Below are 57,671 nucleotides of genomic sequence, written 5' to 3'. Positions count from 1 at the left end.
ACAGGTCTATTTCCTCATGGTGCTTTTGCCATTATAATGACGATGCTTGCCGTTAATTTTGCTTTTTCAGGAACGGAATTAATAGGAATTGCAGCAGGTGAAACAGTGAATCCAGAAACAGCGATACCCAAGGCCATTCGTATTACTTTGTGGAGATTGATTATCTTTTTTGTAGGAACGATCATTGTTTTATCTGCATTATTACCTAGTTCCGATGCAGGAGTATTAGAGAGTCCCTTTGTTGCCGTTCTTGAACGAGTTGGAGTGCCATATTCGGCAGATATTATGAATTTCGTTATACTAACGGCTATTCTATCTGCTGCAAACTCAGGTCTTTATGCCTCTTCTAGAATGCTGTGGTCGCTTGCCAATAAGAACACAATATCTCCTATTTTTGCAAAAATGACAAAACAGGGTGTTCCAATTAATGCGGTCATTTTCAGCATGTTGGGAGGAGCTTTGGCTCTGTTCTCAAGTATCGTGGCACCGGATACTGTGTATATTGTGCTAGTTTCTATTTCAGGTTTAGCAGTGGTTGTAGTTTGGATGAGTATTAGTACTTCGCAGTTCCTATTTCGCAGACAATATGTAAAAGAAGGAAATTCTGTAGATGACTTGGTCTATCGTACACCATTCTATCCGCTGGTACCAATCGCTTCTTTTATCATTTGTTTTGCGTCATGTATCGGGATTGCGTTTGATCCTACACAACGAATTGCTTTATATTGTGGTGTTCCATTTATATTGTTTTGCTACGGAAGTTATTATCTAACACAAAATTTAAAGAAAAGGGGTATAGATTATGTCCAACAAAATCAATCCAATTGATGCTATTTTATCTCAACATTCAATTATGCTGCTTGACGGAGCGCTGGCTACAGAACTGGAGTCACATGGATGTAATTTGGACGATTCCCTTTGGTCAGCACGTGTATTACTTGAGAATCCGGAATTAATTTATCAGGTTCACTCTGACTATTTTCATGCTGGAGCGGACTGTGCCATTACGGCAAGCTATCAAGCTACTGTTGATGGTTTTTCTGTGCGCGGAATACAAGAAAAGGAAGCTTTAGAGTTAATTAAGCAAACAGTGTTACTTGCAAGAAGAGCAAGGGATGATTACTGGAAGAAGAATACGCAAACGAATAGGCCTAAGCCATTGGTTGTTGCATCAGTTGGTCCTTATGGAGCTTACTTGGCGGATGGTTCAGAATATATTGGCAATTATGGTATCACAGATGAAACGTTAGCAGAATTTCATCGTTCAAGAATGTCAGCGTTGATTGAAGCGGGGGCCGATCTATTAGCCTTTGAGACGATTCCTTCCTTGCAAGAAGCAAAAGTATTAGATTCATTATTGCGGGATTTTCCAGAAACATATGCTTGGCTATCATTTTCTTTAAAAAATGAGAAATCGATAAGTGATGGTACTAAGCTTGCGGATTGTGCAAAGTTGTTTGAGGGAAGTGAACAAATTGCAGCAATTGGTATCAATTGTGCACCAGTAGCTGTTATTACAGGGGCTATCCAAGAATTGAGTAGAAACACAAAAAAACCGATTCTTGTTTATCCGAACTCAGGTGAAATCTATAGTCCAGAAACCAAAACATGGTCTGGTCAACAATTATGTAGCAGTTTCGATATTAAATCTAAAGAATGGTACAATGCAGGGGCTCGGTTAATAGGAGGATGCTGCAGAACCACACCTCATCATATTGAGGAGATTTCAAAAACATGGCGGACTTCCTAGACTTGTATCTGAACAAAGCAAATAGAATCTATTTGGATAATGCTTTTCTAGATCATTCGTTTGAGATATTAATAATGTGCGAAGAAGGCTAATAAAATGAGTAATTAAAACTTCATTTAAGTACACTAGGGTGAACTGTACTATAAGTGATAGTAAAGAGGATATTATGCTTCTATAGCGAAATAAGTTTAATAGATGAAGGGGGGCGATATGATGAACATGAAAATGAAGAACGGTTTGGAGAATAGGTGTAGAAAACTATAATGAAAAGGAGTTTTTCTATTGAATCAAGTGTTGCTTATTATTGATGTCCAACAAGCATTAGTTGATGGAAATGATAAAAACAAAAGTGTACTAAATAAAGACGTATTACTAGATAACATTAATTTGGTTATTAATCAAGCATTAGAATCACAAGCTTTAATTGTCTTTATAAGGGATAAAGATGTTGCTGACGGCAAAGGTCCAGGGTTTCAAATACACTCAAAAGTAAAAGTGCCAACCACTGCAAAGATATTTGATAAAGCGGCCACGAATTCGTTTTATGGTACGCCATTAATGGATTTTTTAAAGGACAATGAGATTGAACATCTTGTAATCATGGGGTGTAAAACAGAACACTGCATTGATACAGCGGTTAGAACGGCAACGGTGAATCATTTTGATGTTACTTTAGTTGGAGATGGTCATTCGACGACAGATTCTTCAACCCTATCTGCCGAACAGATCATAAGTCATCATAATGAAATACTTCATGGTCATTACAATGTTGACAATTTTTCTGTCGTTCGGACTGTTCAAGAAGATTTGTTTCAACCAACCCATAACAATTATCGGTAAATCGCCATTTACCCCCTTAACTTGAGAAGCTCGGAAAAACATTATTGATCTTCGGTAAGCGGGCGCGGTTGCCGAAGATCCCAACTTATATTTATATGTAGTGTAGTGCTTAGAATTTATAATCAAATAAAATTATCCTCTAAAAATGAAAGTATGAATTAAATCATGGTATGTAAATCATATGATTTTTTTAGGAGGGAATAACGATGAGTATGAAAACACTGAACGCTGTATTAGGATCAACACCAGAACATTACAATAAATTAGGTCTTAAAAAAGGACAAATAGAAAAATGGGAAGACGGTATGCGTACGGATGGAAGTGAAGGAACTTATGAATGGTGGTACTTCGACGCTCACTTGAATGATGGTTCAAAACTGGTGATTGTATTCTTTACAAAACCATATATTGAAAGTAATAAACCACTTACTCCTTTTGTTACTTTCAATCTTGATCTTTCTGATGGACGTACTATTAAAAAAATCTATCAGACTTCAGAGCAAGACTTTTTCGCCTCTAAAGATCAATGTGAAGTTCGTATTGGACCAAACATCTTCAAAGGCGATTTAAATACCTATCAAATCCATATCGAAATTGATGATGTCTTAGCTGACATCACGATTAAAGGTGCGGTTCCCTCTTGGAGACCAGAAACTGGTCATTGGTTCTATGGAAACGGTGAAGAGAAGTATTTTGCTTGGTTACCATCCGTTCCTTATGGAATCGTAGAAGCAGACATAAAAATAGATAATCATATTCAGCATTATACTGGCACTGGATACCACGATCATAACTGGGGGAATACTCCCATGATGGAGCTTATGAATAACTGGTATTGGGCGCGTGCACAAATTGGGGATTATACAGTGATCGCTTCATTTATTACAGCTGAACAAAAGTACGGATATGAAACATTCCCTATTTTCATGCTGGCTAAAGAGAATGAGATTATCGTTGATAACGAAAGAAACGTTCGTTTCATGGCATGTAATAAGTATGTAGACTCTTTTACTGGAAAACCAGTAGCAAACACAACTGTGTACGACTACAAAGATGATATACACCATTACACCATTACATTTCAACGAGAGAAAAATCTTGTGGTTCACAAATTTATAGATGAATTAACAGGTAAAATAAAAGAATCAGCTATACAGTCCGGCTTTGATGGGGCGTATCTGAGATTCACTGGTGATGTTCAGCTAGAGCGTTTTGAAGGTGATGAAGTGGTGGAAACACTGAACGATAAGGCGATATGGGATCTTATGTATTTTGGGAAAGTTCTCCAGTAACTTGTTTTAAATAAAAAGATCCACAGTTTTCTTTTTAACAACGGTGGATCTTTTTATATTATTCATTTAATGGCCCAAATCTTCAATACTATAGACTATATATTTACCAAACCGGTTTTAAGCTCGATAATAATTTACCTTCATTTGCTTCATAAACTAATTTTGTTAAATCTTCTTTGAGCATTTGCATTCGTTCAGTGCCTATGTTTTCCATCCAGCGCCCTTCAATCTCAGTTAGTATCTCATCTTTTGCTTTCACTGCTAACCAACCTCGTTCAGTCAAAACAATAATTTTCCCTCTCTTATCAGTGGGATGAGTTTTGCGTATTACATAACCACTTTTCTCAAGAGAATCAACCATTTTACTCACGGCTTGCTTTGTAATTCCTAAATATTCGGCTAGTTCTATCCCTGTTGCTCCATCAGGGATGATACGTTTAAACATAAAACCATGTGCAGGTCTAATATCTCCAAAACCTAATTCACTCATTCTGTCATTTAATTCATCAATCAATGTACTAAAGGATAATGACAAAAGTGATGTAAGATCTAATTCACTCAATACTTGATGATTCATACATAAAACCTCCTCAAATAAAGTCAATTAAGTTGACTTTATTTGAAGTCCATTGTACTATGTGCAATATAGTCAATCAAGTTGACTATATTATTTTTGTTATAAAAGAAATGGGATTCTCTAAAAAATCAATACACTATGGAGGTTCGATATGATGCACATTGTTAAAATTAGAGCAAGTGTATTTATTCCAATGTCTTGGACTGAACCAAGGAAGGATATTCAAACGGGAAACGTAATTCAATTTGAAGGTGATTCACGTGAATTTACACCTTATGCTGTAAACACAATGCGTTCCAGAATTGAACAAGAAGTAGTGGTAGATTTTTATAAAAAAGAAATTTTCTCATATGCGAATACTGGCATAACAACAGAAAGAGTCACAACTCCAGATGGTTCCGTTAAGAAAAGAACAGGAAAAGCTAGTACAGACGGTATTTTGTGTACGAATATTGTATGGAGTTCTGATGACGTCAAGTTTCAAATGAGTGCAAGTGCTAGCAACCCATTAAATGTATATGCACCTCCCGTTGACTATCTATTAACTGTACATGTCAAAAAAGATGGTACTGTTGATATTGAAGGTGCACATGATGGATTCCCTTGTTATGAATTTTATAAGCAAGTGAATTTTGGTTCGTTTGAACAAATTTATACACATGATTTCAGAGAAACTGGTGATACACCTGAATCGCTAGCTGGAGAAATGGAGTATAGCTTTAAAAAGATATTGTAAAGTCAACGTGTTGCAACATTGTCATCAAACCAAGATAAAGTCGAATAACAATTACAATGGGATGCTCTCTTTAGTGAGTAAATATATAACAACGTAAGAGCGAGTAACAGGAGGAAACAAGAATGACAACAGTTTTATTTGTAAAAGCAAACAATCGTCCAGCAGACCAAGCAGTGAGTGTGAAATTATATGAGGCTTTTTTAGCAAGTTACAAAGAATCACATCTAAATGATACAGTGGTAGAGCTGGATTTATACAATGAAGAATTGCCATATGTAGGAGTAGATATGATTAACGGTACTTTTAAGGCTAGTAGAGGACTTGATTTAACAGAAAAGGAAGCGGAAGCGGTAGCTGTTGCTGATAAATATTTAGATCAATTCCTTGCAGCTGATAAAGTTGTGTTTGGTTTCCCGTTATGGAATTTAACAATCCCAGCTGTACTGCACACATATATTGATTACTTAAACCGCGCAGGCAAAACATTTAAATATACGCCAGAAGGCCCAGTAGGTCTTATTGGAGATAAGAAAATTGCATTATTAAACGCAAGCGGCGGTGTATATTCTGAAGGACCAGCAGCTGAAATGGAAATGGCTGTTAAATATGTAGCAAGCATGATGGGCTTCTTCGGTGTAAAAGATATGGAGAAAGTAGTAATTGAAGGTCACAACAAATTCCCAGATCAAGCAGAAGAAATTATTGCTGCAGGGCTTGAAAAAGCTGTTAAAGTAGCAAGTACGTTTTAATTAACAAAACACTTGTCACTCAATATGGCAGTACCAACACTTCTATAGCGGTGGTACTGCTTTTTTATTTGTTTATCTTGCTACTTTTGGGCGGTAAGAACATTCTCAATTTATTAAATGATAGAAAGCAGGATTACATTACAATGGAACGTTTATGGACAAAAAATTATATCATGCTGACAATTACAGCATTATTCCTATTTGGTGGTTTTTATTTATTAATGCCAACACTACCGATGTTTATTAAACAATTAGGTGGAAGTGAATCTCAAGTTGGATTTATTATTGGGGTGTTTACAATATCGGCAGTCATTTTACGTCCGATTGTTGGGGGATTGATGGATCGATATGGCAGGCGCGTATTTTTAATAAGCGGACTACTCTTTTTTGCAATGACCATGTATTTTTATGATTGGGTAACAGGAGTTATATTTTTAGTGGTATTACGTATCCTCCATGGAATGAGCTGGGCAATTGCTACAACTGCGAGCGGAACAGCTATAACTGATGTGATTCCACCATCGCGTCGCGGAGAAGGAATGGGATGGTATGGACTGGCATCGACTTTAGGTATGGCTTTAGGACCAATAGTAGGTCTTTGGGTAGTAAAATCATTTTCATTTCATTACCTATTTCTTCTATGCACAGCATTAGCAATTATGGCATTCATACTTGTGTTTGGTGCGAAAATTCCAGCAGTTCAAAATACATCAAAACAACCAATATCATTTTTTGAAAAAACAGTCTTACCAATCGCTATTGTTACATTTTTCCTATCCCTTACTTTTGGTGGCATAACAACATTTTTACCACTGTTTGCAGCAAAGATTCAAGTGAATGCCGGTACCTTTTTCTTAGTGTATGCGATCACACTTATAGTCATTAGACCAATTGCAGGGAAGATATCCGATAAACATGGAGAAGGAGTCATTATTGTTCCTGCACTTTTTACAATGATAGCGGCACTATTAGTTCTAGCAATGACAAAAGGGATTGTTGGACTCGTTATTACTGCTATTTTGTATGGAATTGGATTCGGATCAGCACAACCGGCTCTTCAAGTAGTAACGATACGATTAGCTCCACCAGAGAAAAGAGGTGTAGCGAACGCTACATTCTTTACTGCTTTTGATTTAGGGATTGGTTTAGGCTCTATGATTCTAGGACTTGTTTCACAGCTCATGGGATATCAAATGCTATTTATTGTTTGTGCTGTATCTGGGTTTATTAGTCTGTTACTTTTTATTTTGTTTGTAAAAAAGACATGAAAATAACTTTTTAAATAATGGAAAAAGCGCTATTCTTTTTATAGAAATGTATAAAAAGGATGGCGTTTTTCATGAACGTTTCTATCAAAGGAGTTGAATGAAAAGCAAAATGGAAAGCATATTATTGAAGTATTTGACTAAATTTACAACGCTGAACGAAGAAGAACAACAAGCAATCGTTAAAGATATACTGATTGAAGAATATAAAAAAGGAACAATGCTCCTTAGACAAGGAGATGTTCCTGCTACATGTTATTTCGTATTGAAGGGTTGTGTTAGGCAGTATTCTATAGATGAAACGGGAAAAGAGGTTACATCTAATTTCTACACAGAAGAACAGGCAATTGCGAATTTCAATCATCATAAACAAGACAATTCATCGGCGTATTCTTTAACTTGTGTAGAAGACTGTATATTGGTTGTCGGTGACCTTGATGCGGAAAAGGACATGTATAACAAATATACACAATTAGAAACAATGACACGCAAGATGATTGAGGAAAAACTAGGTGACATGCAAGATGAAATGGCTTCATTTCTTGCATCTACACCTGAAGAGCGCTATAAAGCACTATTACAGAAACGACCTCATTTAGTTGATCGTGTACCTCAACATCAGTTGGCAAGTTATCTTGGTATTACCCCAGAGTCATTAAGTAGAATTAAGAAACGAATCTATGAAAATAATTTTTAGGAAGCCCGGACTTTTCCTCCCTTGAACAGCAACCATATACCAAAGCCCAATTCTCCTGCAATCATCGGCACACTAAATACAAGGTTAAGTATTGAAATGACTCCATCATATTCTGGAAGAAACGTGTTGCACAGGTGAATGACAATGTAGCCTATTGAAGCAAGCAATAATAAGATGCTAATGACTTTTGGTATGCTGTTTGATTTGAAAGCTACATAACCCACAACCATGAGATGCCCACCAAAAATGATTAAACCAATAGACCAAATAGATTGAAATGCTTCCAAAAATAGCATCATTTGTGCTTGAAGTTGATCGGTTTTAAATAATGATAAATAGTCTGTATGTTTCGTGAGAAGCAACGCAAATATTAAATTCAGTATGGCGATTCCCAATATAGTCGCATAAGTAAGACGGAGCCATGCACCTAGCAATGAAAGGTTTTTATGAATGGGCTTTAGGAATATATAGAAAGCCCAGGCGACTACAATGTCACTTATCAGAATGATAATCCAACCAAAGATTTCAGCCTTGAAAAGGATATTTGAAGACATGATGTTGTGAAATGTGGCACTAGCATTGCCTTTCACAACAAGGCTTGCATGGGCAAAGCCATAGGAAAAAAATGAAACAAGTGCCATGATGATAAGTAATATACCAGCAGTCAGAGCGTATTTTCGCTGATCCGATTGCTTTTTTACTATGATAGCCATAAGATAGCCTCCTATATTACATTGTTAATTTTCATTTTAGTGGGAAGGTGATAATTGGTCATTGACTTAAGTCAAGAGTGGAAATTTCATAGATGACCTTTATTCATTAACAATTTAATAGATTGAGAATATAAAATAATATAAATCAATATAAATTGATACTACAAAAAAACAAATAAACAATTCGGGAGTGTTCTATCATGTCATTTGGAATTGATGTCAGTCACTATGAAGGGGTGATTGATTGGAATCAAGTAAAGAATGATCCTAACCAAGTAAATTTTATGTTTGCAAAAGTAACAGAGGGTTCTGAACAAGGTACCAATTATGTCGATCCCACCTTTCAATACAATATAAATGGTGCGAATAATGTTGGCATTCTTACAGGAGCTTACCACTTTTTTCGAGCAATTTCTGTTAATGATGCGAAACAAGAGGCTGCTTTCTTCATTAAAAATTTACAGAGCGTCACATTAACTGCACCTGTATTTGTCGATGTAGAAGCCAATGATGGGAATTTAGATCGGGATACATTAACAGATGCTGTGAATGCATTTTTAACAGAATTAAAAAATGCAGGGTATACAAGTAACGGAGTTTATAGCAATCTATATTTCTTTGAAAATAGTCTAAATTCTTCACGTTTACAAGAGAATACTTTATTGTGGATTGCACGTTATAATGAAAGAGGTCCAGGAATTGACTGTGATATTTGGCAATACACAGATAGTGGAAAAGTACAAGGGATTCATGGTAATGTCGATTGTAATACATCCTATATAGACTTGGATATCAGTAATCATAATGGAAGCAGTAGCACTTATATAGGGGTTGCTACAATCACAGGTGATAATGTGAATGTAAGGGATCAACCTTCTATGAATGGCAATGTGATTCGTCAATTACATCATAATGAGTCGTATAAAGTATTTTATGAACAAAATGGATGGTTAGGTGTAGGGGGAAATGAATTTATTTATTATGATCCTAGTTATATTTGTTATTGTAACTATATAGGGGTTGCTACTATTACAGGTGATAATGTGAATTTAAGGGATCAGCCTTCTATGAATGGCAATGTGATTCGTCAATTACATCATAATGAGTCGTATAAAGTATTTTATGAACAAAATGGATGGTTAGGCGTAGGGAAAGATCAATTCATTTACTACGACCCTAGTTATATAAATTATGAATTACTTTCTATGTGTTCCGATTGTTAAAAAACGGACAAGCTCCAACCAGTGTACGCTAAGTTTGTTGAAATTGCTAGTAATATAATAGGGGGCATACCTCAAATTGAACTGTACCTCGAATCGTGGACACTAAAAAAGTCCATGATTCGGGGTTTTTGTTTCTTTACACTTATCCTCGCGTTTTCGATAGCTATGTTTTTTTATTTTCCTTATAGAATCCTTATAATTGTCATTTATTCTAGACTCACAATAAATGAGGAGGGTGTTTAGGAATGAATGAGATGATTTTAGAAACAAAAAATCTTTGTAAAACATTTCGAAAGCAAAGGGTGGTACAAGACATTTCACTTTCTGTACCGAAATATTCAATCTATGGATTGTTAGGTGCTAATGGGGCAGGGAAATCGACTACTTTGAAAATGATAACAGGCATGCTTACGCCTACTTCCGGTGAGATTTATTTTGATGGTCATAAATGGACGCGTCACGATTTATATTCTATCGGTGCTTTGATTGAGTCCCCTCCGCTTTATGAAAATTTAACAGCAAGAGAAAATTTGCAGGTTCGTACGACTGCTTTAGGTTTGCCTAAAACAAGGATTGATGAAGTATTGCATGTTGTGGAGCTAGAGAATACAGGAAAGAAAAAAGCTGGGAAATTTTCTATGGGAATGAAACAGCGATTGGGAATTGCAATCGCATTGCTTAATCATCCGAAGCTTTTAATATTAGACGAACCAATGAATGGACTTGATCCTTTTGGAATCCAAGAATTAAGAGAACTCATTCTTTCTTTTCCTGGAAAAGGAATTACCGTCATTTTATCCAGTCATATTTTAAGCGAAGTAAGCCAGGTTGCAGATCATGTTGGGATTATATCGAACGGTGTATTGGGGTATCAGGGAGAACTGAATAAGAATACAGATTTGGAAAGCTTATTTGTACAAGTGGCTGGAAACTATAGAAAGGAGGCATAAGAAATGATTCCATATCTTACATCTGAACAAATAAAAATCAGACATACTTTTTTAAATAAACTTATATGGCTATCTCCATTCGCTTCAATGCTGCTTGCTTTTTTATTATCAAAGGATTATTTTCAATTATCTAGCTACAACTGGTGGTACATTTTCATCCTTCCAGGAATGCTTTCTTTAAGTTGTGTACTTCTTACGGAGAAGGATAAAAAATGAATAATCGGGCCATTTTATCTTTACCTGTTTCCTTAAAACGAGTATGGGTTTCTAAAGTATTACTAGTTTTAGGAATTTTGATTTGTTCCTGCATGATTTTTTTCTGTGGAACACAGTTATCTAGTTTACTATTAAATAAAGAGAATTTCCGAATCATTCCTGTGATGAATGCATTATTAGGAAGCGTTGTTTTGATTGTTACTTTTATGTGGCAAATTCCTATATGCTTGTTTTTAGGTAACAAAATAGGTATGTTTCCGACGATTCTATTAAATATAGGGGCAAATGGAGTCTTAGGGATTCTATTTGCAACAAAAGGTATATGGATGATCAATCCATATGCATATCCAAGCAGACTCATGATTCCTATTTTAAAAATACTACCAAATGGTATGTACGCAGAACCAGGAAGTGTAACGTTCACGCCAGAACTTCTTTCCAATCATGTCATACTGCCAGGCGTGGTGCTTTCTGTAGTGCTGTTCCTTTTGTTCACTTATGTGACGACAAAATGGTTTGAAAAGCAGGAGGCAAAATAAAATGGGAGTTTTACCAAGGGTATTAAGAGCTGATTTTCTAAAAATGAAATACACGATTTTTTACTGGTTACATATAGCGATGCCAATCATCGGGATTGTTCTTTTTTTAAGTTATTGTTCCTTTTCAAAACTTGATTCTATTAGTAAGGTTCCAGGTTATATACAAGTATTATCCATGGCTTTTCCGTTGCTAATTAGTGTTGTATGTTCGTCTGTTGTGGAACAGGAAGCGTTGGCAGGGAATTTTAAAGAACTGTTATCAACGGAATATGGAAGGCGGAAAGCATTTATTAGTAAAGTATGTTTCCTGTTAATATGTGGATTTTGTTCTACTTTAGTAGCAGTTGTTGGGTTTGCGGCAGGTTTTCATTTTCTGCTAAGACAGAATGAACTTCCACTTTCTTTCTATTTTGAGATTTCTTTCGTCCTTTTTGGATGTCAGATTTTTATGTATATATTTCATCTGTTCTTGAATTTTCGCTTTAGTAAAGGTGCTTCCATTGGGATTGGAATTATAGAAAGTTTGCTGGCAGCTTTAATGCTTACAGGGCTAGGAGATGGTGTTTGGGAATACATTCCATGTGCATGGAGTATGAGATTGTGTAGTAGTTTTTTTGCATACAGATTAAATCCTGATTCTTTTCATGTGTTACAAGTAGATACTCAAGTGGGAGTAGTTATGTGTATTTGCTTAACAATTATTGTGTTTATTATGTCTCTTATATGGTTTTCCTTTTATGAAGGGCGGAAAGAAATGTAAACACATTTTGTAAAAACAGCATTATAATGGAAATTAGGGGAGGGGGCCTGTATGGCGAAAATATTAGCAATTGATGATGAAGAAGGCATCCTTTATATCATAAAAAGCGCTTTAGAGAAAGAAGGACATGAGGTAACTGCCGTTCGTAATCCTCTTACTATTTCAAAGAACAAATTTTGTCATTATGATTTAATTCTATTAGATGTCATGATGCCGGAAATAGATGGATTTACACTCTGTAAGGAGATTCGGAACTTGGTGGATAGTCCCATTGTGTTTCTCACTGCCAAAACAATGGAAAGGGATCTGATCACAGGCCTTAGTCTTGGTGGAGATGATTATATTACAAAACCTTTTGGAATTGGAGAACTGCGTGCAAGAGTGTCAGCACATGTAAGACGTGAACATAGGGAAAAGCAAAATGCATTTTTTCTGTCAGGTCTTACATTTAATTTATCGTGTAAAGAAATAAGGTATGACGATACAGTTATCCCATTTACAAAAAGCGAGTACGGAATTTGTGAGTATTTAGCTCTGAATCACGGTCAAGTATTTTCAAGAGAAACGATTTATGAAAATGTTTTTGGATATGATGGTGACAGTGATAATCAAGTAATTGTGGAACATATTAAAAATATTCGCTATAAATTATCTAAGTATGGTATGAATCCAATAGAAACAGTGTGGGGAATCGGATATAAATGGAAAAAGTGAAAAAACAAATAAATCTTCGCAAAATTTTTATACGGTATATCTTTGCGTTTTCAATAGGGACGATTGCTTTAGTCGCTTTTCATCTTATCCTGTTCAAGATTGGAGTTAACACAGGGGTAATTCTTCCGGGAAATTATTATGAGAAGCAGATTGAATCGCAAAGAGATGCCATAGTAAAAGCAGAACAGGGCGATGATCGGATTTTAAAACAATATAAATATGTTGTGTATGACCTTTCAGGGAAAATCATTCAAGGGAATATTCATAAAAATGATGCAAGGAAAATATGGAATAACATACAGAACAACAAAATAGGTGACGGAGGATATTACTATGCAGTTATGGAGCGAAATAAAGATGTTTGTGTCGTTTTATATACTTTACATACTACTTATAAAAATCCTTCTTTGCAGAAGTATTTACCAATCCCGGACGTTTGTTTGATTATCCTTTTTATCCTATCATTTGTTGCCGAAGTGCTATTTTTATCTCGTTATTTTGGCAAATCATTGTCAAAGGAAATGCTGATTTTGAAAAAGGTAACTGATAAAATTCAAAAGGAAAATTTAGATTTTCAAGTAGAGCAATCGAAAATAATAGAAGTGAATGAGATATTAGATTCCTTAGTAAAAATGAAAGTTGAACTGAACGATTCCTTACGTAAACAGTGGGAGATGGAAACGAAGAGAAGAGAACAGATTGCTGCTTTAGCACATGACATAAAAACGCCATTAACGATACTGAGAGGGAATGCCGAGCTGTTAAATGAATCCATGCTAGATTCGAATCAGGGGAAATGTAATGAGCATATTTTGAAAAGTGTTGATGAAATGGAAATGTATATGGAATCTTTGCTCGACATTACGAAATCTGAGGAAGGTGCTTCCCTTCAATTTAAGCAAATAGAACTCCAAAACTTTATTCATAATATTATGGAGGAAAGTGCGATTTGTGCTTTGGACAAACGGTTAAATCTAATCACAGAGGTTAAAGACATACCGAAATTTATTTATGCTGATGAGGCTGCTTTGAAAAGAGCAATTATGAATGTGATGATGAATGCAATTGAATATTCTCCAGCAAATGGTGACTTGATGTTTTCAGTTGAAACTACTAATAGTAAGGTCCGGTTCATTGTCGAGGACTCAGGAAGAGGATTTACAAAAGAAGAAATGAATGCAGCTACAGACCAATTTTATAGAGGAGATAAGAGTAGAAATTCAAAAAAACATCATGGAATAGGACTATACATTGCAAAAAATTTTGCAAAAGAGCACGGTGGAAATATTTATTTAAGTAATTCAGAAAAGCTGTGTGGTGCAAAAGTTGTTTTAGAAATATCGATCACATGATCACGCTGATTATAATGCTGTAAGTGGCTGAGTTTTGTCTAGTTCTATTTCATAATAGATGTGATTTTATAGAGAATGTGACCACGGGCTCTTTTGACTACGAGTTTGCAAAAAAACGCATCAGACGTTGATCTGACGCGTTTTTTTTGTATGATCCTGACTGAGTTCGAACCAGAGACCGCTACCCCGTCAAGGTTTAAAAGCTAGGATCATATGTATATCAATTATTTTTATTACGTTTTTAACGAAAAACCACTTCGCATGAATTATTTACTAATTTTATTATAAAAGGGTCATTTCCTGTTGTAAAGTGGCTAAACATTCAAGGGGGTATCTTTTCTCATAATACTATTCCCCATATGTTAATTTCTTATTGAATTTGTTTTGTCAGTTAGGTACTTGCACTTACGATCTAAATTAGGACATAAAAAAGAACGCTATTTCTAGCGTCCTCTTAGTTTTATTTTACAGATACATTTGTGAATGTTGCGTGGTCAGTGTCGAAAGTTTTCGTATCAATAACTCGTAAGCTACCTGATACAGTTTCAGGTGTTCCAGCGTCAGCAAGTTCAGTTGTTTTAGCAACCGCATAACCTTTAGATTTAGGGGCAATATCATCACTCATAGTAATGTCATTAGAACTGAATCCGTTAATAGCCACACTGTCAGCCTGAATTGTTAGTGATTTATCAGTCTTGTTTTCTACCAAGAATTTAACACCGTTACCGTCAGCACTTTTGAAGCTGATTGTAACTTGTTCATTGTCAAATACTACTACTGGTGCTTTCTCAGGTTCTTTCTTAGTTTCTTCCTTTTTAGCTGGTGTAGTTGCTGTTGTTTCAGTTTTCTTCTCGTCAGTTATCTTAGAAGAAGTGTCCTTACTGTCACTTCCGTTACCGCCACCTGATATAGCAATCACTACAATAACAGCTAGTACCCAAAACCACCATTTCTTATAGAATGGTTTTTTAACCTTTTCTTTCATGCTGTCAATCTCCTTTATGTATTCAAGTTGGTTACAACGATATATTACATTATGTTAAAGAAGATTACAAGATAAAGCCTTGTAGTCTATTAAATCTATATTGTTTTAGAATTTTGTATTATCTGTAATAAAACAAAAAAGATTGCAAAGGATTATGACGAGTTTATTTAAATTATGTATTTTTGTTCCCTTAGGGGACGCTTTATAAAGTAGCTGATCCAATAGCCCCAAAAAGGTTTTGAAAAAATGGTGTATATTTAGTAACCACTAGACCGCCCCAAAAAGACCCCTTGCTCTATATATACAAGTATCTAAATATAAAAAATATAAGAAAATACCATTGCACCGGACATCGTCCTCATTAGTATCCTAGCTGATCACCTTCATTACTTGTTCATTGCTTATCTGTTTATTATTGTTTCTTCATTCGTTTGTTTGTTCTTCTTTCGTTGTTCTTTCGTTGTTCTTTCCTTGTCTGTTGTCGTCGTGTTGTCGCCTTGCTGTGGGCGTCACGTTGCCCTTACACTTTTAACTATTATCCTATTCTTAGTACCTCTATATGGGCTATTCTGTTGGATTCTCAGCTTTAACTACAAGTGAACCTTTATTATACAGGTAATCTAATGCGATGCCCTTTTTAATAGCAACTTGTTCTATTAAATTTATTTCTTGATACATAGCATTGGACAAGATTTCCTTTTCTATATTTATATGTATTTGATAGTAAAATTCAGCTAACAATTCTAGTGTCAAACTTTCATATAAGCAAGTAGCCGATTTCATAAAATAAGTCCCCCTTAGTTAGAGAAAATTATAACAAATTTATGGTATCTGTTCCTATTTTACAAAAAATCCCCCTAAAGAAAAGTGTCTTTTAAACGGTCGTTTTATGATCTTTATAGAAACTCTTAAAAAAACCACCCCGCATTTTTGCGAAGTGGTTTCCGTTTAGTCGTACCGGTTTGGTAATGACCATAACATTTTTAATTGTTAAGAAACGTACTCAAACCCTTGATATAACTAACTGTATGATCCTGACTGAGTTCGAACCAGAGACCGCCACTCTGTCAAGGTTAGTGGGATTATAATAGATTGGGTCATAGATAGTTGATATAATGAGATTTTATTTTAAGTGTATTGGATGTTTTTTCGAAAATCTTTTAGCGTATAAAAACATTAAAATGTACATGTTACACCTTTTTAAATTTCTGTTCAATCTTATCATGTACTGATTCGATTTTTTCAGGCAACACAAATAAATATTCGATAAGGACTTCTAATAATTCTGTTAGTAAAGCTACTGCTTCATCATCAATTTCCTGTTTCAATTCAAGCATCCCATAAAAAGGACTTTCCGGATGAACGAGGTTGCCCACATCTTGAATCGGTTTAGTTAAATCGATATATTTTGGCAATTGCTCAAATTGCTGGGAAAGAGATTGTCCATTACTTTTCTCTCCAAGAAAATGTTTGAGGACACTTTCAAGAACTTGTTTTGACAGTACTGCAGTAGCAGAATGATCTTTTGACTGACTGACATTTAAAGTAGAGCGATATGCCCTAACAAGGTCTATAGGAATATGTTTATTGCGTTCGAGCTGATCTAAAGGATCTCTTAAATCCGAAGGACTATAAATATACACATCTACTTCTTTATTTATTCGATCCGGATAATCATTAAGCATAATCACAAATTCTGATGGCTTTTGACATTCAAAACAAAGCCCTTCTGCGAATAATCCTCTTTTTGTAACTTGGTAAAAATTCGTTTTTAACGTAAATTCACTTGATTTACCGCATTGAGGACACTGGCTTCTGACGTTTTTTGGAACCTTTAAATACCCATACTGGGTATGAGATAAAATGGCTCCTGGCAATATTTTTCTCATTTAAACCTCCTAAAAACTCAACCCTAACTCGTAACTTATATAAATATTTCTGGTAACTATTCAGTCACCTCATGAAGATATAAGATGGTTAGAAACATGTACTAAAAAAATATGTTTACTTGTTTTATCACAAGATATAGTGTATGGCATATGTTTGTGCTGTAGGAAAAAAATAGACCGGGATTTCCGCCTATGAAACTCCTAAATGAAAGGTATAGCTGAGTAGTTATTATTTCTGTATTATTGATAATACAAATTTTTTAATTTATACAAAAAGTATAGATTAAAAAATCACAATTACAATCTGTAATATGTGGAAATAATATTTTTTCTTAGTACAGTATCACCATACATACCCATCAAGCTAATATTTTGATACACTCCCATAACGAAAATGTTACCTTTTTACAGTTATTTATGAGAATTTGGATCATTTTTTTCGTTTTGGGGAACAATTAATTTCTTAACTTGCTGGCAATGGGGCGATACTCCAGCAATAACTTTTCGTATCTTTCCAAAGAGGTTGTGAAGTATTGTACTTCAACTATCGGGGGCGTTTCTGCAATTAGCAGAGACGCTTTTTCACTAACGAAGTAGCAAAGCATTTCGACATGCCGTTTAGCATCACTAATTTAAATAAGTCACCTAAACCATATAAGAGGGAGAACTAACTCTGCTACCTTTTTATAATTAATGCCGCCAAACTGCCATCAATTCATCTGTATTACTCCAAAAAAATATTCCTGTAATACAAAGAAACCCCTTTGATAATCAAAAGGTTTCCATACACTGTTATAATGATCCCGACTGAGTTCGAACCAGCGACCGCCTCCTGTCAAGAGCGATAGTTTTTCAAGGCTATAACAGATTAGAAAGGGAAAAGCTGATATATTAATGCTTTATTAAAAGTATAAAGTTGTAAACTTGTTTAAAGTGGTGAAGGAATCTCTGTTTAGGCTGTAGCGGGATAAGCAAAATACAATTGCATTCTTCTAAACAGGGAAAATAGTAACAGTAGTTTCCTTGAATAAGTATGTTTCCATTTATGAAAAATTATGCTGTAATAGTGATAGAACAATATTTTATCCTGTTCTAAGTAGTCAAAGAAGTGAGGAATTGAGATTGAAAAAGTTTAAGAAGTTTTATTTAGAGATTACGAGTGTATGTAACCTCGCATGTAGCTTTTGTCCGCCAACAGAACGGCAGAAGCAATTTCTTTCTGTGGAGGATTTTTCAAAACGATTAGATCAAATTAAGCCTCACACAGACTATATTTATTTACATGTAAAAGGTGAGCCTTTGCTTCACCCTAAAATAGACCAGTTGTTAGACTTATGTCATGAAAAAGGGTTTAAAGTTAATATTACAACGAACGGAACATTGATTAATAAAAAGAGGGACAAATTATTAAATAAGCCTGCACTTAGACAGATGAATTTTTCGCTTCATAGCTTTGATGGCCACGAAGGTTCTAAAGATAAGGAAGGATATGTGCGAAGTATACTTTCTTTTATTAAAGAAGCAACGAGCCAATCAGATTTGATTGTTTCGCTCAGACTATGGAACTTAACGCAAGACAATAAGACAAATATTGAAATACAACGAAACAGACAATTGCTGGAAATCATTGAGAAAGAATTTGATTTACCATACAAAATTGAAGAGAAGGTCACACCAGGAAGTGGCGTGAAAATTGCGGATCGCATCTTCATCAATCAAGATTACGAATTCCAGTGGCCTGCACTGTATGAAGAAGAGGATGATGGAAAGGGCTTCTGTTATGGCCTTCGAAATCAAGCAGGTATTTTAGCAAACGGAACTGTTATTCCTTGTTGTTTAGATGGTGAGGGCATTATCAACCTTGGTAATATTAATGATGCTTCATTTTCTGATATTATCGAAGGGGAGCGAGCAAACAACCTTGTAGATGGGTTTTCCCGAAGAGAAGCAGTAGAGGAACTATGTAGAAAATGCGGATATCGCAAAAGATTTGGGAAATAGATAGGAAAACGAGTGCCACGCAAAACGTGTACAGTAAAAAAAGATGGACCAAAACAGTTTCTTACTGTTTTGGTCCATCTTTTTTACCATTCCTTTGGCTCATAGTTCAAGTCTTGGAATAATCGATTGCGCTCTTTTTTAGATAAGTCTCTCCATTGTCCAACGGGTAGATTACCTAAATGAATATTCATAATTCGAGTTCGCTGTAGTCTATAAACATCGTATCCAAGCGCTTCACACATGCGACGAATTTGACGATTTAGTCCTTGTGTTAAAGTGATTTGAAAAACATATTTAGAAAGTTGTTCCATCTTACAAGGCAGCGTTTTCGTACCTAAAATTTTTACACCTTCAGCCATTCGTTTTAAAAATTCAGGAGTAATCGGCTTGTCTACTGTAACAATGTATTCTTTCTCATGCTTATTTTCAGCACGTAAAATTTCATTGACTATATCACCGTCATTCGTAAGGAGTATTAAGCCATCTGAATCTTTATCTAGTCGCCCGATATTAAAAATTCTTAATGGATGATTGACTAAATCAACAATATTACCCTTAACATTTTTTTCTGTTGTACTCGTAATACCAACGGGTTTATTTAAGGCAATATAAACATAATTGCTTGCCATCCGTATTTGGTTACCGTTTACACGAACATCATCCCCGGGCTCGACTTGGCTGCCTATTTTCGCAACCTTTCCATTTATCGTGACTCTTCCTTCATTGACTAATTTATCTGCACCGCGTCTAGATGCTTTTCCAGATTCACTAATGTACTTATTAATACGCATGTTAAACACAACCTTAAGTAGAGAGTTAATAGTATAAGAATATTGGATTCACATTTGATTTTCAAGTGGGCAAGCATAACGAATTACAGAATAGCGGAAAAAACAACAAAAATATATTGAATGTGTTTCTGTTGAGAGACAACTCCCTTCAGAAAAAGATGTGTTAGATTTTGTAGGCATATGTGCTGAAAATGACGTATACTTATTAATGCTCTATGTTGATGCATTTTTTGAAGACTTCTTTAATCTGAAAACAGGACTAGCAGGAATGATGTTGCAAAAATTCATAAACTATCATATAAGAGTTGCCTTTAGTAAAATGAAAGAGAAAAATGGAATGATGCATATGGTATTCATACAATGGTGAAAAATACATAAAAGAATATATAACAAAATGAGGTTAGTACATGAGTCCACAAAGTTTTAACAATTACGCATTGAGTAAAGAAATTGTAAGAGCACTTGCTAGCTTACAATATGAAAAGCCAACAGAAGTGCAAGAGAAAGTCATCCCAATTGCATTAGAAAAGAAAGATCTTGTTGTAAAATCACAAACAGGAAGCGGTAAGACAGCTTCTTTTGGGATTCCGCTTTGTGAAATGGTTGAGTGGGAAGAAAATAAACCTCAGGCGTTAATCCTTACACCAACAAGGGAACTTGCTGTGCAGGTAAAAGAAGATATTACGAATATAGGAAGATTTAAGCGTATTAAAGCAACTGCGGTTTACGGAAAATCTCCATTTGCGCGTCAAAAATTAGAACTAAAGCAAAAGACACATATTGTTGTCGGCACTCCTGGACGTGTATTAGATCATATTGAAAAAGGGACTTTCTCGTTAGAGTGTTTGAAGTATTTGGTGATTGATGAGGCAGATGAAATGTTAAATATGGGCTTTATTGATCAAGTAGAAGCAATTATTGACGAACTACCTACGAACCGAATGACGATGCTATTTTCTGCGACATTACCAGAAGATGTTGAAAATTTGTCTCGTACATATATGGAATCACCAATCAACATCGAGATTAAAGCATCTGGTATTACGACAGATAACATTGAACATAGTCTTTTAGAAGTGAGGGAAGAAGAGAAGTTCTCTCTTCTGAAAGATATAACAACTATTGAAAATCCAGATAGTTGCATTATTTTCTGCCGTACGCAAGAAAATGTAGATGATGTATTTAGACAGCTAAAACGTTCTGGCTATCCTTGTGATAAAATTCATGGTGGCATGGTGCAAGAAGATCGGTTTGCAGTAATGAATGACTTTAAAAAAGGGAAATTCCGTTATTTAGTAGCGACAGATGTAGCAGCACGAGGAATTGATATTGAGAATATTACCCACGTCATCAATTATGATATTCCATTAGAAAAAGAAAGTTACGTACACCGCACAGGAAGAACAGGACGTGCTGGTAATAGCGGAAAAGCAATTACATTTGTCACTCCGTATGAAGAGAGATTTCTAGCAGAAATCGAAGAGTATATCGGTTTTGAAATTTTAAAAATATATGCACCTTTAAAAGAAGAAGTTACAAAAAGAAAGGCGGCATTTGAAGAAAAAATAAATGCTAAGCCAATTATTAAAAAAGATAAAAGTGCTAGTCTAAATAAGGGAATCATGAAGCTTTACTTTAATGGTGGGAAGAAAAAGAAAATCCGAGCAGTGGATTTTGTTGGTACAATTGCCAAAATTCCAGGTGTTACAGCGGATGATATAGGGATTATTACGATACAAGATAATGTTTCTTATGTTGAAATATTAAACGGAAAAGGACCACTTGTTTTAAAAGTAATGAAAAACACAACGATAAAAGGGAAGCAGTTAAAAGTTCATGAGGCAATTAAATAGAAGGTGAACTGTACCCCGAATCATGGACACTAAAAAAGAAGGCTCCGGTAGAATACCGAAACCTTCTTTTAAGTGCTTGATTTTTCATGGTCTTTTTATTAAATTGTCCATGGGTTCTACTATGTCCTAAAGTTTTCTTACAAAGAGATTCTATATAACTAGTTAATTAATAGACAACTTGTCCAATAATCTATTTTTTCGCTTTTCGTCCTACTAATATCCAGTACAGAGATAAACTGAAAAGGGTAATGAGTACGAGAATGAATAGGATATTACTAAACATGGAAGCATCCAAATTGCTTGTAATCCCGAAGAAGCTTTGTCGCATTGCGGAATGGTCCATCATCGCTGCTGTATAGGCAATTCCGATTGACATAGCAACATTAAGTGTTAAATTATAAAATCCGATTGCTGTTCCTGTTTTTTCTTTTTCAATCGTACAAATGCAAGAATCAAGTAATGGCGCATACATGAATGCAAATGAACTAGAGAATAAAACCATAGATATCACGAATACAACAACAGAAGTTTTTATAAAGAATCCGCCTAATAGTAAGCTGATTATAATGCTAGACATAGCGATTGTAATACATTGCTTGCTTCCTAGAACCTTCGCAATTTTTCCAGAAAGAGCCCCAACCGTAGCTGCTGCTATATAGCCTGGAATTAATAATAATGAAATGGTATCTAGCTTCAAACCATAAATCTTTTCAAGCAAGAATGGGAATACGAAAATGTATGCTAACTGTACAGAATAAATTACAAAAGCAACTCCAAGCAATGAGATAAACTGTTTATTTTTAAAGAATGAAATTCCGATAAAAGCTTTTGAATTCTTACTAATATAAGTAAGGAATAGTGTAATTGCCACAATAAACAAGAGAAGGTACATCCAGTTGAAATCAGTAATATAAAGTAGTAAGGATGCTGAAATCGTGCCAACTAGAAATAATCCTAATACATCTACATTACTGTTTTTCGTTTCTTCCTTAGGAAGATATTTTAAAATAAAAGGAAGGGTGAAAAGTGTTACTAAAGAAAGTAAAAATAGAGTTGTCCAATGGAAGTACGTAGAAACATAACCTCCAGTTAATGCACCGATAAGCTGTGAAAGGGCAAAACTACTTGTACTTAATCCTAAAAATTTCTTTTGTTCATCTGCAGGTAAATGTTTTGTTACAAAGATAACATATAATGTTTCAGCTGATGCTAAACCTGCTGTTTGGATCATTCGTGAGATAACAACTAGTAAAAACGAATGTTGAAAAATATATCCCATGACTGAACCGACACATATTAAAATAATACCAACACTAAAAAGTTTTCTAATACTAATGGAATCCGCCAAAGCTGCGTAAACCACTGCCCCAATTCCAATCACAAGGCCAGCTAGCGTTGCTTGCCAGCTAACTGTTGTTGCTGAAATGTGAAAATCTTTTGCCATATCAACAGAGACAATCTTAAACGAATTGTCAATTATTAAACATAATAGAAATAGCAGTAAGGTAACAGGTACTGCTTTCTTAGCACTATATTCCTGAGTTTTCTTCATGCTTACATCTGCACTTATTGTAGACATAGCTATATTCCTCTCCTTTTTTATGCAGGAAATTGTCTTCCTGAGTCATAATTGTCACGCTTTTAACTACTAATCGATCCTTTCGTAGAAGGATGGGTTCAATAATTTCTAAACCATTTGTTTCATATGCTGGGTTTCCTTTTTATGATATTTAAAAAGGAAACGTTTCCATAAATGACTAAAACATCTTACTTTTTGATTGCGTTTTCATGATCATGCGTGAAATCCGTTAAAATATACAATATCGTATGGTTGTCTAACTGCTTGTACGCATATGAATAACAAAAACGATACCACACCTTGCCTTCTTGTGATATTTACAAGGAAGGATTTGCATAAGTAACCCAAAAACATCATACTCGTTGATTACGCTTTCATGATCATCCATGATAACTCTTTGTAATATACAACATTGTATAGTTGTCTAAAAACTTGTATATATCTTAACAATGAAAAGGATACCATACCTTTATTTCGCTCACAACCCATCTTTCTTTCGGAATTTGTCTTTTTTGTTACAAAAAAGCGGTGTATTTTGTATGAAATACACCGCTTCTAAATTAAGTATAGAACTTTATTTAGATGTCTTAATTTTAATTTGACTAAATTCTATTGGTATATAGTATTTATTATAAACCACAGGATATTTATCACTGATATATACACTTTCTAAAATTAAATCACATTCTTCTCCATGGAAAAGTTTGTATTTTAATGACGGCGTATTGACGGAATTAGAACGTTTAATTTCAATGGTAGAGGAATTAGCTAGTTCATATACTTTCTCTTCCAACATTTCTAAAACTTGCGCATCGTTTTGTAAGTCAAGATTTAATTTGGAAACCGCTTCTATTGGCATCATCGTAAAAGCAAAAGCTACGATCTTATCGTTACTTTTATACCAGCGTTCCAACGCAACCACTGCAGTCATTTCTTGATTTAATACTTGCTTTGCATAGTCCGTTACTAGATCAATTCGGAAATCCAGTTCGATATCATCTATTTTTTCTGTATAGCATTTATATAAGGGATTCCCCAACTTCTCCAAGCCATCCATACTTTCATTATGATGAAATTTTGTAATGAAATTCCCTTTTCCATGTATATTTTTAACCAAGCCATCTTCCTTCAAAAGTGCCAAAGCATGTCTCAATGTCATTCTGCTTACACCAAATATTTTAGCCAATTCAGGTTCTGTTGGAAGCTTGCTGTCAGGAGGAAATGTTCCATCCATGATTAATGTATACAATTGATCATACACAGTGACAAATAGCGGTTTTTTTTGTTTATTGAGTTCATGAAGTTTATTGTTCATTTTCTTATACCCCTATAGTTTATAAATTCCGTTTCTTTTCTTTGGTTTATTGTAACTTATTTTTCTATGGAAATTAATACGCTTGCAAAAATCCATTATAATTTGCGCTAGGTATATTGGTCATTCAAACGGAAGAAGAGAGATACTGTATACAACTAAAATAGCTTTGAATCGTTTGAAAACATTTTAATACATACAGCTGTTGTATTATAACCTTCTTGTCGAGTCAGTGGAGGAAGTTATCACTCCATTGACTATTATTTAAACTTCCTGTTTCCTTAAGCGAGTAGAATTGTAATAGAAAGAACAAGCATAATAAACGCATTAAGTGCCATAATGGGTTTATGCTTTGCACGGAAGAAATGAGCATGCAAAGCTCCTAACATAAGAACAATAATAAGAAAAGCTGCATAGTGTAAGAATCTATCACTCCAAAAACCAATAATGATTCCTATAATCCCGATGAGCTCCAATAAGGCAATCACATTCATAAACCACATAGGGTAGCGATATTCATTCCAGTGATGAACCATTGATTTTGCACGTGAGATTTTTAGGAAAAACGATATTGAAAATATACCAATCAAAATAAATTGAATGATAATAATAACGATATTCATATGACTTCCCCCTTGATAAGATAGTAAAATACATACTTTTACATAAGAGTATAGTATATATTATTTTGAAAATATGTAGTCGAGACTACAATGGGAGGAAAGTTCATGGATAAAATAAAATATTTATCACGAATACGTTTATTTGATGAGCTAGAGTTAGAGGAATTAAAGAAAATTGAGCAGGATACTCCTATTGATGTAATGAAAAGAAGGACAATCATTACCTCTCCGCATATGAAGCAGCAGTTTTTATATTTAGTTAAATCAGGTAAAGTGCGTTTATATAAAGTGTCTGAAGATGGAAAAGAGCTTACACTCGACATATTAGGTGCAGGGCATGTGTTTGGAGCGGTGGGTACATTTACAACGGGATCTGAAGGTGTATATGCTGAAACATGGGAAGATTCTCTTATTTGTAAAATAGATAGAACTCAGTTTCAAAAAATTATACACGATAAACCGGACATCGCTTTAAAGTTCATAGAGATACTATCTATTCGTGTCAAGGAAATGGAAGAGCTGTTAGAGCATATGGCACATAGTAGTGCACGGAAACGATTGCTCTTTTTGCTTTATAAATTATCGGAAAAATTTGGGATAGTAGTGGAAGCTGCAGAGGATTGGAGACAGCTTGAAATTTCCATTACTCACCAAGAATTAGCAAATATGACAGGGAGTATTCGTGAAACGGTAACGGGTTTATTAAATGATTTAACACAAGAAGGCATTGTCCGAAAAGCAGCCCCGCGTAAATTATTACAAATTCACTTAGGGAGATTAATAGAAGAATTAGAAATAGGCAGTAAGCGTATTTAGTAAAAGATATAGGTAGTTTAAAATTTCTACTTTAAAATGTAGCGAAAGGCAAGAAATGAAAGGGGAAAACAGCCAGCTAATGCGGGATAAAAAAGAGAACTTCACAAGAAAGTCCTCTTTTTACAACGATAGGCCCATTTTCAAGACAATTCCACCGTTTTTAACAACGCTAAGAAAGTTTCAACAGTCTAATCTAACGAGACCGCTTTCTCCGAATTGAAATGGTGATTCAAGTTGAAAAAGTACTCATTTGGGTGCTTTTTTCTCTGTCTTACATGTACAAAAGGGGATTTCATCATGAATATTATCAACTTAGAACTAGATGGAAATTTTAAATATATAAACTTTAACCAAATGTTTAAGATAAGTAAAAATTCTGTTAAATAAATTAAAAAATCTATCAATATATGTCGAATTTTGCTATAATCCGATTCAAGAATAGAATTCGATAAAGGCAAAGTTAGTGAAAGCTAATGACGCAAAGCTATAGGGACTAAGGGGGATTCATTCCACTATGTCAGCCAGTTGCCGAAAGGTTAGGAAACTTCCAAGTTTTATTCATGTTGGTAGTTTAATTCCCCGTGCCTTTAGGCATGGGGAATTTTTTTTACTATTTGCGGGTAGTAAGACCCTCACTTCAAGATTCCGAGAGAATCATTGTCCAGCTCTAGCGGCTAGAATCTCCGGTCGTTTCGCCCCCTCGGACGAGGCAAAAAGCTCCTCTCTGTCGGATGCTCCAACGTCCTGAGATTCTGAGCGAGCCGCTTCCGCTTTTCTTAAGAAGAAAGGTGGGGGATAACTGCCCGTAAATGCCTGATTGGGCGGGCTTTCCATTAGTGGAGAATGAAAAAAACACTGATGGAAGTTTCACTTTAGTAAGGAAGGAGGCTGCAAGGGTAATCGGTTAAACACACACACAAGGGGGGCTTATTTTGAAAAGAACTTTATCTTTCGTATTAACTATGTCACTTGTTTCAGGGAGCTTTGTTACGATTCCTTATACGAAAGTTTCAGCTGAAACGGTGTCGTTAACTCAAGAAACATTGAAGCAAAAGACAGATCAGGCAATCGTAAATGGTAATTTTGAAGATTATTTGAGTTATCTTACAACATATTTAAATGAAAATGTTGGGGAACTTACTGAAGCGAATTTACAAAGTAAGCTTACAGACCCGGTATTTGCAGCAGCTTTGGCTCAGTGGCAATTTATATCACAAACAGGCGCAGCAGCAATGGATGCATTCGCTAAAAAAGACGCTGCTCATCAGAACTTTCTTAACTGGGCTATGAAAAATACAGAGGTAATGAATACGTTTCTTGAAGGCGGCAGTCCAACTGGGAAGAATCCAGTAAATGCACTTGAGATATGGAATACAATCTGGAATACAGATGCAGATTCTCATGAAGGATTGTATTTAAAATTAGCGATAGCTACATCGTTAGCTCATGCTGAACCTGTAAAATATTGGACAAATAATACACCTATTAATCCATTAACGAGGTACCAATATTATAAATCAGCAGATCAAAATAATGAGTTACTTCCTGTCTTTAGAACATATGATGTTTGGCATTTAAGATTAGTAGTGAATACTTGGTCACCAGAAGAAGATTTAACTTGGGCAAGAAACATGATTAATACGGAACATCCAGAACTTAAAAGTCAAGATAAGATAGGAACAAGTGCATATTTGATTAAATATGTAGACCGTAACAAAGATGGGGTTAGCATTCAAGCTGGAAATGATAAATTTTATGGTTTAGCTTGGAATCTTTCTTCCATTTACAGAGATGGCGGAGTATGCGGTAATATTTCAAAGTTTGGTACGCAAGTAGGCCAAGCCTTTGGTGTGGCAGCTATGCCTGTTGGACAGCCTGGACATTGTGCACTCATCTGGAATGACAAACCATCTTCGTGGTATTTAGGGAATGATATATTTGGATGGAGTGAATCGGAGCATCATGGTGGAACTGTTATTCCTTGGTCAGATGATAAATTGAAAAATCAAGTACCGTACATCTTACTATTTGAAGATGCGGAAAGTGACCCAGTAAAACTAGATCAATCAGAGCGATTACGCTGGTTAGCGAAAGCGATGACTTCATCAGATAACAAAGTTGCAATTTATAAAATAGCTACTAATATTTTACCGATTAATGTTTTAGTATGGAAAGATTACGTTTCTCTTATGCTACAAAATCCAAATGTAACGGATGAACAGTGGCAAGAATTAAACAGTAGTATCATTTCTTCCTTTGCTAATGAGCCAAGACCGATGATGGATCTTCTTACTCAAATTAGAAGTCATGTTCTGAATACAGATGATAGAGCGAAGCTTCAGCAATATACGTTAAATATATTAAATGTATTTTCCACAATAACGAATGTAAATGAAAAGCAAGTAGCTAATAAAATAAAGGATCAAATGCCAAGTTTAGGACTGAGCCTTGCTACTTTTAGTTTTGATGGAGCAAATGCAGGGAAATTAATGGGAATTAAACCGGATACGGAATACAGTATTGATGGTGGGAAAACGTATAAAGCTGCTACAAGCAATGATATGCTTCTGAGTAATGAAGAAATCTCAGCAATCAATTCAACGAATGGTATCTTAACAAGAGTGATTGGAACAGAGCAGCCTTTATTAATTCCAATTGGAAAAGCTGGTAAAGTTAATGTTTCTTCAAATGATGATGAGAACTTAGTTTTTGGTCTAGACGGTACGATGGAATTCAGCATTGATCAAGGTTCACATTGGACAAAATATAATCCAGCTTCTTCTAATTTACCGGATTTAACAGGAAATGTTACGTTAACAGTTAGAAAGTTTGCTGTTGGTTCAAATCCAGCAAGTGACGCTGTTAACTTAAAGTTTACTGATGCGGCTGCAGTAGGGTTAATATCACGCAAAAATTTATCAGTTGCAGGTGTCTCAAGTGAGGAAATTTCAGCTGGTAATGATGCTAAAAATGCAGTTGACGGAAACAGTGCAACAATGTGGCATACATTATGGGATGGAAGTGATAAGGCTCCATACATTACGATAAAGCTTAATGAAGTTACTAGCATATCACAATTAGCTTATGTTCCAAGACAAGATAGTAATTTTAATGGTAACATAACTAGTTATAATATATACACAAGTCTAGATGGAGTTAACTTTACAAAGGTTGCTACTGGAACTTGGGCAGATAATAAACTTACAAAGAATGCAAGTTTCAGTAAAGTAGATGCTCAGTATGTAAAGCTTGAAGTTGTATCAGGACACGGTGGATTTGCTTCAGCTTCAGAAATAAAATTATATAATTAATAGTTGGAAAAGAGCCCGTAGCAAAAGGATATTATACCTTTGCTACAGTCTCTTTTTTTAGTCTATTTCTTAACTGTTTTCATTTTACTTACAAATAGACTAACGATACCGATAGCTATGAATGAATAACCCATTGGTAGTAAATAAAATGGTTCAACAAGAGTGCCATCAGGAGCGACTGTAGAGCCAATGGTATTAAAGCTAACAAAACATCCGATCCCTAGGATAAATGGTATTAAAGTTAAAATATATTTTTTCATTTTAAACCTCCATATGTAAGGGTTTTTTTACAAAATAACTGCTCTATAGTTCGTAATTATAATGTTGTCATATCGTTAGTACTATTTAAATACGTGACAAAAAGCTTACAGATTTGTAAGAGAATAAAGTTGTATATGGCGCAAACGTTTATAGTTTTAGCTCAATCCTCAAATAAAAAAGCTCGGCATATGCCGAGCTTTTTTCATTATTATTTGCTAGATGTGCCTTGGTCTGCTGCCGGAGCTTTTTGAGGTTCGAAAATATCTTTTAGATCTTTATCGTTAATCTTCACATCTGCTTTTTTGACTTCTTTTGTAACAAGATCGTTCATAAATTGAGCGTCTTGCATTTTCTTGTCAGCAATGTCGCCTTTAATACGATCTTTTTCTTGATCGAATGGTTTTAATTCTTTAATGTCAGTTACTTTGATGATATGGTAGCCAAATTGTGATTTTACAGGTTGGCTAACTTCACCTTTTTTCAATTTATATGCAGCATCTTCAAATTCTTTTACCATTTTACCTGGTCCGAAGTATCCTAAGTCGCCGCCTTTATCTTTTGAACCTGTATCTTCAGAGTATTGTTTTGCTAAGTCTTCAAAAGATTTTCCTTGTGCTAATTCAGCTTCTACTTTTTTCGCAGTTTCTTCATCTTTTACAAGGATGTGGCTTGCTTTGATTTCAGGTTTGTAATTGTCTTTTGCTTCTTTGTCTGTGATAGATTTTTTCACAGCTTCTTTCATTGCAAGTTCGCCGCGAACAGAGTCTTTTAATTGTTTCTCAGTCATGCCGCTTTGTTTTAATACAGCATCAAATTGATCGCCATATTGCTTTTTGTATTCGTCATATCGTTTATTAACGTCATCGTCTTTTACTGGGTAATTTTTAACGAATACTTTCTCCATTACCATGTTACGTAAGACGTTTTTACCGCCTTGCTGCTTCATTGCATTATAGAAATCATCTTTTGTTATATCGCCAGCTTTTGACGTTACAACTTTGTCAGAAGTGCCGCATGCTGATAATGTGAAAACACTTGTTACAGCCAGGGCAAGTATTGCTTTCTTCATGAAATAAACACTCCTACTATTATGTATTTTTTTATAGTATAAGCAATATGTACTAAAATTAATATAGCATATTTCGAGTTGTTTTCCTATTGATAAAGAAAAATTACCCATTTGTTAGGCGAGAATTGTCAGATTAGGCGATATCACCATTTTAGGTTTATAGGCATAAAAAGAAGGTGAGGGGGCTGCATTTATGATAAATCAACAATTAATTTTATTGCTTGTGTTATTTATTTTATTAGTAATAGTAGGTATAATTTGTTTATAGAGGAAAAAAGTGAGGAAGGGGTTCCCTTCCTCACTTTGCATGAAATATAATTTCTATATAACTAGAAATTAATAATATGGTAATACATACATTAATGAAACGAAAGACACCTGTTTGACGTCGATCAGACATTTGTTTTTGTTGACACAGTGTATGCGTCATAAAATTCGTGTACACTAGAACAATAAGTGCAAAAGCTATAAATATCATTGTCACGAGGAGAGTCCTCCTTTGGCGAAAATACATACAATTGAATCTATTGTATCATACGATATTTTGTTCGTGTTATAAAATTCTGAAATAGAGGAACTTGTAATAGAGAGAGAGAGGGAAGAAAATGGACGTTGTGAAACGCTTAGAACAAGCAGAATATTATGTATCGCTACTTTTTAATATGATAGATGAACAAAAGTGTCCATTTTACTCTTTAATTATAAAGAAGAAAGTGATGAGACGTGATGTAGAACGTTTGTTAGCTCTTTGTGAAGAAATGAACGAGCAATACATAATCGAAAAGCAAGAAGGTTTACTTTTATTTGATGAATTGTTGAATAAATTTGAAAAAGCGCTTCCACGAAGTCTCGAAGGAAAAGAGACTGCAGAAGCGCTCGAACGTCAAGGTTTATTTCAACCATTAATGCAAGAATTTATACGTATGATGGCATTAAAATAATAATTTAAAACTTTTTAACAAGCTTTGCGTCATGCTCTGTAAAATTGTCCTCGATATTATCCAGGGATTTCTCGAAAATCTCGATAAAATCTTGCCCGTAAATATTTCGTAAAATGGCGATTAATTCGATGTTTTCTGGGAATTTACCATAAAAATTACGAAGAGCTAAAGCGCCATTAAAGACAGAGTTACTTTCAGGATCATATTCCTCCATTAATTGCAGCAGCAATTCCTCTCCCTTATCAGTAATCTCAATGTACGTATTTCGCTTGTCATCTTCTTTTTTTGAAAATATAAGTAAACCGCGCTCTTCTAGTTTTTTGGAGAAGTTAAAAGCTGTGGATACGTGCATCACGCCGAATTTTGCAATTTCTGAAATAGAAGCCCCTTTTAAATGATACGCAATCATTAAAATATGATGCTCATTAATGTTTAAATCGTATGGTTTAATCCATTGCTGCCAATCTTTTTCTACAGACTTCCATAATGCTTTTGATAATTGAGCGATGCGTTGGCTGAAAATCAACGCTTCTTTTATCGAATAACTTTTATCCCCGTTTTTCATTCAGTCACCCACTTTATACAAATCTTATTCATTAGTATCTATTATGCCAGTAAAATAAAAATTAATAAAGTCTTTTTGTTAGAATTGTGAAAATTTTTTGTAAAAATGACAAAACAGTACAAATTCCGAGTTAATTTGTATTGATCTGTCACTTTTTCGAGTGGGCTTGGAAGCGTTTTATCATGGGACAGGGTAAAGATTAACATAATTTTATTCTCATTTGCATGAAAAAAAGAAACTGTGTAATTGTATAAAAAAATACGGCACATGTATATCATGTGCCGTGTAAGAGAAGATAGGAATCATAAAAATTTGTTATATACGAAAAATTACGCTTTATCAGGAACTGCTTGTTGTAATTTTTCAATTGATTTTTGAATGTCTTCAATCTCTTGTTCAATGTGGCGTTTGTTTTGAGAAATATCTTGTCTCCAAACAGAGAATGTTTCGTGCATATCATTTGTCAATTCTTGAATGACTTCTTTTCCTTCAGAAGCTGTTTCAATAATTTGGCGTTTTAATAATTTCGTATCTGTTGTAATATCAGATAATGTTTTCTTTATATCATTTCCTTTTTCTTTTAACTTATTTCGCATGTCTTTTCCAGATGAAGGAGTGGAAAAGAGCACAGCAAGTCCAGCGACAGCTCCGCCGCAGATGACGCCAGTTAGAAAGGATTTAGATTTTGACATAAAAAGGACCTCCTAAATTTGTTCAACTTATCGTTATACTCATGATGTGTAAAAACGTGCATATGCATAAGACAAGGGGGGAGAAAAGTGAAATGGATTACAACAATTTGTTTTATTGTCAGTCTTTTCTTTCTTGTACGAGCAATGCAATTGTTTTTTATATTAAAACAGAAAAGATCCTATCCGCCAATACTTTTGGTAAAACAACAAGCTGTTAGGTTCGCTTTTATTGGCGGGATATGTATGCTATGTACAATTTTATTGTACATACTACAATAGGGTATCTATTCAGATGAAACGGCTAGTCTGTTTTAATATGTTATATAAAAAGATGATCTGCAAAGTCTGATCTTTTCAACTCATCAGTTCTGGTAAAAGTGTTATGCTACTTTACGCTAGTTGAAATTGTGTTTGCAATGTTTTGTAACTCTTCCATTGTGTAATCACTTTGATGAGATTTCCACACCGCACCAAATCCGTCTTTTTGGCCGTAGCGTGGAATTAAATGAAGATGGAAGTGAAAGACAGTTTGTCCTGCTTTTTCTCCGTTGTTATTTAATAAGTTAAAGCCAACTGGATTGTATTCGGTTTTAATAGCGTTCGAAATTTTTGGAACGACAGAGAAAATGTGTGCAGCAATTTCTGGTGTTAACGCGAATACATCTTGTTTATGTACTTTTGGAATTACGAGTGTATGCCCTTTTGTAACTTGGCTAATATCAAGAAAAGCGAGTACATGCTCATCCTCATATACTTTTGCACAAGGAATTTGTCCCTCAATAATTTTACAAAAAATACAATTATCTGCTGTATGATTCATATTCCTCATCCTTTCAGTGGTCTTAGCCGTATTTTAACATAATTACATAGTAGAAAAAACACGAAAAGCAGGAAGCTCATAAAGCTTCCTGCCTTCTGAAGAAGGTTTGAAAAAGCATTTCGTTTAATCTACCTTTAACAGACACCTCATTTGTTTAGGAAATGCGTGGTAATTCGACATCTACTCTGCCGTCGACACCCCATTTACAATGAAATGATGTTGCAATCCTTCTGAAATGACTTGTTTATTTTATAAAACAGTATCTACTCTCCTCGAGACACCCCGTTTCTAAAATTAAACAATTATCTGCTCCGTGTAAACTCACTCATTTTGTCCATTATAGACACCCCATTTCATGATGATTTCGCTAGGCTGTGTTCATCACTTTTATGGTTGCTTTTTCAATGTGTTCCTTCCTCACTAATTATGATGTCCGCTTTTGTAAAAGTTATGTAAAGGAAATTTTTTCTTTTTAAAAAAGTTCTGTACTATGTAGGAGCTTTAATTTTTTGGTAAGATGATTACACATACATAAAGAAGAAAGTGGTGTCATATGGAACAATTATTGCGAGTGGAAAGTGTCACAGGCGGATATACAAAGCGACCTGTATTGCAAAATATTTCATTCTCCGTTAAGAAAGGAGAACTTGTCGGTTTAATTGGTTTAAACGGTGCGGGAAAGAGTACAACAATTAAGCACATTATCGGATTGATGGAACCGAAACAGGGTCATATTACGATTAACGGAAAGACATTAAAAGAGGATATGACAGCATATCGCTCCAGTTTCTCGTTTATTCCAGAAACACCTGTGTTATATGAGGAGTTAACATTAGAAGAGCATTTAAAGCTAACGGCAATGGCGTACGGCATTAAGGAAAAAGAGTACGAAGAACGCGTAGAAAAACTGTTAAAAGAGTTTCGCATGAAGAATCGTTTGAAGTGGTTTCCAGCCCATTTTTCAAAAGGGATGAAACAAAAAGTAATGATTATGAGCGCTTTTTTAGTACAACCTTCTCTATATATTGTTGATGAACCGTTTGTTGGATTGGATCCGTTAGCGATTCAATCGCTTTTACAAATGATGGATCAAATGAAAAAAAGCGGTGCTGGCATTTTAATGAGTACACACATTTTAGCAACAGCAGAACGTTATTGTGATTCGTTCATTATTTTGCATCAAGGTGAAATCCGTGCACAGGGCACACTTGAAGAACTGCAAGAGCAGTTTAATATGCCGGGTGCGACGCTTGATGATATTTACATTGCACTAACGAAGGAAGAAGATGCTGATGAATAGTAAAGAGTTATGGAGAGAACGGTTTCGTCATTTTTTAAAAGAAATTCGTACATACAGTAAATATGTGTTTAATGATCATTTGAAATTTATTTTTGTATTTATCATCGGTGCGGGTGCGTATTATTACCAACAATGGTTACAAACATTAACACCTTCATTTCCAGCAGCATTTGTTATAGCAGTTCTATTGGGACTTGTATTAACAGCAGGATCAATTCAAACATTATTAAAAGAAGCGGATCTTGTGTACTTACTTCCGGTAGAGGAAAAATTAAAAGCATATTTCACAAAAGCTTTTCAATTTACGTTTATCATCCAGCTGTATATGATAGCCATGGCAAGTGCAGCGCTTGCTCCGCTTTATTTCCAGCAGATGAAACAATCCGGAGCAACATACATCGTAATTGTGCTCGCTATTGTGTTAAGTAAGGCTTGGAATTTATTTGTCACATGGGAGAAGTCTTATATGACGGATAACCGTATGCATCTCATTGACTGGCTAATCCGTTTTGTTCTTAACTTTTTCTTTGTTTATTTCCTTGTAGCGCGCGCTTCTGTTATTTATATAGGAGCAATCGTCTTTGCAATGGTGGTTTATCTTGTATTTTTGCATCAGAAAGTAAAAGGAAAACCGCTAAACTGGGAATACTTAATTGTAGAAGAAGGAAAGAAAATGTTATTGCTATACCGCATTGCCAATATGTTTGTCGATGTGCCAGCGTTAAAGGAACGTGTATCACGCCGGAAATGGCTTGATTTTATTCTTAATATCGTATCAGAAAAACGAACATATTTATTCTTATTTGTGCGTACGTTTTTACGCTCAGGAAATTATTTTGGGCTGTATGTTCGTTTACTTATAATTGGTGGATTGATTTTATACTTTGTTCCATTTCTATATGCACGTCTTATTGTAAGTGTCGTGTTTTTATATTTAATCGGCTATCAGTTGTTAAGTTTATGGAAGCATCATCGTTTAAAGCTATGGCTCGATTTATATCCTGTTTTAGAGGAAGAAAAGATGAAAGATTTTCTTGCGTTATTATGTGCTTTACTTTGCGTAGGTGGTGTCATTTTCACTGTGTTATTTGCGCTCGCAACGAAGGATATGATGATGACGGGAATTGTATTTCTTGAAAATATGTTATTTAGTTTTGGATTTGTATATCGATACGGAGCAATGCGCTTAAAAAAATTATCACGCATTTAATGCGTAGCTTTCACTGTATAGGGAAAGGAAGAAAAGTATGACTGAATATGAACAAAAGGTCATCTTAGAATTACAACAGTGGAAAAGAAAAATTATAAAAAACTCTTCCGTAATGACACGTTTTTCAAAAGCAATGCAAACGAAAGTGCAGCAATTTATTCCAGCAAAAGTGCAAACCATACTAACAGAAACGATTAAAACGATGGTGCAAGGAATTAGCATTGGCTCAAATTTTATTAAACCGAAGCTAAAAGAAACGGATTGGTCATTGCAAAGAAGAGATGAAGAAGTGCGAAAGAAAATCGATGAGTATAAAAAGATTGCTGCAGCAGAAGGAGCCGGGACAGGAGCGGGAGGTTTCTTACTCGGGCTCGCTGACTTCCCGCTTTTGCTTAGCATTAAAATTAAATTTTTGTTTGATGCGGCAACGCTGTATGGCTATGATACGAGTAGAAAAGAAGAACGGTTATTCATTCTTCATGTATTCCAGCTCGCTTTCTCAAGCGATGATCATCGAAAAGAAATATGGAAGGCCATTGAGACGTGGGATACGAATATAGAAAATCATATTGATTGGGAGAAATTTCAGCAAGAATATCGGGATTATATTGATTTAGCCAAGATGCTGCAGCTTGTACCAGTCATCGGTGCACCGGTAGGGGCATATGCGAACTACCAACTTTTGCAGAGACTTGGTGAAGTGACAATGAATTGCTATCGATTGCGCTTCTTACAGCAAAAAGGGATGATATAACATGGAAAACTTTCGTATCTATATCGATGCGAAAGTTTTTTTGTTTATCCCGCTATTCGCGGGCTTTCTATCAGTGGGGGATGAAGAACCCCAGCACTGATGGAAGTTGCTATTTAAAGGGAAAAATTCCCTTTAAATAGCTTGTTTTCCAATTGTGTTTTTAATATGATTAATACAGCTTGGTAACTAAGATGATAGAATCATAGAAAAAGATGTACTAGATTATAAAGTAGAGGTGAAACAATGCAACCATTAGAAAATCAAATTCATTCCAGCATGGTACGAGTATGGCAAATTAACTCGCTCATTACATCTGGAATCGGTCTTATTATTACAATAGCTTATTTTATATTTATGATGAAATTCGATTGGACAGGCTGGATATTCGGTGCGCTTGTAATAGGGCTTCTTGCATATGCACCGCTCGGTTATCTTGTATTTCCGAGTTTACGTCAGCGTTATCATAGCTATCAGTTAAATGAAGAAGAGATGGAAATTCAACATGGAATGTTCGTTGTTAAACGTGTATTAGTGCCGATGATTCGTATTCAACACGTAACGATTGAACAAGGTCCAATCATGCGCAAATTTGGGCTAACGGAATTAAAAGTATCTACAGCTGCAATGACGCACGGTATTCCGGGTCTAACAATGAGAGAAGCTGAACAATTAAAACGCCAAATTTCTGAACTGGCGAAGGTAAGTGATGAAGATGTATAAGAGACAGCATCCGATTACGATTTTATTTGAATTAAAATTAAGAGATTTGTTTCCAACGTTTATACTTCTCTTTAGTATGAAAGGTAAGTTTTCATTTTGGTATTTGCTTCCGGTTGGAGTTTTTGCGTTTACCATTCTTTCTACTATGATTGAATGGTATTACAAAGTATATTGGATTGAAAATAATACGCTACATATTAAACAGGGATTGTTTGTGAAAAAAGAAAGCTACTTAAATAAAGCGCGTGTGCAAACAATCAATACAAGTTCCAATGTGGTCTATCAATTGTTAGGTTTAACGAAATTAAAGATTGAAACGGCTGGTGGAGGTCATGAACCAGAGGTAAGCTTAGCAGGGATTACAAATGATGAGGCAAAGTATTTAATTTCACTTTTAAATGAAGAAGCGAAATTAGAAGAACAGGTAAAAGAAGACAACCATGCACAGACGAATGAAACAAACACAGCTGTTTATAAACTAACAATCAAAGAAATTCTTCTTGCCTCTGTTACATCAGGTCAGTTTGGATTATTATTTTCGTTTTTCTTCCTATTTGCCCAAGAGTTAAAAGACTATATTCCACAAAGTATAATCGATACAGTCGAAAAATATGTGAAAAATAGTGATATGTACGGCTGGATGTATATGGCCGCTACTTTAATTGTCTTGTCATGGATTATTTCAACATTTGCATATGCATTTAAACATGCGAATTTTACTGTTTATCGAAGAGGAGAGGAAATTCGTATTTCACAAGGTTTATTTGAGAAAAAGGAACTTGTGTTAAAGGTGCATCGAATCCAAGCCATTACAATTAAAGAGGCTTTGCTTCGACAACCGTTCGGTTATTGCTCTGTTCATGTAGAAGTGATTCAAAGCGTTGGAAAACATGAGATGAATGTTACGCTGCATCCCCTGATGAGAAAAAAGGATGTCGAGCAATTATTGGAGCACTTGCAATTACCATACAAATTAGAGGAGCATTTCACACATTTACCAAAAGCAGCAATGCGCCGCTACCTTGTTTATAGCTGGATGATTTGCATGATATTTGCAATACCAATTGCAGGAGCTAGCATATACTTTAAACGATATATAGGACTATTTGCATTGATTCCATTGTTTATGATTTTTACAGCTCTTGGATATGGGAAATTTAAAACAGGCGGATACGCGCTAGGGCCGAACCAGCTCACAATTGTATATCGTGGCATTGCTAAATATACAGGCCTAGTGAGAAAAAGACATATTCAATCGATGAAGAAAAGTCAGCATTACTTTCAACATAAAGATCAATTGTGTACGTATATGTTTGCGGTTGCATCATCAGGTGCGGGACGACATTATGAATTAAAGCATGTGAGATTAGAAGATGCGGATAAGATGCATAGTTGGTATAAACAAAAAGATGAAAAAATATTTGTAGACTGAAAAATAAAGTGAAAAAGAAGGTAATCACCTATTATATGTAGATGGTTATCTTCTTTTTTGTTTCCACAAATCATAAGGGTAAAAATGAAGACGAAATAGATATAGATTACTTGTTAGAAGGGTTAGGACATAAGCTGTGAAATAAGTTTCTTAAACAAATAAAGGGGTGTATACCATGCATAAAAACGAATATGAATGGGTCAGACAAACTCGAGCAGTACTTCTTGAATTTTGTAGAGAACTAGAACCAAATGACTTTACTCGCCAGATGGGGTTCGGTTGGCAAAGTGTTCGAGACACAATGGTACACGTAGCAGACTGTTATAACGCTTGGCTTGGTTCATTTGTTTTATTAAAAACGAAGAAGCCGCTCACTGCAAAAGAAGATCTGCAACAACTGGGTTTGAACGAAATAAAAGCACGCTTTGAACATGTAGATTCTCTTGTAAATGCAGTATTTGAAGTACTTGAACATCACATGGATGAGCCGATTCAGAGGGAGATTCCTTGGAGAGAAGAAGGAGAAATGTTATCAATCACACCTGGTAAATTGTTAACGCATGTAATCACTCACGAATTCCATCACAAGGGACAGATTGTAGCTATGATACGCCAGATGGGGTATGAACCTCCAAACACAGATGTGTTAGGAACGAATGATTAGAGAGAATACATGTGGTGCTTCGTTTGTTGAAAACAGAAAGTAAAAAGCATGGCACCAACATATGTGAGGCTGTTTTTAAGCGGTCTTTTTTGTTTGTGATACAACAGAGCTAAAATATGTATTCTCCTTTGTTTTTTTCATCCTCTACTGATAGAAAGCATTTACCAATCGGGCACATGCCAGTAGTTATTCTTCACCTATCTTCTTCGCTTCTCTCTTAATTTTGAGGTGGGGTCTTACTGCCCGCGAATAGCGGGATAAAGTGAAACTGCCATCCGTGGTGGGGCTTCATCCTCCACGGATGGTTAGTTGAACCAATCGGGCTTTTACGGGCAGTTTATCTCCCACCTAACTTCTTTGCGTTCACCGAATTTTGAGGCGGGAGTATTACTGCCCGTTAATGCGGGATAAATTGGATAGAATTAGAAAGAGATGTAAGCAGAAAGAGAGGCTTGCATCTTTTTTTATTTTCTATCAAACCAATCAAACCTTTCTATCGTTACCTTACATATAAATAAAAAATTAGAGGAGGAGTCAGTATGAAAGCCTGGCAATGTGTTGTGTCCATATTAGCGAGTGTATTTTTATTAACAGCATGTAATAGCGATAAGAAAGAAGAGGCTCAAAGTAAGAAATCAAGTGGAGAAAACGCGATTGAAGTTAGTAGTAAGAAAGACGAATCTCCTAGTTTACAATTATTAGAGAACGATAAGGTTGGAAAATACTTAGCAGATTCAAATGGAAAGACACTCTATTATTTTACAAAAGACACAGCTAAGGTAAGTAATTGTAGTGGTGAATGTGTAAAACTTTGGCCGCCATTTGTTGCAAAAGATTTTGAAGTGCCAAAAGGGTTTGATAAAAAAGACTTTGCTGCGATAACAAGAGAAGATACGAAAGAACAACAAGTAACGTATAAAGGCTATCCCCTTTACTATTTTGCGAATGATAAATCAAAAGGAGATATAAATGGACAAGGGGTTAAAGATATATGGTTTGTGCTGAATAGTGAAACCACATTTAAACAGTGATAAAGTGAAACTTCCATCAGTGGGGGCTTCGGAATCAATATTCTGTTAAAAGGAACGACCAGCGTTGTTGGTGGTTCCTATTTTTCTTCCTGAATTATATAATTAAATAAATTACGAATTATCAGAAATAAATGAAAAAACAGGGAGTGCAGGTGAGAATGAAAGAAAAAAATGATTATGAGCTAATGCAATTAGTACAAAGGAACTATCGTCCTGCATTAGAAGAACTATATGAACGATATATTAAGCTGATATATAGTTTCACTTTTAAATTTTTCCAAGGAAATGAAGAGCAAACAAAAGAAGTCGTTCAATTAGTGTTCTTAAAACTTTGGACAACGAAAAGTATGTATAATCCTTCAAAAGGTGAGTTCGTAAATTGGTTACTTACGATTACGAGGAATATATGTATTGATTATGTCCGAAAAGAAAATAAAGAACTTACGTATAGGAAGTTTGATGATGCTGAAAAACCTATGCATATAGCAGATTCAAAGAATGAAATTGAGAAAAGACTACACAGTGTTGAAATTCAAAAGGCAAAGCAGAATTTGTCTACGTCTCAAAAAAGATTAATCGACTTATTATATTGGAAAGGTTATTCCCTTAGTGAGATTGCTAAAATGGAAGATGAACCATTGGGAACTACGAAAAGTCGTCTTCATCAATCTTTAAAGCAATTAAAAAAATATCTAGATTAGAGGGGATAGTATGGAGAGAGAATGTGAGCATTTATTATCTTACGTTACGAATACATTTGATGATAGAGAGCAAAGAAAGTTTCAAGAACATGTAAAGGCATGCCCGAAATGTCAAGCTGAGTATCCATCAATGCAGGCAGCTTGGGAAGCGCTGCATTTCGACTTTGAGGAGAAAGAAGTACCAGAAACATTAAAAGCTGAAGTGTTTGATTTTGTATTTGCACACGAACAAACGAATGAAGATAACAGAGTAACAACGAAGTGGAAAGAATGGACGGCTTTACTAAAAAAACAATTTACACCGTTAACAACAGTATTACTAGTAACAATGTTAGTGATCACAGTGGCATTAACAATCGAAAATTCGCAATTAAAAATACAACCTTTAGTGAAGCATGAATTGAACGGTAATCCAATTGAAGTAATTTCTACTCGTCCATTAGTATCAACCGATCAAAACCATGAAAATACAAAGGGGTATATGTTTGTTATACAACAAGGAGATAAAAAAAAATTAGTTGTACAAGCTGATCATTTGCCACAAGTAAAAAATGCAGAAGTGTATCAAGTTTGGTTATTAAAAGATGGAGAAAGAAAAAACGCTGGAATATTTAAACCAGATGAAACTGGTTCAGGACTTCTGACATATGAAATTTCACAAAAACAGTCCTTTGATAACATTGGTATTACACTTGAACCAGATTCGAATAGTACGAAACCTCTTGGTAAAAAGATACTAGGAACGTAACACGTACATTACGGTGAATTTAATTTTCTTATGAAGTGAAACTTCAATCAGTGAGGGATGAAGAAAACCCCCATTGATGGAAGTTTCATTTTATTTTTCTTCGATATGCCAAGACCTGTAAAAAACTTCGAAGATTATACATAAAGGGTATGTTTTTTCAAATAATAAACGTACCATCATTTGGAAAGAAGGGTGAGGCGTGAAGAATACAAAGATGTTTCTCATTGGCTTTGTTTCAATTTTTATATTTGCAATTGTTCTATATAAACTGATTGTATTTGCTGGTGGTTATATGATGGATGAAAAACGTCTTGTATTTCACTCTTCATCACGTATCGTTAATCAGCAAGGTAAAGAAATCACGAAGCTTTACGTGGAAAATCGGGAATTGGTACATATTGAAGATATCCCCACATTTGTTCAACAATCGTTTTTAGCTGTTGAAGATTCACGTTTTTATAAACATCATGGTGTTGATTTTTCTTCTATTATACGAGCACTTTATAAAGATGTTTTAGCTGGAGAGAAAGTAGAAGGCGGGAGTACGATTACACAGCAGCTTGTGAAAAATGTCTTTTTGTCACATGAAAAAACGTGGTTCCGTAAGATGAAGGAAGTTGCCATTTCGTTTCACTTGGAGCAGAAATATACGAAGCAGCAGATTTTAGAAATGTATTTAAATCATATTTATTTTGGGCACGGGGCCTATGGCATTCAAGCAGCTGCAAAATTTTATTTTAATAAAGACGCGCAGCAGTTAACGGTCGAAGAAGGGGCGATGCTTGCTGCTCTTCCGAAAGCGCCGAATAGCTATTCTCCGTTTTTGCATCCTGAAAAAAGTAAGGAGCGCCGGGATTTAATTTTATCATTAATGCATAAACAAGGATATTTATCGGCAGAAGAAACGGTTCGTTATCAAGGAAAAACGATTGCCCTTCATACAAATCGAAATGAACAGGAGCTTGCTTATATGCCATATATCGATATGGTAGTCGATGAAGCAGCTCGTACGTATGGATTATCTCATCAAGAAGTATTGCGCGGAGGATATACATTTGTTGTTGCGATGGATGACAAAATGCAAAAGGTAGCGTATGAACAATTGCAAAATGTCCGTAATTTTCCAATGCAAGACGATGAGATGCAAGGTGCTGTTCTCTTAATGGATAGTAAAACAGGCGGAATAAGAGCCGCAGTTGGAGGAAGGCATTACATAGCACGCGGGTTAAATCGAATTTACGCAAAGCGTCAGCCAGGATCTGTCTTAAAGCCGCTTCTCGTATTTGCACCAGCACTGGAAACGAAAAAATATACACCGTATTCTTTATTAACAAATGAACAAGGTTCCTTTGATGGCTATGAACCGCGTAATTACAATGATCAATATTCAAAAGAAGTAACGATGTATGATGCGCTACTAGAATCGGCAAATGTCCCAGCTGTCTCTCTTCTGCATGAAATTGGGGTTGAAGAAGGAAAGCGATATTTAGAAAAAGGGGATATTTATATTCCTGAACATGGTCTTAGTACTGCGCTTGGCGGTTTAAAAGAAGGTGTTTCACCATTTGAACTCGTGAAAATGTATCGTGCATTTGGGGCGGGTGGAAAAATCGTTGAACCGCATGTCATTGAGAAGGTGTTGAACCGACACGGAGAAATGATTGGACAAGCAACAGGCAAAGAAATAAAAATTTTTTCTAAGCAAACTGCTTGGTATATGACAAAAATGCTTGAAGGTGTTGTGAAAGAAGGAACTGCACAAGATGGTGTATATAAAGGAGCACTTGCTGGGAAAACTGGAACAACTTCTTTGCCAAATCAAGAGGACGGAGCAAGAGATGTTTGGTTTGTTGGTTATACACCAAATTTAGTTGGAGCTGTTTGGATGGGATATGACCGCACTGATGACAAACATTATGTGCGAGGGAGCAGTGCCTATCCAACAAAACTATTTAAAACAATTTTAGCAAAAGTAAATGTACAAGATGAAAAGAAATTTGCACAGCCACGTGGTGTTGAAACAATTGGGATGCCGATTCGCTTAAGCAAAGTGGATGGTTTAGAAGCTAAGTTAACGTTTACCCCGCTTGGTTTGTTTACAGCGAAACTAACATGGAATCAACTTCCTGATAAGAGAGTTCAATATCGAATTTACAAAATAGACAATGGGAAAGCCAATCATATAGATACAGTAACGGGAAAAGGTGAATATGAAGTAAAGTTTATGAACGTTTTTAAAGTACCTCATTTTTATGTTGTACCATTTAATCCGCAAACGAATCGAGAAGGAGAAAAAACAAAAGAGGTTAAGCCGTAAATTCAGCTTGTGCTATAATGAAAATGTTCCGAAAAAAGAAGGGATATAGACATATTTTTGTGTCAATTTCATGAACATCGTACATAATGTTGTACATTTTGTTTTTACAGATTTATATTAAGAAAAGATAAAGTGAAACTTCCCTTAGTAGGGGGGTTACTGCCCTCGAATAGCGGGATAAAAAAGGATAGGGTTCGTTAGCTGCATTAGAAAAGAAGGGGGAACAAGATTTTGGTACGACAAATCAATGAAACATTTTTACAAGCATGTAGAGGAGAGCGCACGGATTATGTACCAGCATGGTATATGCGCCAAGCGGGTCGTTCTCAGCCGGAATACAGAAAGATTAAAGAAAAGTATTCTTTGTTTGAAATTACACATCAGCCAGAGCTTTGTGCTTATGTAACGAAGCTGCCTGTTGATCAATATAACGTTGACGCTGCTATTTTATATAAAGATATTATGTCACCGCTTCCAGCGATTGGTGTGGATGTAGAGATTAAATCAGGAATTGGGCCTGTGATTGATAATCCTATTCAATCGCTGCAAGATGTAGAAAAATTAGGAGAAATTCATCCTGAAGATGACGTTCCATATGTATTAGATACGATTCGCTTATTAACAACGGAAATGCTTGATGTTCCGCTAATCGGATTTTCAGGAGCACCGTTTACATTAGCAAGTTATATGATTGAAGGCGGGCCGTCTCGCAATTATCATAAAACGAAAGCGTTTATGTATGCAGAGCCAAAAGCGTGGTTTGCGCTAATGGAAAAGCTTGCAGATATGACGATTACGTATTTAAAAGCGCAAATTAATGCTGGTGCAAAAGCAGTCCAAATTTTCGATTCTTGGGTTGGTACAGTAAATGTTGCGGATTACCGCTTATATATTAAACCAGCAATGGAGCGTATTTTCACAGAACTTCGTTCTATGAATGTACCGCTTATTATGCATGGCGTTGGAGCGAGTCATTTAGTAAATGAATGGCATGACTTGCCGCTTGATGTTGTAGGTCTGGACTGGCGCCTGCCGATTGAAGAAGCGCGTGCTCGCGGTATTCAAAAGGCTGTGCAAGGAAATTTAGATCCATCTATTTTACTTGCACCGTGGGATGTAATTGAAACGCATGTAAAAGCGATTTTAGATCAAGGAATGAAACAGCCGGGATACGTATTTAACTTAGGGCATGGTGTATTCCCAGAGGTAAATCCAGAGACGTTAAAACGTATGACTGCATTCATACACGACTATTCAAGAGAACAGTTGGCGAAGTAAAGGAGAAGCCCGCATGAAAAAGAAAATCGGTTTACTTGTGATGGCATATGGAACGCCTTATAAAGAAGAAGATATTGAACGTTACTATACACATATTCGCAGAGGAAGAAAGCCAAGTACTGAAAGTTTAGAAGAACTAACAGAACGCTACCGAGCAATCGGCGGCATTTCTCCTCTCGCAAAGATTACGCTTGAGCAAGCAACAAAGTTAGAAGCGTATTTAAATGAAATGCAAGACGAAGTAGAGTTTAAAATGTATCTCGGTTTAAAACATATTGAGCCGTTTATCGAAGATGCTGTGAAGAATATGCACGAAGATGGAATTACAGATGCAATTGCCCTTGTTCTTGCACCGCATTATTCTACTTTCAGCGTAAAATCCTATGTAGGAAGAGCGCAAGAAGAAGCAGAAAAGCTTGGCGGCTTGCAAATTCACGGTATTGATAGTTGGTATAAAGAACCGAAATTTATCGATTACTGGGTTAACCAAGTGAAAGCAACATATGAAACAATGACAGCTGACGAGCGTGAAAAAGCTGTTCTTATCGTATCAGCACATAGCTTGCCAGAGAAAATCATTGCGCTTGGTGATCCATATCCAGAACAATTAAATGAAACGGCTGATTATATTGCGCGCGGAGCTGAAGTGGAGAATTATGCAGTAGGCTGGCAAAGTGCCGGTAATACACCAGATCCATGGATTGGACCAGACGTGCAGGATTTAACACGTGAATTGCATGAGAAACATGGATACACTTCTTTTGTATATGCACCTGTTGGATTTGTTGCAGATCATTTAGAAGTACTGTATGACAATGATATTGAATGTAAAATTGTAACAGAAGAAATAAATGCAAATTATTATCGCCCAGAGATGCCAAATGCAAGTGCTGCATTTATTGCTTGTTTAGCAGATGTTGTTATGAAAAAGTGGAGTGCAGTTTCATAAAGCGAGGAAGGAGGAAGCAGACTTGAAAAAGAAGGTAGTGATTATAGGCGGTGGTATTTCCGGCTTAACAACAGCCTATTATTTACAAAAAGAAATTCGTGAACAAGGGCTGCCGATTGATACGATGCTTATTGAAGCATCTGGAAGGCTCGGAGGAAAAATTCAAACATTGCAAAAAGACGGATTTACAATTGAACGTGGTCCAGATTCGTTCTTAGAGCGAAAAGAGAGTGCAGCAAGGTTAGCGCAGGAATTAAATCTTGGCGATGAACTTGTCAATAATGCAACAGGAAAATCGTTTGTCCTTGTAAATAACCGTTTGCATGGCATTCCAAGCGGTTCGATGATGGGGATTCCAACGCAAATTAAACCATTTGTATTTTCTGGGTTGTTTTCTCCTATCGGCAAGGTGCGAGCAAGCTTTGATTTTGTGCTTCCTCGTTCTAAGCCAATATCGGATCAGTCACTCGGTCACTTTTTCCGTCGCCGTTTAGGAAATGAAGTGGTTGAAAATTTAATTGAGCCCTTGTTATCAGGTATTTATGCTGGGGATATTGATCAGATGAGTTTAATGGCGACGTTCCCGCAGTTCTATCAAGTAGAACAAAAATATCGCAGCATTTCACTTGGTATGCGTACATTAGCACCGAAAGCGACAAAGGATGCAAAAGCAAAAGGAATCTTTTTAACGTTAAAAACAGGATTGCAATCCGTTGTAGATGCAATTGAAGAACGATTAGAAGATGATACGGTCATGAAAGGAACGCGCGTTGAAAAAATTACAAAAATTGATGATCGTTATAGCATCATACTTAGCAACGGTAAAGAAATAGAAGCAGATGCTATTGTTATGGCTGCATCTCATAAATTGCTGCCAACGATGTTTGCTCAATATAAACAGTTCCGCTTTTTCCGTAACGTTCCATCTACGTCAGTTGCGAATGTAGCGTTAGCGTTCCCGGAAGAAGCAATTCAGCGTGATATTGAAGGAACAGGATTTGTGGTCTCTCGTAATAGTGATTTTACAATTACAGCATGTACATGGACGCATAAAAAATGGCCGCATACAACGCCGGAAGGAAAGGTATTGTTACGTTGTTATGTTGGGCGCCCTGGCGATGAAGCGATTGTAGATCAAACAGATGAAGAAATCATTCGTGTCGTGCTAGAAGATTTACAAAAGACAATGGATATAACAGCTGAGCCAGAGTTTGCTGTTGTCAGCCGCTGGAAAGATGCGATGCCTCAATATACGGTTGGTCATAAAGAGCGCATGGAAGATATAAAACATTTCATGAACGAAGAATTACCTGGTATTTATTTAGCAGGCTGCTCTTATGCTGGCACTGGATTACCAGATTGTATTGATCAAGGCGAAGCAGCGGTAAAATATGTATTATCTTATTTAGAACAAACGAAACAAAAAGAGTTAATAGCGCAATAACAGGAGCATCCCTATTCATTAGGGATGCTTTTTGCATGATAGTGTTCTCTTTCATAATCAAGTGGTTGTTGTGTTGGCTTGTCATTTATCGTAATAGAAGGTAATAAGCTAAAATCTAAGGAAAATCCTTTTTTCTCCATGATATAGTCAGAAACGAAAGCGAATATAGTGAAAAAGGCATATATCATAATCAAAATCATATGGGATTACTCCTTTACATTCTTTTTACAATTAGTATAAGAAAATCACTTCTCAAAAGACTCCGTAGAAAGTAGCAAACCCTAATCATCAAATAGTCATAGGAAGGAAGAATAGATTCCCACTAAAGTAGGAGGTTAATTTTTTGTAAATTCCCGCAATTATAATGTTCTTTGTAAAGAACTTTGATATGATAGAACATGTTAGGGAATAGGACAAATATTTAGGGGGAGGATTTTGTTGAAAAAGCTAGCAATCATCTTTTTTTCACTCGTATTTGCTGTGTTAGTATCAGATATTGTAGCGAAGGCTGAACAGGAACAAGTATTAACTGTTGATGAAGCAATTCAATTGTTTCAGCAGCAAGGGAAAAAACAAGCAGTTGTAGAGGGGTATATTGTTGGATATACACAAAATCCAGGTAAATATACGAAAGATCCAGCGAAATTTGGAGATACAAATGTTGCAATCGCCGCTTCTCCAAATGAAATAAACGCGAATAAAATTATGCCGGTTCAGCTTCCAATAGGTGAAGTTCGTAAAGCGGTTAATGTGAAAGATCACCCGGAAAATCTGGGGAAAAAGGTGCGTTTAACAGGTACGTTAGATACTTATTTTAGCAGCCCAGGGTTAAAGTCTGTTACTGCCTATGCGTTTCAAGATAAAGAAACTCAGAAGGTAAGTGATGTTATTGCCAATCCAAATGGGGGCGAAGTTGAAAAAGGAACAGCTGTAACATTAACAACAGCAACAGAAGGTGCGACCATTTATTACACATTAGATGGATCGAATCCAACATCTCAAAGTATTCGTTATAATGAACGAATCGTACTTAATGAAAATAGTGTAATTAAAGCGATTGCGGTGAAAGAGGGATCTGAAGATTCACGCATTGCAACATTCTCGTTTACGATTGTGAAAAATGATCCTATTCATATTCACGATATTCAAGGGAAATCGCACGTTTCTGCTTATGATGGAAAAGATGTAAAGGCAGTTACAGGTATTGTTACACAACTAGATAAGTATGGATTTTATATGCAAGATCCGCAGCCTGATGAAGACCCAGCTACTTCAGAAGGAATTTATGTCTATAAAAAAGATGGGGGCGTAAAAGTAGGTGATCTCGTTTCTGTAGATGGACAAGTTCAGGAATTTATCGGACCAGGATATGCAGAACGTTTTGAGACAGATTTATCGATTACAGAAATTAAAGCAAAGCAAGTTACAATTAAAGCGAGTAATCAAAAATTACCAGAAGCAGTTGTACTAGGAGAAAATGGGGTGAAAATACCAGATCAAGTTATTGATAATGATGGATTCGGTATTTTTGATCCAGCAGAAGATGCAATTGATTTTTATGAAAGTTTAGAAGGAATGCTTGTAACACTGCCGCAGCCAAAAGTGATTGCACCGCAAAAAAACGGCAATTTATATGTAACGATTGCGAATGGCAGTCAGAAAGTAACAACAAAATTCGGGACGCCGCTTTTGCAAGCTGATAATTTAAATCCAGAGCGCCTTTCTATTAAAGTAGCACGTAATTATGTAGCAAAAGCAGGAGATCAGCTCCTCGGGGATGTAACAGGTATAGTTGGTTATGATTACGGAAGTTATCGTATTGCTCCAATCGGAGATCTTCCAGCGCTGCAAGATGGTGGATTTAAACAACTTGGTGCAAATATTCAACCGCGCTTAGATAAATTAACAATTGCAACATATAACATTGAAAACTTCTCAGCAAATATAAAAGAAACATCCGATGAAAAAGTAAGACGTCTTGCTTACGCAATTAAATACAACTTAAAAATGCCTGATATTATTGGTGTTCAAGAAATGCAAGATAACAATGGAACAATAAATGATGGTGCAACAGATGCGTCACTGAGTGCAAAGCGTTTAATTGATGCGATTCAGGCAATCCAAGGACCAAAGTATGAGTATGTAGAGATTGCACCAGAAAATAATAAAGATGGCGGTGCGCCAGGAGCGAATATTCGCGTTGGTTTCTTCTATAATTCATCTCGTGTGAAATTAGCACAAAAGCCTGTTTTACTTGAGAAAAACGTTGTACGAATTGGAGAAAATAATGCATTATTTGACGATACACGTAAACCGTTAGCTGCTGAATTTACATTCCAAGGGCAAAACATCGTTGTTATTTCCAATCATTTAAACTCTAAATTAGGCGATGCACCGCCGTTTGGAAAAATTCAGCCGCTTGTACTAAAAAGTGAAGAAAAACGCGTGCAGCTTGCTGAGGAAGTCAATGGTTTTGTAAAAGGTATTCAGGAGCGACATGCAAATGCACCGGTTGTTGTTGTCGGTGATATGAATGACTTTGAATTTTCAAAACCAATGCAAGCATTAAAAGGCGGCATTATGAAAGAAATGCTTGAAACAGTTCCGCAAGAAAATCGTTATACGTATATTCATGAAGGAAATGCACAAGTGTTAGATCATATTTTCGTAACAAATAACATTGCACCGCACACAATTGTTGATCCAGTTCATTTAAATACAAATGTCATGGAAGAGGATGGACGCATGAGCGATCATGATCCGGTACTTGCACAAATTGAGTTAAAGAAAGCTTCATAAGTGAAAGATAAAGCGAAACTTCCATTAGTGGTGGTCTTACTGCCCGTTCATACGGGATAAAACACACTCGTCTGTCGTACAGACGAGTGTGTTTGTTTACTTTTGTTATTTTTTGATACAATGAGAGATAATGAATTTTATTTTTTTAGGAGTAATGTTGAATTTCCGTTAAAAATAAAACTTGAAAACATTGGAAAGATATGATAATATCATATTCGTACTGATTGACTGAAATGTTCATTTAGTCATTATTGGGGGGACAACATGGCAATTGATCGAAAACGAGCAATTATTGAAGCTGCAACAAAATCTTTTTCCGCTTTTGGTTATAAAGCAACAACAATGGATCAAGTTGCAAAACTTGCAAATGTTGGAAAAGGGACGATTTATACGTTTTTTAAAAATAAGGAAGAGCTGTTTGGTGAAATCATTTCAAATTTAATTACCGAAATGAAGCAAGTCGCAGAAACGGCAATTGATTCGAATGTATCATTTTTTGAAAATGTACATCGTGCCTTATATAGCATTTTAGAATTTCGTAAAGAACATCAGCTTACGATTAAGCTCATTCAGGAAGAGCGAGATATGGGCACAAAAGAAGTGCAAGATGTTATGAGGCAATTGGATTCTGAAATTATTACATTTATTAAATCTCGTCTTGAAGTTGCAATTGCAAAAGGTGAAATTATGGAATGTGATCCAGAAATTACCGCATTTATCATGCTTCGTCTGTATGTATCGCTTATTTCTGACTGGGAAAAGTATCACGAACCGTTAGAAAAAGAGCATATCGCTGAACTTTTTGAATTATATTTATTAAAGGGATTGTCAAAATGAGATAATCCTCTTATTATTATAAAATATGACCAAATGAATGGTTCAGTCATAAATTGGTGAGGGTGGAATTGTAAGAAGATAGTAACACATACGAGAAGATGAATTGGTCGTTATTTTCTTCTTTTTTTTGCAAAAAATGACTAAATGAACAAAGTGGTCAAGTATTTAAGAGGAGAGTGAAACAATGAGAGGATTTAAACTGCTTGGAAAAGAGTTTGCTACGATTATCAAAAGCAAAAAAATCTTAATTCCAATTATTGCAGTATTATTTATTCCAGTATTGTACGCTGGTATGTTCTTATGGGCGTTTTGGGATCCATATGGCCAATTGAAAGATTTACCAGTTGCAGTCGTAAATATGGATGAAGGTGCAGTATATAATGGAAAACCGATTGAAGCTGGTAAAGACTTTGTTAAGAATTTAAAAGAAAAAGAAGGCTTCAAATGGGAGTTTGTCAGCGAAGAAAAAGCTAAAAAAGGGATGGACGATCGGAAATATTATATGACGATCCGTATTCCAAAAGACTTCTCTCAAAATACAACAACACTGCTCGATGCAAACCCTAAAAAATCAAAATTAGAGTACATTCCAAATGAAAGCTTAAACTTCTTATCTTCACAAATTGGCGCATCAGCCATGGAAAAAATTAAAGGTGAAGTATCAGAAACGGTAACGAAAACGTATACTGAGACAATGTTTGATTCATTAAAAGATGTTTCGAAAGGTTTCGCCGATGCAAGCGAGGGAGCAGGTAAGCTTCATGACGGTACGAATCAATTAAAAGACGGCTCACAGCAAATCACAAATGGGTTAGGTGAGTTATCTAAGAAAGCGAATGATGGATTGAACCAATTAGCAGGTGGTTCTAATCAAATCACAAATGGGTTAGGTGAGTTAAATAGTAAAGTAAGTAGTATGCCAGATGGAGTGAATCAGTTATTAGGTGGTTCACAAAAAATTACAGGTGGTTTAAATGAACTAATTAATCCTAAAGGAGAACTGCAATTAAATTTAGGTAAGTTATTGAATGGTTCACAACAAATTACAAATGGATTAAATCAGTTTAGTGATCCGCAAGGTGACTATCAATCTGGATTAAAAGCAGCTCAAAAAGGTGCACAAGGGATAAGCGCAGGAGCTTCTGGACTTTCACAAGGGGTATCTGAATGGAAGAAACAAGCAGATACACTAAGTGATGTTGCGCAGCAGACAGCTGGAGGGGCTCAACAAGTTTCAAAAGGCTTAGCGGATTTAAATGAAAAAATTAAAAATTTACCAGAAGAATATAGAAATCAATTACAGCCTGCTGTTCAAGGAATAATGGAAGGCAGTCAACAAGTTTCTAAAGGTACAGCAGGAGTTGCTCAAGGCGTACAAGGGCTAGCTGGAGAAAAAGGGGCTGGAAAAATTGAAGCCGGAGCAACAGAACTTGCAAGTGGAGCTGGCAAGTTAAATGATGGAATAAGTCAGTTGTCGGAAAAATCAATAGCTGGCTTAAATCAATTGGCAACTGGCTCAGGGCAAATAACAGGAGGACTAGGCCAGTTAGCAGATTCAAAAGGAAAATTCCAAACTGGTTTAAGTCAATTAGCAACTGGCTCAGGACAAATAACAGGCGGTTTAAATACCTTAGCAGAGAGTGCGGGTCCATTAGCAAGTGGAGTAAGTGCTTTACTTGATGGTTCACAAAAAATCTCAGGTGGTTTAGGTCAATTCGTAGATCCAAAAGGAGATTTCCAAAGTGGTTTAACTCGTTTACAAGACGGTTCTGGTCAAGTAACGAGTGGATTAGGTGAAGCGAACGACGGTTCAAAAGAACTTGCAACAAAACTTGGCGAAGGTGCTGAGAAAACAAGCGAAACAAAAGGTACTGATAAGACATACGATATGTTTTCTAGTCCAGTAAAAGTGAAAACTGAGAAAGTAGCAGAAGTTCCAAACTACGGAACAGGCTTTACACCGTACTTCTTATCTCTTGGTTTATTCGTTGGGGCACTGTTATTATCTATCGTGTTCCCATTACGCGAAACAGTTGGTATACCGAAATCAGGATTTAGCTGGTTTATTAGTAAGTTTGGTGTACTTTTAGCTGTTGGGGTAATTCAAGCACTTATTGCAGATGCGATATTACTGCTTGGGTTAGGTGTTGAAGTACAAAGTGTTCCATACTTCGTATTGTTTAGTATTATTACAAGCTTAACATTTATTGCTTTAGTTCAATTCTTAGTAACAGCTCTCAGCGATGCAGGACGTTTTGTGGCGATCTTGACATTGATTATACAGTTAACAACAAGTGCTGGTACATTCCCGCTTGAATTAATTCCAAAACCATTGCAAGTGTTTAACGCATGGTTCCCAATGACATATTCTGTAGCAGGATTTAAAGCGGTTATTTCAAGTGGAGATTACAGCTTTATGTGGCACAATACAGGTATTTTAATAGGCTTTATTGTTCTATTATCACTTGGAACAATTGGAGTATTAACTTGGATGCATAAACGTCAATTCGGAAAATTTGCGGAAGCAGAATAATTGATATATCCTAAAGGCATTAGCCTTTAGGATTTTTTTATTTTATTATGCTATTTTTTTCTTTTTCCGAAAACGATGTACACCATAACTAACAAGGATAAGCGTAAAAATGACCCAAGCAAATGGTGCATATTTTTCGAAGAGTGTTTTCATTTTCATATTCTTTGTGATTTCTTCTTTTGTTTTACCTATTAAAATTTCAGAACCATTATAGCCTTCAAGGTTGTTTCCTTTTTTTACTCCAAAAATTAGAGCTTCCGTGTTATTTTCAATTCCGTGATAGCGGTATCCTTTACTATGTATTGTTAATTGTGTATCGTCTTTTTTTAAGGTGTAGTCCTCAGTTGTAGTAATGTCTTTTGAAGAAAGTGGAATAGGCTCGATTGCCAATCGAATTTCTTTTTCGTTTAAAGCAGGAAGTGATTCACCATTTACAGAAAGGTGCGCTGGAATATGTTTTTCGGTATCCATGCTTTTCCAACTTAATTTTTTTCTTCTATAAGACTTTTTTTCGAGTAAAGCAAATTCTTTATTTACTTTTGTTTCATCTGCAGCTGGCCGTTCAGTCGTTATGTTTCCTTTTAATAGAATCACACCATCTTTTGCTGTTTGAAAAGAGGTTACTTCTTTTGTTTCTCTTAGCTTGTTTACAGCGTCGTTATAATGTTCCTTTCCAAACAGTGAAGAGATTGTTTGTACAGTTAAGAATATGTATAAGATTGCTAGTGCGATGATGCCCTTTTTCACGATTGTTCCCCCTGAAAATAATTTGAATGTTTCCTATATCTATTATTTTACAGAAAAACATATATTAGGAACAATTCCGTATTATGACAGTATCCTTACGAAATTGTAAGGTTGAGTTTTCGATGTGTGGGAATGCGAATTATATAAATATATAGGTGCTTTGTCAGTAGAAAGGTATATATAACTTTTATTTTTCAACGTAGGAGACTAGAATAAAAACAGATGATATGATTAACAATCGTATATGAAGATGGAGATGAAACAATGAAAAAAACAATTTCTGATATCGCTCAAATAGCAGGGGTTGCAAAGAGTACAGTTTCCCGTTATTTGAATGGCGGTTCTGTTAGTGATGCGACAAAAGAGAAAATCAAGCGTGCGATTCAAGAAACAGGATATATTCCTAACACGTTTGCTCAAAGTTTAAAGGCAAAGAAAACAAATATTATTGGTACAATCGTACCACGTTTGAATTCCTATGCTTCATCGCTAACATTAATTGGTATCGATGAGCAGTTAAAAGAACTAAATTATCAAATGTTAATATCCAACTCCAATCAAGATTTAGAACGGGAAATCGAAAACATTTATACATTGGCAAATCAAAAGGTTGCAGGGATTATTTTACTGGCTACTCAAATTACTGATCAGCATATAGAAGCTTTTCGTAAAATTGATATACCAGTTCTGCTTGTTGGGCAGCAGCATAAAGAAGTGTACAGTCTCATTCATGATGATTATGGAGCGGCTTATGATATAGGACAATATATCCTTGCAAAGGGGCATAAAAGAATCGGGTATTTAGGTGTAGGAGAACATGATATTGCAGTTGGTGTAAAACGAAAGCAGGGGTTCAAAGAAGCAGTAGATACAAAATCGGATTGTGAAGTGAAGTATTATGAAACAAGTTTTAATATCGCAGACGCGATTGGAACCGCATCTGAAATTATTGAGGAGTTTCAACCCTCTATTTTAGCTTGTGCAACAGATAATATCGCACTTGGTGCATTAAAAGCCGCATATATGAGAGGTTTACGAGTGCCTGAGGATTTGTCCATTACTGGATTTGGTGGATATCAAGTAACAGAGGTGATTCATCCCGCTTTAACAACTGTGAAATTTTATTACAAAGAAGTGGGACAAAGGGCGGCTCGAAATATTGTAAAGCTTATAAATGAAGAAGAGATAGAAAAAATTTCAATATCTAAATATGAAATAATTGAAAGAGAAAGCGTTGACAACATATAAAAGCAATCATATAATCAAATTGAAACCGGTTCCAAGGGCTGGTTTTTAATTGGTTTATTTTTGGAACCGGTTCCAAAAAATATGATAATAAAGGGGGAGCATTATGAATTACAATCAAATCGCAAAAGAAATTTTGGAAGCAATTGGCGGTAAAGAGAATGTTTCGGCAGCAGCACACTGTTCAACTCGCTTACGTTTAGTTTTACATGATGAGGGAAAAGTTGATCAAAAGAAACTTGATAGCATGGATACGGTGAAGGGAACTTTTTCTACGGGTGGACAGTTTCAAGTGATTATAGGTTCAGGAACTGTAAACGAAGTGTATAAAGAGCTTGCAAAATTGACAGATCTTTCCGAGATGTCTACAAAAGATGTGAAAGCCGCTGGAACAAAAAAATTGAATCCGCTTCAACGATTTGTGAAAATGCTTTCTGATATTTTTGTTCCTATTATTCCAGCTATCGTAGCAGGCGGTCTATTAATGGGGATTAATAACCTATTAACAGCAAAAGATTTATTCATTGCAGGGAAATCACTAGTGGAAGCAAATCCTCAAATAACAGATTTAGCAGCACTCATTAATACATTTGCAAATGCAGCATTCGTATTCTTACCAATTTTAATTGGGTTTTCAGCAACACAACGATTTGGAGGGAATCCTTATCTTGGAGCAGCTCTTGGCATGTTAATGGTCCATCCTGATTTATTAAATGGATATGGGTATGGGGCAGCTTTGGTGGCTAATAAAGTACCCGCTTGGCACATATTCGGTATAACTATTGAAAAAGTGGGATATCAAGGTACAGTATTACCAGTTCTTGTGTCATCATATATTCTAGCAAAAATAGAAACATATTTACGAAGAGTAATTCCAACAGCACTTGATAATCTTCTTACACCTTTATTAACGATTTTTATTACAGGTTTATTAACTTTTACAGCAGTAGGACCAATTACACGTTATGCGGGAAATCTGTTAACAGATGGAATCGTTTGGTTATACGATACAACTGGATTTATTGGTGGTGGGATCTTTGGGTTCCTTTATGCACCAATAGTGATTACAGGTATGCATCAT

General features: G+C 35.6%; 53 protein-coding genes, 4 pseudogenes and 1 riboswitch (2 of these 58 running past the window's edge). Of the genes and pseudogenes, 40 read left to right on the top strand and 17 right to left on the bottom strand.

The window, feature by feature from the left end; translation table 11 throughout:
* The 4 genes from mmuP to WAX78_RS19420 all read left to right on the top strand — a co-directional run.
* Positions 1–828, top strand: the 3' portion of a protein-coding gene (gene mmuP, locus WAX78_RS19435; RefSeq protein ID WP_336483649.1) for an S-methylmethionine permease. It extends 582 nt beyond the left edge of the window; only the last 828 of its 1,410 coding nucleotides appear in the window; its start codon lies off the left edge, out of view; it ends in the stop codon at positions 826–828.
* Positions 803–1,750: a homocysteine S-methyltransferase gene (gene mmuM / locus WAX78_RS19430; RefSeq protein ID WP_336483648.1), complete on the top strand. Its 948-nt coding sequence runs from the start codon at positions 803–805 to the stop codon at positions 1,748–1,750. The genes mmuP and mmuM overlap by 26 nt, the downstream gene beginning before the upstream one ends.
* Before the next feature lie 282 nt (positions 1,751–2,032).
* Complete coding sequence (locus WAX78_RS19425) at positions 2,033–2,590, top strand: isochorismatase family protein (protein WP_336483647.1); 558 nt, start codon at positions 2,033–2,035, stop codon at positions 2,588–2,590.
* A 206-nt stretch (positions 2,591–2,796) separates the two neighbouring features.
* Positions 2,797–3,882 carry a hypothetical protein gene (locus WAX78_RS19420; RefSeq protein WP_336483646.1) on the top strand — a complete coding sequence of 362 codons (1,086 nt, stop codon included), beginning with the start codon at positions 2,797–2,799 and terminating at the stop codon, positions 3,880–3,882.
* A 103-nt stretch (positions 3,883–3,985) separates the two neighbouring features.
* On the opposite strand, the gene WAX78_RS19415 is transcribed toward WAX78_RS19420, so the two are convergent.
* Entirely contained in the window at positions 3,986–4,459 is a 474-nt protein-coding gene (locus WAX78_RS19415; protein ID WP_336483645.1) for a MarR family winged helix-turn-helix transcriptional regulator, read from the bottom strand.
* 151 nt (positions 4,460–4,610) lie between these two features.
* Here WAX78_RS19415 and WAX78_RS19410 point away from each other — a divergent pair, with 151 nt between their 5' ends.
* From WAX78_RS19410 to WAX78_RS19395, 4 genes are all read left to right on the top strand, one after another.
* Positions 4,611–5,195, top strand: a complete 585-nt coding sequence (locus tag WAX78_RS19410) for a DUF3238 domain-containing protein (RefSeq protein WP_336483644.1) — start codon at positions 4,611–4,613, stop codon at positions 5,193–5,195.
* A 122-nt stretch (positions 5,196–5,317) separates the two neighbouring features.
* Complete coding sequence (locus WAX78_RS19405) at positions 5,318–5,944, top strand: FMN-dependent NADH-azoreductase (protein WP_336483643.1); 627 nt, start codon at positions 5,318–5,320, stop codon at positions 5,942–5,944.
* Between the two features lie 143 nt (positions 5,945–6,087).
* Positions 6,088–7,212 carry an MFS transporter gene (locus WAX78_RS19400; RefSeq protein ID WP_336483642.1) on the top strand — a complete coding sequence of 375 codons (1,125 nt, stop codon included), beginning with the start codon at positions 6,088–6,090 and terminating at the stop codon, positions 7,210–7,212.
* A 109-nt stretch (positions 7,213–7,321) separates the two neighbouring features.
* Positions 7,322–7,906 carry a Crp/Fnr family transcriptional regulator gene (locus WAX78_RS19395; protein WP_336483641.1) on the top strand — a complete coding sequence of 195 codons (585 nt, stop codon included), beginning with the start codon at positions 7,322–7,324 and terminating at the stop codon, positions 7,904–7,906.
* On the opposite strand, the gene WAX78_RS19390 is transcribed toward WAX78_RS19395, so the two are convergent.
* Entirely contained in the window at positions 7,903–8,619 is a 717-nt protein-coding gene (locus WAX78_RS19390) for a DUF4386 domain-containing protein (RefSeq protein WP_336483640.1), read from the bottom strand. The genes WAX78_RS19395 and WAX78_RS19390 overlap by 4 nt on opposite strands.
* Before the next feature lie 200 nt (positions 8,620–8,819).
* Here WAX78_RS19390 and WAX78_RS19385 point away from each other — a divergent pair, with 200 nt between their 5' ends.
* The 6 genes and pseudogenes from WAX78_RS19385 (at position 8,820) to WAX78_RS19360 (ending at position 14,373) form a co-directional block, all read left to right on the top strand.
* Positions 8,820–9,842 (top strand): GH25 family lysozyme, encoded by a 1,023-nt coding sequence (locus tag WAX78_RS19385; RefSeq protein WP_336483639.1) that lies wholly within the window; start codon positions 8,820–8,822, stop codon positions 9,840–9,842.
* 245 nt (positions 9,843–10,087) lie between these two features.
* On the top strand, positions 10,088–10,792 hold the full coding sequence (locus WAX78_RS19380) for a lantibiotic protection ABC transporter ATP-binding protein (protein ID WP_336483638.1): 705 nt from the start codon (positions 10,088–10,090) through the stop codon (positions 10,790–10,792).
* 3 nt (positions 10,793–10,795) lie between these two features.
* Positions 10,796–11,547, top strand: a pseudogene (locus tag WAX78_RS19375) (lantibiotic immunity ABC transporter MutE/EpiE family permease subunit).
* Position 11,548: 1 nt separating this feature from the next.
* The gene (locus tag WAX78_RS19370) at positions 11,549–12,307 is read left to right on the top strand and encodes a lantibiotic immunity ABC transporter MutG family permease subunit (protein WP_336483637.1); all 759 of its coding nucleotides are present in this window, start codon (positions 11,549–11,551) and stop codon (positions 12,305–12,307) included.
* A 51-nt stretch (positions 12,308–12,358) separates the two neighbouring features.
* Complete coding sequence (locus WAX78_RS19365; protein ID WP_336483636.1) at positions 12,359–13,021, top strand: response regulator transcription factor; 663 nt, start codon at positions 12,359–12,361, stop codon at positions 13,019–13,021.
* A complete protein-coding gene (locus WAX78_RS19360; protein WP_336483635.1) occupies positions 13,009–14,373 on the top strand; it encodes a sensor histidine kinase in 1,365 nt (454 codons plus the stop codon). Before WAX78_RS19365 ends, WAX78_RS19360 begins: the two co-directional genes overlap by 13 nt.
* Positions 14,374–14,833: 460 nt before the next feature.
* Here WAX78_RS19360 and WAX78_RS19355 read toward each other — a convergent pair whose 3' ends face one another.
* From WAX78_RS19355 to WAX78_RS19345, 3 genes are all read right to left on the bottom strand, one after another.
* Complete coding sequence (locus WAX78_RS19355; RefSeq protein ID WP_336483634.1) at positions 14,834–15,358, bottom strand: hypothetical protein; 525 nt, start codon at positions 15,356–15,358, stop codon at positions 14,834–14,836.
* Positions 15,359–15,922: 564 nt separating this feature from the next.
* Complete coding sequence (locus WAX78_RS19350) at positions 15,923–16,141, bottom strand: hypothetical protein (RefSeq protein WP_336483633.1); 219 nt, start codon at positions 16,139–16,141, stop codon at positions 15,923–15,925.
* Between the two features lie 407 nt (positions 16,142–16,548).
* Positions 16,549–17,247 (bottom strand): hypothetical protein, encoded by a 699-nt coding sequence (locus tag WAX78_RS19345; protein ID WP_336483632.1) that lies wholly within the window; start codon positions 17,245–17,247, stop codon positions 16,549–16,551.
* A gap of 1,122 nt (positions 17,248–18,369) precedes the next feature.
* On the opposite strand from WAX78_RS19345, the gene WAX78_RS19340 reads away from it, so the two are divergent.
* Complete coding sequence (locus WAX78_RS19340; protein ID WP_336483631.1) at positions 18,370–19,248, top strand: radical SAM/SPASM domain-containing protein; 879 nt, start codon at positions 18,370–18,372, stop codon at positions 19,246–19,248.
* Between the two features lie 83 nt (positions 19,249–19,331).
* Here WAX78_RS19340 and rluF read toward each other — a convergent pair whose 3' ends face one another.
* Positions 19,332–20,048 (bottom strand): 23S rRNA pseudouridine(2604) synthase RluF, encoded by a 717-nt coding sequence (gene rluF, locus WAX78_RS19335; protein WP_336483630.1) that lies wholly within the window; start codon positions 20,046–20,048, stop codon positions 19,332–19,334.
* Positions 20,049–20,151: 103 nt separating this feature from the next.
* Here rluF and WAX78_RS19330 point away from each other — a divergent pair.
* Positions 20,152–20,406, top strand: a pseudogene (locus WAX78_RS19330) (DUF4180 domain-containing protein); the annotation flags it as partial.
* A 40-nt stretch (positions 20,407–20,446) separates the two neighbouring features.
* Positions 20,447–21,892, top strand: coding sequence for a DEAD/DEAH box helicase (locus WAX78_RS19325; RefSeq protein ID WP_336483628.1), 1,446 nt, complete (start codon positions 20,447–20,449; stop codon positions 21,890–21,892).
* 190 nt (positions 21,893–22,082) lie between these two features.
* On the opposite strand, the gene WAX78_RS19320 is transcribed toward WAX78_RS19325, so the two are convergent.
* From WAX78_RS19320 to WAX78_RS19310, 3 genes are all read right to left on the bottom strand, one after another.
* Positions 22,083–23,471, bottom strand: a complete 1,389-nt coding sequence (locus WAX78_RS19320) for an MFS transporter (RefSeq protein ID WP_336483627.1) — start codon at positions 23,469–23,471, stop codon at positions 22,083–22,085.
* A 574-nt stretch (positions 23,472–24,045) separates the two neighbouring features.
* Complete coding sequence (locus tag WAX78_RS19315; RefSeq protein ID WP_336483625.1) at positions 24,046–24,786, bottom strand: GntR family transcriptional regulator; 741 nt, start codon at positions 24,784–24,786, stop codon at positions 24,046–24,048.
* Positions 24,787–25,064: 278 nt separating this feature from the next.
* Positions 25,065–25,406, bottom strand: a complete 342-nt coding sequence (locus tag WAX78_RS19310; protein ID WP_336483624.1) for a DoxX family protein — start codon at positions 25,404–25,406, stop codon at positions 25,065–25,067.
* A gap of 105 nt (positions 25,407–25,511) precedes the next feature.
* On the opposite strand from WAX78_RS19310, the gene WAX78_RS19305 reads away from it, so the two are divergent.
* Positions 25,512–26,222, top strand: coding sequence for a Crp/Fnr family transcriptional regulator (locus tag WAX78_RS19305; RefSeq protein ID WP_336483623.1), 711 nt, complete (start codon positions 25,512–25,514; stop codon positions 26,220–26,222).
* Between the two features lie 443 nt (positions 26,223–26,665).
* Positions 26,666–26,755, top strand: a riboswitch (cyclic di-GMP riboswitch).
* Positions 26,756–27,184: 429 nt separating this feature from the next.
* Positions 27,185–29,533 (top strand): discoidin domain-containing protein, encoded by a 2,349-nt coding sequence (locus WAX78_RS19300; RefSeq protein WP_413789214.1) that lies wholly within the window; start codon positions 27,185–27,187, stop codon positions 29,531–29,533.
* 62 nt (positions 29,534–29,595) lie between these two features.
* Here the strand turns inward: WAX78_RS19300 and WAX78_RS19295 are convergent, their stop codons facing one another.
* Positions 29,596–29,793: a DUF3955 domain-containing protein gene (locus WAX78_RS19295; RefSeq protein ID WP_336483621.1), complete on the bottom strand. Its 198-nt coding sequence runs from the start codon at positions 29,791–29,793 to the stop codon at positions 29,596–29,598.
* 209 nt (positions 29,794–30,002) lie between these two features.
* Positions 30,003–30,863, bottom strand: a complete 861-nt coding sequence (gene prsA, locus WAX78_RS19290; RefSeq protein WP_336483620.1) for a peptidylprolyl isomerase PrsA — start codon at positions 30,861–30,863, stop codon at positions 30,003–30,005.
* Positions 30,864–31,062: 199 nt separating this feature from the next.
* Between prsA and WAX78_RS19285 the strand changes: the two are divergent.
* Positions 31,063–31,131, top strand: a pseudogene (locus WAX78_RS19285) (YjcZ family sporulation protein); the annotation flags it as partial.
* Between the two features lie 30 nt (positions 31,132–31,161).
* Here the strand turns inward: WAX78_RS19285 and WAX78_RS19280 are convergent.
* Positions 31,162–31,377: a hypothetical protein gene (locus WAX78_RS19280; protein WP_336483619.1), complete on the bottom strand. Its 216-nt coding sequence runs from the start codon at positions 31,375–31,377 to the stop codon at positions 31,162–31,164.
* 91 nt (positions 31,378–31,468) lie between these two features.
* On the opposite strand from WAX78_RS19280, the gene WAX78_RS19275 reads away from it, so the two are divergent.
* Positions 31,469–31,804, top strand: coding sequence for a DUF1878 family protein (locus tag WAX78_RS19275; protein WP_336483618.1), 336 nt, complete (start codon positions 31,469–31,471; stop codon positions 31,802–31,804).
* Positions 31,805–31,808: 4 nt separating this feature from the next.
* Here WAX78_RS19275 and WAX78_RS19270 read toward each other — a convergent pair whose 3' ends face one another.
* The gene (locus WAX78_RS19270; RefSeq protein WP_336483617.1) at positions 31,809–32,369 is read right to left on the bottom strand and encodes an HTH-type transcriptional regulator Hpr; all 561 of its coding nucleotides are present in this window, start codon (positions 32,367–32,369) and stop codon (positions 31,809–31,811) included.
* Positions 32,370–32,698: 329 nt separating this feature from the next.
* The gene (locus tag WAX78_RS19265) at positions 32,699–33,061 is read right to left on the bottom strand and encodes a YtxH domain-containing protein (RefSeq protein WP_336483616.1); all 363 of its coding nucleotides are present in this window, start codon (positions 33,059–33,061) and stop codon (positions 32,699–32,701) included.
* 87 nt (positions 33,062–33,148) lie between these two features.
* On the opposite strand from WAX78_RS19265, the gene WAX78_RS19260 reads away from it, so the two are divergent.
* Positions 33,149–33,340, top strand: coding sequence for a hypothetical protein (locus WAX78_RS19260; protein WP_336483615.1), 192 nt, complete (start codon positions 33,149–33,151; stop codon positions 33,338–33,340).
* A 106-nt stretch (positions 33,341–33,446) separates the two neighbouring features.
* On the opposite strand, the gene WAX78_RS19255 is transcribed toward WAX78_RS19260, so the two are convergent.
* A complete protein-coding gene (locus WAX78_RS19255) occupies positions 33,447–33,881 on the bottom strand; it encodes an HIT family protein (protein ID WP_336483614.1) in 435 nt (144 codons plus the stop codon).
* Between the two features lie 553 nt (positions 33,882–34,434).
* Here WAX78_RS19255 and WAX78_RS19250 point away from each other — a divergent pair.
* The 13 genes from WAX78_RS19250 (at position 34,435) to hemY (ending at position 48,429) form a co-directional block, all read left to right on the top strand.
* Entirely contained in the window at positions 34,435–35,181 is a 747-nt protein-coding gene (locus WAX78_RS19250) for an ABC transporter ATP-binding protein (RefSeq protein WP_336483613.1), read from the top strand.
* Positions 35,174–36,391 (top strand): ABC transporter permease, encoded by a 1,218-nt coding sequence (locus WAX78_RS19245; protein ID WP_336483612.1) that lies wholly within the window; start codon positions 35,174–35,176, stop codon positions 36,389–36,391. Before WAX78_RS19250 ends, WAX78_RS19245 begins: the two co-directional genes overlap by 8 nt.
* Positions 36,392–36,428: 37 nt before the next feature.
* Positions 36,429–37,145, top strand: a complete 717-nt coding sequence (locus WAX78_RS19240) for an EcsC family protein (protein ID WP_336483611.1) — start codon at positions 36,429–36,431, stop codon at positions 37,143–37,145.
* Between the two features lie 243 nt (positions 37,146–37,388).
* Positions 37,389–37,865 carry a PH domain-containing protein gene (locus WAX78_RS19235; RefSeq protein ID WP_336483610.1) on the top strand — a complete coding sequence of 159 codons (477 nt, stop codon included), beginning with the start codon at positions 37,389–37,391 and terminating at the stop codon, positions 37,863–37,865.
* On the top strand, positions 37,858–39,297 hold the full coding sequence (locus tag WAX78_RS19230) for a PH domain-containing protein (RefSeq protein WP_336483739.1): 1,440 nt from the start codon (positions 37,858–37,860) through the stop codon (positions 39,295–39,297). Before WAX78_RS19235 ends, WAX78_RS19230 begins: the two co-directional genes overlap by 8 nt.
* 175 nt (positions 39,298–39,472) lie before the next feature.
* Positions 39,473–39,961 (top strand): DinB family protein, encoded by a 489-nt coding sequence (locus tag WAX78_RS19225; RefSeq protein ID WP_336483609.1) that lies wholly within the window; start codon positions 39,473–39,475, stop codon positions 39,959–39,961.
* A gap of 539 nt (positions 39,962–40,500) precedes the next feature.
* A complete protein-coding gene (locus WAX78_RS19220; RefSeq protein ID WP_336483608.1) occupies positions 40,501–40,992 on the top strand; it encodes a COG4315 family predicted lipoprotein in 492 nt (163 codons plus the stop codon).
* A gap of 158 nt (positions 40,993–41,150) precedes the next feature.
* On the top strand, positions 41,151–41,693 hold the full coding sequence (locus WAX78_RS19215) for an RNA polymerase sigma factor (protein ID WP_336483607.1): 543 nt from the start codon (positions 41,151–41,153) through the stop codon (positions 41,691–41,693).
* Between the two features lie 10 nt (positions 41,694–41,703).
* Positions 41,704–42,441, top strand: coding sequence for an anti-sigma factor (locus WAX78_RS19210; protein ID WP_336483606.1), 738 nt, complete (start codon positions 41,704–41,706; stop codon positions 42,439–42,441).
* 214 nt (positions 42,442–42,655) lie between these two features.
* Positions 42,656–44,758 (top strand): transglycosylase domain-containing protein, encoded by a 2,103-nt coding sequence (locus WAX78_RS19205; RefSeq protein ID WP_336483738.1) that lies wholly within the window; start codon positions 42,656–42,658, stop codon positions 44,756–44,758.
* Positions 44,759–44,989: 231 nt separating this feature from the next.
* Complete coding sequence (gene hemE, locus WAX78_RS19200) at positions 44,990–46,036, top strand: uroporphyrinogen decarboxylase (protein ID WP_336483604.1); 1,047 nt, start codon at positions 44,990–44,992, stop codon at positions 46,034–46,036.
* A gap of 13 nt (positions 46,037–46,049) precedes the next feature.
* A complete protein-coding gene (gene hemH, locus WAX78_RS19195) occupies positions 46,050–46,985 on the top strand; it encodes a ferrochelatase (protein ID WP_336483603.1) in 936 nt (311 codons plus the stop codon).
* A 22-nt stretch (positions 46,986–47,007) separates the two neighbouring features.
* Complete coding sequence (gene hemY / locus WAX78_RS19190; protein ID WP_336483602.1) at positions 47,008–48,429, top strand: protoporphyrinogen oxidase; 1,422 nt, start codon at positions 47,008–47,010, stop codon at positions 48,427–48,429.
* Between the two features lie 11 nt (positions 48,430–48,440).
* Here the strand turns inward: hemY and WAX78_RS19185 are convergent, their stop codons facing one another.
* On the bottom strand, positions 48,441–48,629 hold the full coding sequence (locus WAX78_RS19185; RefSeq protein WP_336483601.1) for a hypothetical protein: 189 nt from the start codon (positions 48,627–48,629) through the stop codon (positions 48,441–48,443).
* 331 nt (positions 48,630–48,960) lie between these two features.
* Here WAX78_RS19185 and WAX78_RS19180 point away from each other — a divergent pair.
* The 3 genes and pseudogenes from WAX78_RS19180 to WAX78_RS19170 form a co-directional block, all read left to right on the top strand.
* A pseudogene (locus tag WAX78_RS19180) lies at positions 48,961–51,228 on the top strand (DUF6359 domain-containing protein); the annotation flags it as partial.
* 264 nt (positions 51,229–51,492) lie between these two features.
* Entirely contained in the window at positions 51,493–52,065 is a 573-nt protein-coding gene (locus WAX78_RS19175) for a TetR/AcrR family transcriptional regulator (RefSeq protein ID WP_336483600.1), read from the top strand.
* 184 nt (positions 52,066–52,249) lie between these two features.
* Complete coding sequence (locus WAX78_RS19170; RefSeq protein ID WP_336483599.1) at positions 52,250–54,598, top strand: YhgE/Pip domain-containing protein; 2,349 nt, start codon at positions 52,250–52,252, stop codon at positions 54,596–54,598.
* 45 nt (positions 54,599–54,643) lie between these two features.
* On the opposite strand, the gene WAX78_RS19165 is transcribed toward WAX78_RS19170, so the two are convergent.
* Positions 54,644–55,345 carry a hypothetical protein gene (locus WAX78_RS19165; protein WP_336483598.1) on the bottom strand — a complete coding sequence of 234 codons (702 nt, stop codon included), beginning with the start codon at positions 55,343–55,345 and terminating at the stop codon, positions 54,644–54,646.
* Positions 55,346–55,609: 264 nt separating this feature from the next.
* On the opposite strand from WAX78_RS19165, the gene WAX78_RS19160 reads away from it, so the two are divergent.
* Together WAX78_RS19160 and WAX78_RS19155 are read left to right on the top strand one after the other, a co-directional pair.
* On the top strand, positions 55,610–56,593 hold the full coding sequence (locus tag WAX78_RS19160; RefSeq protein WP_336483597.1) for a LacI family DNA-binding transcriptional regulator: 984 nt from the start codon (positions 55,610–55,612) through the stop codon (positions 56,591–56,593).
* Positions 56,594–56,696: 103 nt separating this feature from the next.
* Positions 56,697–57,671: the 5' portion of a sucrose-specific PTS transporter subunit IIBC gene (locus tag WAX78_RS19155; protein WP_336483596.1), read on the top strand. The gene runs 474 nt beyond the window's last position; 975 of the gene's 1,449 nt are visible here — the first part of the coding sequence; it begins with the start codon at positions 56,697–56,699; its stop codon lies beyond the right edge, outside the window.

Origin of the sequence: Bacillus yunxiaonensis (assembly GCF_037104695.1) — a bacterium.
Taxonomy (GTDB): Bacteria; Bacillota; Bacilli; order Bacillales; family Bacillaceae_G; genus Bacillus_A; species Bacillus_A yunxiaonensis.
Note: the sequence above shows the minus strand (reverse complement) of the source record. Positions and strands in the feature narration are given on the sequence as shown.

Bases quoted from the DNA above. Each gene is read 5' to 3' on its own strand.
- mmuM (WP_336483648.1), top strand. From the start codon at position 803: ATGTCCAACAAAATCAATCCAATTGATGCTATTTTATCTCAACATTCA.
- WAX78_RS19420 (WP_336483646.1), top strand. From the start codon at position 2,797: ATGAGTATGAAAACACTGAACGCTGTATTAGGATCAACACCAGAACAT.
- WAX78_RS19415 (WP_336483645.1), bottom strand. From the start codon at position 4,459: ATGAATCATCAAGTATTGAGTGAATTAGATCTTACATCACTTTTGTCA.
- WAX78_RS19410 (WP_336483644.1), top strand. From the start codon at position 4,611: ATGATGCACATTGTTAAAATTAGAGCAAGTGTATTTATTCCAATGTCT.
- WAX78_RS19405 (WP_336483643.1), top strand. From the start codon at position 5,318: ATGACAACAGTTTTATTTGTAAAAGCAAACAATCGTCCAGCAGACCAA.
- WAX78_RS19400 (WP_336483642.1), top strand. From the start codon at position 6,088: ATGGAACGTTTATGGACAAAAAATTATATCATGCTGACAATTACAGCA.
- WAX78_RS19395 (WP_336483641.1), top strand. From the start codon at position 7,322: ATGGAAAGCATATTATTGAAGTATTTGACTAAATTTACAACGCTGAAC.
- WAX78_RS19390 (WP_336483640.1), bottom strand. From the start codon at position 8,619: ATGGCTATCATAGTAAAAAAGCAATCGGATCAGCGAAAATACGCTCTG.
- WAX78_RS19385 (WP_336483639.1), top strand. From the start codon at position 8,820: ATGTCATTTGGAATTGATGTCAGTCACTATGAAGGGGTGATTGATTGG.
- WAX78_RS19380 (WP_336483638.1), top strand. From the start codon at position 10,088: ATGAATGAGATGATTTTAGAAACAAAAAATCTTTGTAAAACATTTCGA.
- WAX78_RS19370 (WP_336483637.1), top strand. From the start codon at position 11,549: ATGGGAGTTTTACCAAGGGTATTAAGAGCTGATTTTCTAAAAATGAAA.
- WAX78_RS19365 (WP_336483636.1), top strand. From the start codon at position 12,359: ATGGCGAAAATATTAGCAATTGATGATGAAGAAGGCATCCTTTATATC.
- WAX78_RS19360 (WP_336483635.1), top strand. From the start codon at position 13,009: ATGGAAAAAGTGAAAAAACAAATAAATCTTCGCAAAATTTTTATACGG.
- WAX78_RS19355 (WP_336483634.1), bottom strand. From the start codon at position 15,358: ATGAAAGAAAAGGTTAAAAAACCATTCTATAAGAAATGGTGGTTTTGG.
- WAX78_RS19350 (WP_336483633.1), bottom strand. From the start codon at position 16,141: ATGAAATCGGCTACTTGCTTATATGAAAGTTTGACACTAGAATTGTTA.
- WAX78_RS19345 (WP_336483632.1), bottom strand. From the start codon at position 17,247: ATGAGAAAAATATTGCCAGGAGCCATTTTATCTCATACCCAGTATGGG.
- WAX78_RS19325 (WP_336483628.1), top strand. From the start codon at position 20,447: ATGAGTCCACAAAGTTTTAACAATTACGCATTGAGTAAAGAAATTGTA.
- WAX78_RS19320 (WP_336483627.1), bottom strand. From the start codon at position 23,471: ATGTCTACAATAAGTGCAGATGTAAGCATGAAGAAAACTCAGGAATAT.
- WAX78_RS19315 (WP_336483625.1), bottom strand. From the start codon at position 24,786: ATGAACAATAAACTTCATGAACTCAATAAACAAAAAAAACCGCTATTT.
- WAX78_RS19310 (WP_336483624.1), bottom strand. From the start codon at position 25,406: ATGAATATCGTTATTATTATCATTCAATTTATTTTGATTGGTATATTT.
- WAX78_RS19305 (WP_336483623.1), top strand. From the start codon at position 25,512: ATGGATAAAATAAAATATTTATCACGAATACGTTTATTTGATGAGCTA.
- WAX78_RS19300 (WP_413789214.1), top strand. From the start codon at position 27,185: ATGTCACTTGTTTCAGGGAGCTTTGTTACGATTCCTTATACGAAAGTT.
- WAX78_RS19295 (WP_336483621.1), bottom strand. From the start codon at position 29,793: ATGAAAAAATATATTTTAACTTTAATACCATTTATCCTAGGGATCGGA.
- prsA (WP_336483620.1), bottom strand. From the start codon at position 30,863: ATGAAGAAAGCAATACTTGCCCTGGCTGTAACAAGTGTTTTCACATTA.
- WAX78_RS19280 (WP_336483619.1), bottom strand. From the start codon at position 31,377: ATGTATTTTCGCCAAAGGAGGACTCTCCTCGTGACAATGATATTTATA.
- WAX78_RS19275 (WP_336483618.1), top strand. From the start codon at position 31,469: ATGGACGTTGTGAAACGCTTAGAACAAGCAGAATATTATGTATCGCTA.
- WAX78_RS19270 (WP_336483617.1), bottom strand. From the start codon at position 32,369: ATGAAAAACGGGGATAAAAGTTATTCGATAAAAGAAGCGTTGATTTTC.
- WAX78_RS19265 (WP_336483616.1), bottom strand. From the start codon at position 33,061: ATGTCAAAATCTAAATCCTTTCTAACTGGCGTCATCTGCGGCGGAGCT.
- WAX78_RS19255 (WP_336483614.1), bottom strand. From the start codon at position 33,881: ATGAATCATACAGCAGATAATTGTATTTTTTGTAAAATTATTGAGGGA.
- WAX78_RS19250 (WP_336483613.1), top strand. From the start codon at position 34,435: ATGGAACAATTATTGCGAGTGGAAAGTGTCACAGGCGGATATACAAAG.
- WAX78_RS19245 (WP_336483612.1), top strand. From the start codon at position 35,174: ATGAATAGTAAAGAGTTATGGAGAGAACGGTTTCGTCATTTTTTAAAA.
- WAX78_RS19240 (WP_336483611.1), top strand. From the start codon at position 36,429: ATGACTGAATATGAACAAAAGGTCATCTTAGAATTACAACAGTGGAAA.
- WAX78_RS19235 (WP_336483610.1), top strand. From the start codon at position 37,389: ATGCAACCATTAGAAAATCAAATTCATTCCAGCATGGTACGAGTATGG.
- WAX78_RS19230 (WP_336483739.1), top strand. From the start codon at position 37,858: ATGTATAAGAGACAGCATCCGATTACGATTTTATTTGAATTAAAATTA.
- WAX78_RS19225 (WP_336483609.1), top strand. From the start codon at position 39,473: ATGCATAAAAACGAATATGAATGGGTCAGACAAACTCGAGCAGTACTT.
- WAX78_RS19220 (WP_336483608.1), top strand. From the start codon at position 40,501: ATGAAAGCCTGGCAATGTGTTGTGTCCATATTAGCGAGTGTATTTTTA.
- WAX78_RS19215 (WP_336483607.1), top strand. From the start codon at position 41,151: ATGAAAGAAAAAAATGATTATGAGCTAATGCAATTAGTACAAAGGAAC.
- WAX78_RS19210 (WP_336483606.1), top strand. From the start codon at position 41,704: ATGGAGAGAGAATGTGAGCATTTATTATCTTACGTTACGAATACATTT.
- WAX78_RS19205 (WP_336483738.1), top strand. From the start codon at position 42,656: ATGTTTCTCATTGGCTTTGTTTCAATTTTTATATTTGCAATTGTTCTA.
- hemH (WP_336483603.1), top strand. From the start codon at position 46,050: ATGAAAAAGAAAATCGGTTTACTTGTGATGGCATATGGAACGCCTTAT.
- WAX78_RS19185 (WP_336483601.1), bottom strand. From the start codon at position 48,629: ATGATTTTGATTATGATATATGCCTTTTTCACTATATTCGCTTTCGTT.
- WAX78_RS19175 (WP_336483600.1), top strand. From the start codon at position 51,493: ATGGCAATTGATCGAAAACGAGCAATTATTGAAGCTGCAACAAAATCT.
- WAX78_RS19170 (WP_336483599.1), top strand. From the start codon at position 52,250: ATGAGAGGATTTAAACTGCTTGGAAAAGAGTTTGCTACGATTATCAAA.
- WAX78_RS19160 (WP_336483597.1), top strand. From the start codon at position 55,610: ATGAAAAAAACAATTTCTGATATCGCTCAAATAGCAGGGGTTGCAAAG.